This is a genomic window from Atlantibacter hermannii (genome assembly GCF_009907385.1).
GTDB classification, from domain to species: Bacteria; Pseudomonadota; Gammaproteobacteria; order Enterobacterales; family Enterobacteriaceae; genus Atlantibacter; species Atlantibacter hermannii_A.
Window position 1 is genome coordinate 1 of the sequence record NZ_JAAATR010000064.1, and the last position, 56,964, is coordinate 56,964.

Genomic DNA, 56,964 nt, shown 5'->3' on the forward strand with positions numbered 1-56,964 from the left:
GAAGGATGTGAACGGCAACGCCATCAGCGGTATTGCCGGCAGCCTGACGCTGGACGTGAAGGATAGCAGCAATGCCACTCCGGCAGCGGGCAAGGTGACCGTCGGCAGCCTGACAGAAACCGGCACCCCCGGCGTCTACACCGCGAAGCTGAAGGGCATGCTGGCGGATACCTATACTGTGAAACCGCTGCTCAGCGGCAGCGCAGTGGGCAGCCTGAGCGATACCGTGACCCTGACGGCAGGCACCACGCCGGACGGCTCACAGTCCACCTTCACCGCCACACCGAAATCGGTGGCGGCAGATAACACCGCCACCAGTACCCTGATCCTGACCGTGAAAGATACGTTTGGTAATGCCATTACGGGTATTGCCGGTAACCGATGCTGAATGGCGATCCGATTGGTGAAGGAGACTCGTTGTTGAAGGGGACGGTAACCCTGAAAGCAGGAGAGTTTAAGGATATTACGGTTAATGGTTATACTTTCGCGACGAATAGTGGTTTCCCAAGTACGGGCTTTAAAAACGCCATATTTACCCTGAATGTGCCTGCGGGTAAAACGGCTGCTGACTATACCTGGACCAGCAGCCAACCAGGATGGGTTTCTGTGGACAATACAGGAAAAGTGACATTCAATAATGATGCCAGCAGCAGCACTAAAACAGTGAAGGTAGTGGCGACGCCATCTACCGGTCAACCGCTGGAATTTAATTTCACAATCAATGAATGGTATGAAAGCAGTGGTACAACCACAGTGAACTGGGCTAATGCCGCGTCAACATGTACGGCGAAAAATATGTTAATGCCAAGTGATGCTAAAATGACCAATGCTGTTACACATCAGGCATTTGGCACCAGAGGAACAATTGGAAGTCTGTGGCCTGAATGGGGAAATATGGGCGTGTTTGGGTGGGTTGTTAATGCTAAGTATACGTGGTCTTCGTCAAAACATTTTATAGATCTTTATGATGGGCAAATCTACACTACTTCAATTGATTTGGAGAGCCTGAGATATATCGCTTGTTATAAAACTTTGTAACATTTTCTTCAAGAATTAGTCATTTATACTGAAAATTGTTCTTGATATATCTCATCAGGCAGGCCTCTAACGAGGCCTGCCTATTTTTAACTCCAGGGCTCAGCCGTTAAAGAAAAGGAACGATACAGACAGTTATGAAATAAGTTAAAAGAAGGATCCTGAGTTCAGTGATCGTACTTCTCTACACAGTCCCTCTTTTGCCAGAAAAACTGAAACATCAGATTAACGGCTCACTTGTTTATTTTGCTCTGTCTCCTCTCCAATCTGCTGAAAAAGGCAGCAAAAATTGTAGTCCCCCATGATAGTCCCTACATTCCTGACCGGTTCGCCGGCATCATGATCGGCTTCGCCTCTCTGGTGATTGGTCGTCTGGTCTCCGGCGAGTGGCGCAAGCTCAACATCGGCACCGTGATCATTGCTATCGCGCTGGTGGCGTTCTACGCGGGCGGTTGGGCGATTTAATCGTCGCCGACTCCGATAAACGGGCCGAAGTCGGCCCGTTTTTGTTTTTAAGGCACATCCTGTTTCCTTTTTGTTGGTGTCGATGTTCTATTATCTGAGGAGTCTCTTTTTTCGACAGGCATCATCGCATTCAAGGACAGCATGGAAATCTTCTTTACTATTCTTATCATGACCCTTGTGGTCTCGCTCTCCGGGGTCGTTACCCGGGTACTTCCCTTCCAGGTTCCCCTCCCGTTAATGCAAATCGCCATTGGCGCCTTGCTCGCCTGGCCGACGTTTGGTTTGCATGTGGACTTTAATCCGGAACTGTTTCTGGTGCTGTTTATCCCGCCGCTGCTGTTTGCCGACGGCTGGAAAACGCCGACCCGCGAATTTCTCGATCACGGAAGGGAGATCATCGGCCTCGCGCTGGCGCTGGTGCTGGTCACCGTGGTCGGGATTGGTTTTCTGATTTACTGGATGGTGCCGGGCATCCCGCTGATACCTGCTTTTGCGCTGGCCGCCGTGCTGTCGCCCACCGATGCGGTCGCGCTGTCCGGCATCGTCGGCGAAGGACGAATACCCAAGAAAATCATGGGCATTTTGCAGGGCGAAGCGTTAATGAACGACGCCTCAGGCCTGGTGGCCCTGAAGTTTGCCGTGGCGGTGGCGATGGGCACCATGGTGTTTACCGTGGGCGGCGCGACGGTGGAGTTTATGAAAGTGGCGGTGGGCGGGCTGTTGGCCGGTATCGCCGTTGCCTGGCTGTATGGCCGCTCGCTGCGCTGGCTGAGCCGCTGGGGCGGCGATGAGCCCGCCACGCAGATCGTACTGCTGTTCCTGCTGCCGTTTGCCTCATATCTGATTGCTGAACATATTGGCGTATCCGGCATTCTGGCCGCCGTGGCCGCCGGGATGACCATCACCCGTTCCGGCGTGATGCGGCGCGCGCCGCTGGCGATGCGCCTGCGCGCCAACAGCGTCTGGTCGATGCTGGAGTTTGTGTTTAACGGCATGGTGTTCCTGATGCTCGGCCTGCAAATGCCCGGCATTCTCGAAACCTCGCTGACAGCCGCCGAAGCCGATCCCAATGTTGAAGTGTGGATGCTGTTCCTCGATATCTTCATCATCTACGCGGCGCTCATTCTGGTGCGTTTCGGCTGGCTATGGGTGATGAAGCAATTTAGCCGCCGTTTCCTGAAGAAGAAGCCGATGGAGTTCGGCGCATGGAAAACCCGCGATCTGCTGATTGCCGCCTTCGCGGGCGTGCGTGGGGCTATCACTCTGGCGGGCGTATTGTCGATCCCGCTGCTGCTGGCCGACGGCACGCCGTTCCCGGCGCGTTATGAACTGATTTTCCTGGCGGCGGGCGTGATCCTGATTTCTCTGTTTGTCGGCGTGATTATGCTACCGATCCTGCTTCAGCACGTGGAAGTGACCGACCAGGCAAAAGCGCGGGAAGAGGAACGTCTGGCGCGTTCGGTGACGGCGGAAGTGGCGATTGTCGCTATCCAGAAAAAAGAGGAGCGCATGGCGGCGGACGTCAACGAAAACATCGACACCCAACTGCTGAAAGAGGTGAGCGCACGAGTGATTGGTAACCTCCGTCGCCGGGCCGATGGGCGCAGCGATGCGGAGAACAGCGCGCTGGAAGAGAATCTGGAGCGCCGGTTCCGCCTTGCCGCGCTGCGTTCAGAACGCGCGGAGCTGTACCATCTCCGCGCCACCCGGCAAATCAGCAACGATACGCTGCAAAAACTGCTGCACGATCTCGATCTGCTGGAAGCCCTGCTGATCGAGAAGCATTAAACCTTACTGGCCAGCGGCGGCTGGCCAGTACTCTTTGCAGCATTTCAGCCAGGCCTGGGCGCTGTGGGAAAGATAAACTCCGTCACGCCAAATCATCCCCAGCTCCCAACGCAATGGGCTGCGCAGCGGTAACCAGGTTAAAATCTTGCTGTCCAGCTTGCGGCAGATGGGCTCCGGTAAAATCGCAATCCCCACGCCCGCCTGCACCATTGCCGCCAAAAAATCCCACTGCCCGCTGCGCACCGCGATGTGCGGATTCATGCCGAGCGTGGCGAACAGCTGCATAAGCTGGCGGCTTAGCGAAAAGTCTTCGTTGTAAATCAACAGCGGATGGCCGGACAACGCTTTCGGCTCGACAAAATCACGTTTTACCCACTCGCCGGAGCGGGGAGCAAGCACGCACAGCGGATGGCTGAACAACGGGAGCGTAGCGAAATGATGCTCTTCTTCAACCGGCAGGGCGGTCATGGCTAAATCCAGTTCGCCGTTCATCACTGCCTGCTGAACGGTCAGGCTGCCGAACTCGGAAATCTTCAACTCCACGCCAGGATAGCGCTGGCGATACAAACCGATCGGCCCCGCCATGAGCATGCCGACCATTGGCGGGATACCCAGGCGCAGTGTGCCTTTATCGAGGTGATGGATATCGCTGAGCTCGGCCTCCAGCTGGCGAAATTCCGCGAGAATGGCAATCCCACGTTCATAAACCACTTTGCCGGTATCGGTCAGCAGCAGCTTGCGGCCATCACGGATCAGCAGGGTGCAGCTAAGCTCATCTTCCAGATTGCGCAGCATTTTACTGATGGTTGGCTGGGTGACGTACAGATTCTGCGCCGCGCGGGTAAAACTTTGTTGTCTCACCACCTCAACAAAATAACGCAGCGTTTTGATATCCATAGGGATGCGCGCCTTGGGCAATTTTTTACCAGTGTAATGCATTTTCACGAGGCGGAATGGGAAGGGCATCAAGGGGCTGGCGTTATCCTCATTTTCGGCGTAGGCATCGGGCAAAAAAAAGGGAGCCTTACGGCTCCCGTTTGACAAGGTTGAACCTAGTGCGCCCGTCCCTGCTCAATACCAATACCGGTTTGCGAGCGGATAAACTGGGCGCGGAATTTTTCGCGTTCCAGATTGCCTTCTGCGCTGTTATCGGTAATCGAGAACAGCCAAATCCCGACAAACGCCACCAGAATCGAGAACAGCGCCGGGTATTCGTACGGGAACACCGGTGCGGCGTGGCCGAGAACCTGTACCCAAATGGTCGGGCCGAGGATCATCAGGATCACCGCCGTCAGCAGGCCCAGCCAGCCGCCCATCATCGCGCCGCGCGTGGTCAGTTTCGACCAGTACATCGACAGCAGAATGATCGGGAAGTTACAGCTCGCCGCGATGGAGAACGCCAGGCCCACCATGAAGGCGATGTTCTGTTTCTCGAACAGGATGCCCAGCAGGATAGCGATCACGCCCAGCACCAGCACCGTGATTTTGGAGACCCGCAGTTCATCACGCTCGGTCGCGCCTTTACGGAACACGTTGGCGTACAGATCGTGCGATACCGCCGATGCGCCCGCCAGCGTCAGCCCGGCGACCACCGCCAGAATCGTGGCGAAGGCCACCGCCGAGATAAAGCCGAGGAACAGGTTGCCGCCCACGGCGTTCGCCAGATGGACCGCCGCCATGTTATTGCCGCCGATCAGCGCGCCGGTCGCGTCTTTAAATACCGGGTTAGCGCCCACTAACATGATGGCGCCGAAGCCGATAATAAAGGTCAGAATATAGAAGTAACCCATAAAGCCGGTGGCGTAGAATACGCTCTTACGCGCTTCGCGGGCATCGCTCACGGTGAAGAAGCGCATCAGGATATGCGGCAGACCGGCAGTACCAAACATCAGCCCCAGCCCCAGCGACAGCGCGGAAATCGGGTCTTTCACCAGCCCGCCCGGGCTCATGATCGCTGCGCCTTTCGGGTGCACCGCCATGGCTTCGCTGAACAGATTATTGAAGCTGAAGCCGACGTGTCTCATCACCATAAAGGCCATAAAACTGGCGCCGAACAGCAGCAGCACCGCCTTGATGATCTGCACCCACGTGGTGGCGAGCATGCCGCCGAACAGCACGTACATCACCATCAGCACGCCGACCAGCACCACCGCCACGTGGTAGTTCAGGCCGAACAGCAGTTCGATCAGCTTGCCTGCGCCCACCATCTGGGCGATCAGGTACAGCGCCACCACCACCAGCGAACCGCACGCCGACAGCACGCGAATCGGGCCCTGTTTGAGACGATACGAGGCCACGTCGGCAAAGGTGTACTTGCCGAGGTTACGCAGACGCTCCGCAATCAGAAACAGAATAATCGGCCAGCCGACCAGGAAGCCCAGCGAGTAAATCAGCCCGTCGTAGCCGGAGGTGAACACCAGCGCCGAAATCCCCAGGAACGACGCCGCCGACATATAGTCGCCCGCAATCGCCAGGCCGTTCTGGAAACCGGTGATGTTGCCGCCCGCCGTGTAGTAATCGCTACGGGTGCGGGTGCGTTTCGAGGCCCAGTAGGTGATCCCTAACGTAAAGGCCACGAATACGATAAACATAATAATCGCCTGCCAGTTGGTCGGCTGGCGTTGAACATCGCCGGTTAGCGCATCGGCGGCCAGTGTGCTGGTGGATAACCCCAGCAGCGCCATCCCCATCAATGAATGAAAACGTTTCATAATGCCTTCACCTCGTGCATCACGGCTTTATTGAGACGGTCAAATTCACTGTTTGCCCGCCAGACATACACACCCGTTAAAAAGAAAGAGATCAGGATGACGCCTACGCCGATAGGGATCCCGCGCGTGACGCTGGTGCCCGGATGCAACGGCGTACCCAGCCAGCCGGGCGCAAAGGCGATGAGCAGAATAAAGCTCACGTAAATCACCAGCACGATAAGGGACAGAATGGTGGCAAACCGTTGCCGTTTTTCAACTAACTCCCTGAAATGCGCATTACCTTCTATCCGTTGATAAATTGGTTCATTCATCACACAGTCTCCAGAGGTGTTCCCCCGCGTTTTTCGCGCCGCAGCGTGCTGGCCGCAACGTGAAATCCTTGGGAGGGGTAGGGTACAGGTTGTTATAGTTTCCCTCCCCCCGGCCGGGGAGAGGGTTAAGGTGAGACGTTAAGACGGCATAGTGATGGCCTGCTTTTCTTCGAGCAGTTTTTCCACCACACCCGGATCGGCGAGCGTTGAGGTATCGCCGAAGTTACTGGTATCGCCTGCGGCGATCTTACGCAGAATGCGGCGCATGATTTTGCCGGAGCGGGTTTTCGGCAGCGAGTCGGTCCAGTGCAGGATGTCCGGCGTCGCCAGCGGGCCAATCTCTTTACGCACCCAGTTACGCACTTCGGTATACAACTGTGCGGTGGGTTCTTCGCCGTGATTCAGCGTCACGTAAGCGTAAATGGCCTGGCCTTTAATATTGTGCGGAATGCCGACGACGGCGGCCTCGGCAATTTTCGGATGCGATACCAGCGCCGATTCGATCTCTGCCGTGCCCAGGCGATGGCCGGAAACGTTCAACACATCATCCACGCGTCCGGTGATCCAGTAGTAGCCGTCCTCATCACGACGCGCGCCGTCTCCGCTGAAGTACATATTTTTGAAGGTCGAGAAATAGGTCTGCTCGAAGCGCTCGTGATCGCCAAACAGGGTACGCGCCTGGCCCGGCCAGGAATCGGTGATCACCAGGTTGCCTTCGGTCGCGCCCGTCAGCGGCTGGCCTTCGTTATCTACCAGCGCCGGTTGCACGCCGAAGAACGGACGGGTCGCCGAGCCGGCTTTCAGCTCCGTTGCGCCAGGCAGCGGGGTGATCATAAAGCCGCCGGTTTCGGTCTGCCACCAGGTATCTACCACCGGGCATTTCTCGTTGCCGATTTTCTTCCAGTACCACTCCCAGGCTTCCGGGTTAATCGGCTCGCCGACCGAACCCAGAATGCGCAGCGAGGAGCGATCGGTGCCTTCAATCGCTTTATCGCCTTCCGCCATCAGGGCGCGGATCGCCGTCGGCGCGGTGTAGAGAATATTCACTTTATGCTTATCGACCACCTGGGCCATGCGGTTCGGCGCGGGCCAGTTCGGCACGCCTTCAAACATCAGCGTGGTGGCGCCGCAGGCCAGCGGGCCGTACAGCAGGTAGCTGTGGCCGGTCACCCAGCCCACGTCCGCCGTACACCAGTAAATATCGCCCGGTTTATAGTCGAACACGTATTTAAAGGTGGTTGCGGCGTACACCAGGTAACCGCCGGTGGTGTGCAATACGCCTTTAGGTTTACCGGTTGAACCGGAGGTATAAAGGATAAACAGCGGATCTTCCGCGTTCACTTCGACCGGCTGGTGGTGGGCGCTGGCTTTCTCAACCTGCTCGTTCCACCACAGGTCGCGGCCTTCAGACCAGTCGATATTCGCGCCAGTGCGCTTGAGCACAATCACGTGTTCAATCGTTTTCACGCCCGGATTTTTCAGCGCGTCATCGACATTTTTCTTCAGAGGAATGGCACGGCCCGCGCGGATACCTTCATCGGCAGTGATCACCAGACGTGCGTTAGAGTCGATAATACGTCCGGCGACCGCCTCGGGAGAAAATCCGCCAAAAATCACCGAGTGCACCGCGCCGATGCGCGCACAGGCCAGCATCGCCACCGCCGCTTCCGGCACCATTGGCATATAGATAGCCACTACGTCGCCTTTCTTAATGCCAAGGTCGACAAGCGTATTGGCAAAGCGGCAGACATCGCGATGCAGTTCGCGATAGGTAATATTCTTGCTCTGGGTAGCATCATCGCCTTCCCAGATAATCGCGGTGCGATCGCCGTTTTCCGCCAGATGACGGTCAAGGCAGTTCGCCGCTAAATTCAGGGTGCCGTCTTCATACCATTTAATCGACACGTTGCCAGGTGCAAAGGAGGTGTTTTTAACTTTCTGATAAGGCGTGATCCAGTCAAGGATTTTGCCCTGTTCACCCCAGAATGCGTCAGGATCGTGAATAGATTGCTGATATTTAGCCTCGTACTGCTCCGGATTAATCAGGCAATGTTCCGCAATGTTTGCGGGAATAGCGTGTTTGTGTATTTGGCTCATGGCTTTTTTTCTCCTTGAAGGATGTTAATAATATGTCACGCAAACGTTAATTGTAGGGGCTTTAGCAGCTTTGTTTATTATTTGCGCGGCAGATCACGAATAAAAAAAATGGCGGAAAATTGCTCAAACGATTCCGCGGGAGAAAAAAATTAGGGAAATATATTTTTGGAAATTATGCTCAGGAAAATTCATCTATAACAAAAGGTTATAAATGGATACTGATATAAAAATGTGGTTTGAATCAAAAGATCAGTGAATGTGCCTGTTCCTCAAGGGTTGCGTAGCATAGCGTACAAATGGTACTCATTATGCGCGTTAAAAAACCCCATAACAGACCCAACGTTTGTCATACCCCTTTCAGTTTGTGACCTTCTCATACTGACACACATGGGAATGGCCCTCTTGATTCAGGAAGTTAAGTGTTATGAAAAACAAAAAGATAAGCCTGGCCTGGCAAATTTTGCTTGCGCTGGTGCTAGGCATTCTTCTGGGCAGCTATCTGCACTACCACGCCGATAGCCGCGAATGGTTGGTCAGTAATCTGCTTTCTCCTGCGGGTGATATCTTTATTCACCTGATCAAAATGATTGTCGTACCGATTGTGATCTCCACTCTGGTGGTGGGCATTGCCGGCGTAGGCGATGCGAAACAGCTCGGACGTATCGGCGCGAAAACCATTATCTATTTTGAAGTGATCACCACCGTGGCGATTATCCTGGGTATCACGCTGGCGAATGTGTTTCAGCCGGGCCACGGGATCGATATGTCACAGCTCGCCGCCGTGGATATTTCCAAATACCAACAAACCACTGAGCAGGTGCAAAGCCATTCTCATGGCCTGATGGGCACTATCCTTTCGCTGGTCCCGACCAATATTGTGGCGTCGATGGCGAAGGGCGATATGTTGCCGATTATTTTCTTCTCGGTGCTGTTCGGTCTGGGGCTTTCTTCGCTGCCGTCCGCCCATCGCGAGCCGCTGGTGACCGTGTTCCGCTCCATCTCTGAAACCATGTTTAAAGTGACTCACATGGTAATGCGCTATGCGCCGGTGGGGGTGTTCGCGCTGATTTCCGTAACGGTCGCCAACTTTGGTTTCGCCTCGCTGTGGCCGCTCGCCAAGCTGGTGATCCTGGTTTACATGGCAATCCTGTTTTTCGCGCTGGTGGTGCTGGGCACGGTGGCGCGGATGTGCGGGCTGCGCATCATGATCCTGATCCGCATCCTGAAAGATGAGCTGATTCTGGCGTACTCCACCGCCAGTTCCGAAAGCGTTCTGCCGCGTATTATTGAGAAGATGGAAGCCTACGGTGCGCCAGCGTCAATCACCAGCTTCGTGGTGCCCACCGGCTACTCCTTTAATCTTGATGGCTCGACGCTGTACCAGAGTATCGCCGCGATCTTTATCGCCCAGCTGTATGGCATTGAACTCTCTCTCGGCCAGGAAATTATTCTGGTGCTGACCCTGATGGTGACCTCGAAAGGCATCGCGGGCGTGCCGGGCGTCTCGTTCGTAGTATTGCTGGCGACGCTGGGCAGCGTGGGCATTCCGCTGGAAGGGCTGGCGTTTATTGCGGGCGTCGACCGTATTCTCGATATGGCGCGCACCGCGCTGAACGTGGTGGGCAACGCGCTGGCGGTACTGGTTATAGCCAAGTGGGAACACCGCTTTGACCGCAAAAAGGCGCAGGCCTATGAGCGGGAAATGCTCGGTAAGTTTGACGAAACGGCGAATTCTTAACGGATTACGCCGAATAAAAAGGGCCGGCGAATTCTACGCCGGCCCTTTTTGCATTTACAGGCCTGGCATTCGTATGGAAATAAACCGGGCGAGTGGTGTATAGTATTCAAAGAGTTATTTATAATTAATTGATAATATTATGAAAAAAGTAACCACATCGATTCCGGCCCTCGACAAGATTATGCGCGTGTTCGACTACCTGCTGGAGTGCGACGGCGCGACGTTCACCCAAATCCATCAGCATTCCGGAATTGCCAAAAGCAGCACGTCATCGTTACTCAACGGCATGGTAGCCCACGGCTTGCTGCGTCAGGAAAAAGACAAGTATTATCTGGGCCTGCGCCTGTATGAGCTGGGCAATAAGGCATCGGAACAGTACGACATCAAAAAGATTGCCCTGCCGATCCTCGAAGAAATCCGCGACTCTACCGGCTTAACCTGCCATCTCGGCGTACTGGAAGGCGCATCGCCAATCTACCTGCTTAAACTGGAAAGTCCGCAGGCCATCGTGATCCGTAGCTGGGAAGGCAAGCGCCTGTCGCTGCACAGTTCCGGTTTGGGGAAAGTGCTTATCGCCTGGCTGAACAGCGAAGCGCTGGATGAGCTGCTGCCGGAAGATCAGGTTCTGCCACGTTTTACCGAGACGACCATTACCGATATCAATATCCTGAAGCAGGAGCTGGCGGGCATTCGCCGTCGCGGTTGGGGATATGATAACGAAGAAGATTGCCAGGGCGTGCGCTGTATTGCGGTGCCGGTGTTTAATCATCAGGGGAAGGTGGTTGCCGCGCTGAGCGCATCGGGCGTTGCGTTCCAGATCCCGGATGATAAGCGGGAAGGCCTGGCGACGCTAATGATGGACGCCAGCCGCCGTCTGACTCATCTACTGCATTAACTGAAAGCGGGCATTAAGCCCGCTTTCTTCTTTAATACCCGTTACAGCCCCGCGCGCTTCAGTACCTTTTGAAGATCCGCGATATGCCCTTCATTAGCAGGCAATACCGGCGGCATCACGTGGGTGGAGATATTCACCCCGCTCAGTTGAATCGCCTTCTTGATGATGCCGAAGAACGGAGTATCCAGACTGTAAATCGTCGACAGCGCAGACAGCTGGCGCTGCAGGCTAAACATCGTTTCGTACTCTTTTGCGCACCAGGCACGGTAAATCCCGCAGGTGATCTGCGGCGCAAAGTTGGCCGTAGCCGGAATGCCGCCGTTGCCGCCCATGATTAGCGTATCCATCATGTATTCGTCATAACCAGAGAATATGACAAAGTCGGACCGGAGCGGTCTGACGTGATTAATGATTTCCCGGATATGGCTAATATTATCGACAGTATCTTTAATCCCAATAATATTGGGTATATCGCGCGCCAGCCGGGTGAGTAAATTCACGCTAATATCCTGGCCGGTTAATGCCGGGAAATTATAAATTAATACCGGGGTGCGAATATTCTCCGCCACGGTTTTAAAATGGTGATAAATATAATCGTCGGTTAATTTGGCGTAATACGGATTCAGAACCAGTACCGCGTCCACTTCCAGCTTATCGGCGTGACGACCCAGCTCAATCACTTCCTGGGTGCAGGTGCTGCTGATACCTAATAATATAGGGATACGGCCCTGGATATGACGCACGCAGAATTCGGCCGTTTCCATCCGCTGTTTTTGGGTCATATGGCAGAACTCGCCGCCGCTGCCCAGCAGCAGTACACCATCAACGTTATTGGCGATCAGATGATCCAGTAAAGTCGCCATACCCGCTTTATCCAGTTCTCCCTGAGCATCAACAATTGTCGGGACCGGCGGGAACACCCCGCGAAATTTGCTCGTGTTTGACATGAAAAACTCCTTCAGGAAAGGGCGGGCCTGCGCGCAAGCCCGCCGAAAACATTATTTAATCCAGGCGCCCGCCATTAAGGAGGTGGCGTGGGAGGTGAATTGCCTGAATACGCCACGGCGGCTGGAATAATCCGGTTTGGTCCAGCGGCTGCGACGCGCTGCCAGGCAATCCTGAATGTCTTGCTCGGACTGACGAACGCCGTGAATGCCGACGATATTGAGCCGGCGGCCTTTGACGTCCATTTCGATCAGATCGCCATCCTCCACCAGCGCAATCGGCCCGCCGTCCGCCGCTTCCGGTGAAACGTGCCCCACGCAGGGGCCGCTGGTCGCACCGGAAAAACGGCCATCGGTGATCAGCGCCACTTTGCCGTCCAGCCGTTGGTCATACACAATGGCGTCGGTGGTCATCAGCATTTCCGGCGCGCCGGAGCCTTTGGGCCCTTCGTAGCGGATGAAAATCACATCGCCGGGCTCAATACGGTTGTGAATAATCGCCTGCTGGGCAGCTTCTTCAGAATTAAACACCCGTGCCGGGCCGACGTGGTGATGCATATCCGGAGAGCAGGCGGCGTATTTGATCACCGCGCCTTCCGGGGCGATATTGCCTTTCAGTACCGCAATCGAGCCTTTTTTGGTGGCCTGCTCCGGCTTGCGCAGCACGTCTTCCGGGCTGACTTTGTAGTTGTTGAGATAGCCGTGGTTGCGGGTAAAGAAACCGGACTGGTGCATCATTTCCAGGTTATCGCCCAGGGTGCGACCTGTTACCGTCAGCACATCCAGATCCAGATAATCGCGCAGATACCACTGCACCAGCGGAATACCGCCCGCGAACCACAGCATCTCGGTAACATACTGGCCGCTCGGCTGGATGTTGGTCAGGTACGGGATTTCATTATTTATGCGGTCAAACAGCTCTGGTTTTAATTCCCAGCCCAGCTCGTGCGCCACCGCAGGCAGGTGGATCATCGCATTGGTGCTGCCGCCAATCGCCGCGTGAACCTTAATGGCGTTTTCAAACGCCGCAGGCGTAAGGATTTTGTGGGTAGTGATATTTTTAGATGCCAGATGCAGCGCCTGATGACCCGCCGCCCGCGCGCCGCGTCGGATTTCCGCCATGGTTGACGGTTGCAACGCGCTGCCCGGCAACGCCAGACCAAGCGCTTCCGACATACACTGCATGGTGCTGGCAGTGCCCATAAACTGGCAGGCTCCCGCCGTCGGGCAACCGCACTGCTGCATAGCCTCAACCTGCTGGACGCCGATCTCGCCTTTTTTCAGCTTCGCGGTGATGCCGCCAAGGTCCGAGGTGCTCATATTCGGTGCCGGGCGCATGGAGCCGCCGGGAATATGCACCAGCGGCAGATTAAGACGCGCGGCGGCAATCAGATGCGCCGGAATCGACTTATCGCAGCTGGAGATCAGCACGCCAGCGTCATATGGCACCACCGACGCGTGGATTTCCACCATATTGGCGATGGCTTCGCGGGACGCCAGAATGTAGTTCATCCCGTCATGGCCCTGGCCCCAGCCGTCGCAAATATCGGTCACGTGATGGCGCACTGCGCGGCCGCCCGCCTCATGAACGCCCATCACCGCTTCGTCGCCGAGCTGGTTCAGATGGAAGCTGCCGGGATGGCTTTCCCCATAGCAGTCATCCACCAGCACCTGTAGTTTATTGACGTCTTCTTTGGTGTAGTTCATCCCCAGACGCAGGGCATCCAGTTGCGACCACAGGTCGCGGGCAGTTTGGCATTTCTGACTCATTTGGCGATTCCTTCCTGTTTAAGTGACGCTGTGGCAGCGGGTTTGCGACTGGATCCAGGCGTACCGGCGGGGCGCGCGGTTACCGAGGGCAAACTGAACAGCAACCCAACAGCGATAAGCAATGCGGCGACCAGCACGGTCATGCCGGCGGTTTGTGAGAACGTGACGGTCAGCAGTCCGACCAGATAGGGCCCGATAAAGCCGCCGATGTTGCCGAGGGCATTGATGGTGCCGCGCACGCCGCCCAGCACGTTGGGGGCGAACAGCAGCGGTGGCAGCGTCCAGAACGGGCCCGCGTAGGCTTGCAGGAAGAAGCCGCAGATGACCATCATGCCGTAGGCAAGCCAGACGTTATCTTTGAGAATGAGGGAGAGCGCGAGGCAGATGGCGAAGCCAATCAGCGGGATCGCGGTATACAGGCGGCGGTTCATGGTTTTATCGCACCATTTAGCGATATAGAACTGGCCGACGATGCACAAAATATACGGCGCGGCGGTGAGCAGGCCGACGGTGGTCATGCCGCTGCCGGTTAATTCTTTAATCAGTTTCGGCATCCACAGAGCGAAGCCGTAGAAACCGACCTGCACAAAGAAATAGATACCGATCAGTTTCCACAGGTTCACGCTGCGCAGTACGCTGCGGATACTGCTTTTCTCGCCCGCGATACTCAGGGCGCGATCTTCTTCCAGTTTCTGTTCGATCCAGGCGCGCTCTTGCGGATCCAGCCATTTCGCCTGATGCGGGTGGTCAGAGACCAGCGGCAGCCAGACAAACAGCAAGCCGAGCGACAGTAACCCTTCAATAATGAACATTTCGCGCCAGCCGTAGACCTCGATCAACCAGCCGGAAAGCGGTCCGGTGATAATTGACGCGACGGCCAGGTTCATCTGGAAATAGGCAATGGCGCGGGCGCGTTCTTCATTCGGGAACCAGTGGCCGATCAGCGCCAGAATTGCCGGGTAAACGGCACCTTCCGCCACGCCGAGAATAAAACGAATAATCAGCAACTGCGTGGGGGTTTGCACAAAACCCGTTAATAGTGCGAAACCGCCCCAGGCGACGATAGTCCAGGCGATAAGCTTTTTGGCGCTCAGGCGCTCGGCGATTTGCCCGCCGGGAATTTGCAGGAAGATATAACCAATAAAGAAGATCCCGGCAACCAGACCGGCAAACGACGCAGTCATGCCCAGATCTTCTTCCATACCGCCTGCGATACCGATGGCGATATTGGTCCTGTCCATATACGCGACGATATACACGAGAATGGTGGCTGGGATGATATGCAACCAGCGTCCCCTCGTTGTCGGTTTACTCAGTTCAGTACTCATTTTTCTTTCCCTATGGTAAGAGGTATGATTGTTCTACATATGGAACTATTGTTCTGTATGTTGACATCATCCCCCCGTAAACCAGGAGCGTCAATTCCATACGAATCCCAAGGTTTTGTTTTGTGATTTGCTTCATAAACTGAATGTAAGCGATGCCGGAAGGAGACAATGCAATACTAAATCAGGGGCTTTTGCAGCCTTAACTTAAATTTGCGTGCCGCTTCACAGGTTAAGAAATCGAGTAATTTACTCATTGAGGGCAGGGGCTTAACTGATTTAAATTCTTTATAGGGAATAATTGTTCTGTATAAAGAACTTAATGTTAAGCGAGGAACCATCATGATTACGACTGCTATCTTTCCGTCACGCTATGTCCAGGGAAAAGGCGCGTTAACGTCGCATTTGCCTCAGGAGCTGGCGTTGCTGGGCCATAAGGCGCTGATCCTGCAAGATCCGCTGGTTCATGAACGCTATTGCGATGCGGTTGAAACGGCGCTGCACGGCGTGATTGATTACCAGATTGAGGTGTTTAACAGTGAATGCAGCGATGAAGAGATCGCGCGTATTTCTGAGAAGGCGATGGCCACAGGCGCCGATGTGATTGTGGGTATGGGCGGCGGTAAAACGCTTGATACTGCAAAAGCCACGGGTGCCAGCCTGCGTTTGCCCATCGCGGTTGTGCCGACGCTGGCCTCAACGGATGCGCCCTGTAGCTCGCTGGTGGTGATCTATACCGCCGAAGGGCAATTTAAACGCTACCTTATGATCCCGCGCAACCCTGATCTCGTGCTGGTAGACAGCGGCATTATCGCCTCTGCGCCGGTGCGTTTCCTGGTCTCGGGAATGGGCGATGCGCTGGCGACGTGGTTTGAAGCAGAAGATTGCCGTACTAAAGGCGCGGGGAACATGACCTCACGCCCCGGCCCGATGACCGCCTTCGAACTGGCGCGTTTCTGCTACAACACGCTGATGCGTTATGGGCGTCTGGCGAAGTTTGCCTGCGAGCAGCATCAGGTTACTCCGGCACTGGAACACGTTATCGAAGCCAACACATTGTTATCCGGCCTGGGTTTTGAAAGCGGCGGGCTGGCGGCAGCGCATGCGATTCACAATGGCCTGACGGTATTGCCGCAAACTCATGCTTACTGGCACGGTGAAAAAGTCGCCTTCGGAACCCTGGCGATGCTGATGCTGACGGACCGATCTCCTGAACTTATCGATGAGGTTTACGCATTCTGTGAAGATGTTGGCTTACCGGTCACTCTGGCTGATATCGGGTTGAGCGAAGCGAGCGATGCCGATCTGATGGCCGTGGCGCAGGCAGCCTGCCAGGCCGGCGAAACCATGCATAATGAACCCTGTGAAGTGACGCCGGAAACGGTGATGGCCGCGTTACGCGCCGCTGACGCAGTAGGGCAGGCGCGTAAAGCACAGCGTCGCTAATCTTTTTGTCTCAAATACTGTAGTTCGCCGGGCGTGCTGATTATTCATCGCGCCCGCTTATGACTCATCGCTGTGATATCGATTAGATTTTCAACATCCCCTCAAGGCTTTTTCAGGCATCGATCCGTACAATCGCCCACACTCAACCATAGCGATTCATCCCTGCGGAGAATGATGATGAAACCTGCCATTATGGTGGTAGATGACGATCCCGCCATTTGTGATGTCTTACGGGATGCTTTTAGCGAGCATGTGTTTGAGGTCCATGCCTGCTATACCGGAAACAACGCGCTGGCGACCCTGGCATCGCATCCTGACATTGCGCTGGTGCTGCTGGATATGATGTTGCCGGATATCAATGGCCTGATGGTGCTGCAACAAATTCAGCGCCAGCATCCATCGCTGCCGGTGATTATGTTAACCGGGCTGGGTAGCGAATCGGATGTGGTGGTCGGCCTGGAAATGGGCGCGGATGATTACATCGCAAAGCCCTTTAACCCGCGTGTCGTTATCGCGCGCGTAAAAGCCGTATTGCGACGCAGCGGCGTACTGAATGCCGAGGCCCCGGTTGTGCAGGGCAGCGGGTTGGTTTTTAACGGCTGGACGCTCGATCCCGGACGTTGCGTACTGGTGGATGCCCATCAACAGCCGGTAGATCTCACTCAGGGTGAGTATGGATTACTGCTGGCGCTGGTGCAAAATGCCCGGCGGGTATTAAGCCGTGAGCAATTGCTGGAATTAACCCACAGTGACACCACCGAGGTATTTGATCGCACCATTGATGTGCTGGTAATGCGCCTGCGTCGCAAAATAGAGAATAACCCCCATCAACCCGCATTAATTCGCACTATTCGGGGTGTGGGTTATGTATTTTCTGCGGATGTGATTGCGACAGAAAAAGCGGCATGAAAATGGGGGCGTTAAGGACTCATTACCTGACAAGAAGGGCGGAGCGAACTCCGCCCGGATAGGATTAGCGGTCAGAGCAGGCTTTGAACCTTTTCATTAAACTATTTTACTTGGCATTTTGAATCTGGGCAGTGCTCGAAATCCTCACGTACTATTGTACGCTCCGGTTTCTCCGCGCTGTCCGAGTTCAAACTGCCTTCGACAATAACGTTTAATGGAAAGGTTCATCTATATCCGCCACCTCCTGATTTCCGTTTCTTATTTTTAATTCACAGAGCAATCCGTGGTTAAATAAGGAAAAAACCAGCACTGTTAAGCAAACAACTAATAAGCATGCCAACAGATAGCGTAGCGGCTTCATGCCATTTACTCCTTGCCTTGCGGCGAGTAAGCGGCTATTCTCAACTTGTCTGGAGTTGAGAGATAGCCTCGGGTTAATAGGAATATTGCCCGGGGCTTTTCTCTTTCTGCCTTTTGTTCAGTGATGTACTTAAGACAGAAAGCCTTAAGCACCCGCCGGATATATTAATGACCCGGGGATAAAATACCAGATAAATTAAAATGTAATTTCTGGGATCTATTTACATTTGCCTGGAATGCTGCTCGCAAAAATGAATTTATTTATTGGCGCAGATATTTACTGATTGTTTCATTAACGCATTTCCTGAATATCTTGCGTTAATGCCGTGAGACTTTTCGCGCCGTCAATAGCGTTGGCGCATAGCAGGCTGGCCCTGGCGCAGGCGTGCGCCAGTAGAATGCTGTCAGACAGCGGCCAGTTTTCGTGGCTGGCGTATAACAGGCCCGCACAGAACGCATCGCCTGCGCCGACGCTGCCGACAATCTCCTCCCGGGTCAACGTCATGGAAGGCACCCACAGGCCTTGATCGCCTTGTTCAATGCCAAATGCACCTTCAGGACAATGGATCACCACGCGCTGGCGTACCCCTGCCGCCAGCAGTTGCCTGGCGACAGCGCCGATCGCGTCGATATCCGGCGTCTGATCGTCCCTGCGCATCGGCTGCCCGCTGAACTCGCCGGCCTCCAGTTCATTAATTACCAGATAATCCAGCCAGGGCAGGGCGGGCATCACTAACGGTTGATAGCGCGGATCGCCCTGACGCGACACCAAATCCAGCGAAGTTTGATAGCCGAGCTGCTGCATTTGCGCCAGCAGTCGGGCACTGCGCGTGCCATAATCGGCGTCGGGTAAATCCAGGCTATCCAGCAGCAATAAATAACCGAGATGGAAAATCTTCATGTTGCTGTCGAGGCGATCGAACGCGGGTAAATCCAGTAATCGATTCGCGCCGGGGGAATGGAAAAAGGTGCGCTGGCCGCTGGGATCGGTCATCACCTGGGTCATCGACGTCGGCGCGAAAGAGGTGCGCTGCACATGCTGGCGATTGACATGGTATTGCTCCAGCATCGCCATAATGTAATCGCCATCGTGATCTTCGCCGATCAGGCCCACCGCCTGAAGCGGCAGGCCGGTGTGCATTTTCGCGAGGGTGAGCAAAACGTTTAGCGGCGCGCCGCCGGTGGATCGCTCGCTGCGGGTGATCTCTGTTAACCAGCCCGGCTCCGGCCACTGCACGATCTGATGAACATGATCCACCAGCATATTGCCAGCGGCGATAACGCCTTTTCGTTCGCTCATGACGCCTCCTTACGCGTGCCCCGCGCTGCCAAAGGTGCGCATTTGTTCCGCCACCACGTCGGTAATGGCTTCTTCAATCCCCAGCAGCAGTTCGGCGAATTCGTCATACATCGGCTTACGGTCCGCCATGCGCCGTTCCACCGCGCCCAGCGCTGCCTGCGACATGCCGGTGTAGAAGTTGATTTTATGGATGCCCAGCGAGATAGCGCGTCGGAAATCGGCATCGCTAATCCCGGAGCCGCCGTGCAGCACAAGCGGAATGCCGGTTTGCTGGCTGATGGCGCTGAGCCGGTCGAAATCGAGCTTCGGTTCGCCTTTATATTTGCCGTGGGCATTGCCGATGGCCACTGCCAGGGCATCAATGCCGGTACTGTCGACAAATTCCCGGGCAATGGCGGGATCGGTGAACTTCGCGCTGTCCGCTTCGCCATACAGCGCGCCGCCTTCATCGCCGCCAACCGCGCCCAGTTCCGCTTCTACCGATACGCCGACCGCATGGCACATTTTCACCACTTCACGGGTCTGGCGGACGTTCTCTTCATAACTCAGGGTTGAACCATCAAACATCACTGAGCTAAACCCGAGGCGCAGCGCCCGGACCACTGACTCAAAATGCAGGCCGTGATCGAGATTAAGTACCACCGGAATGTCGTGGCGCGCCGCCTCGAATTTGACGGCTTCCACCAGCGAATCCAGCGACACGTATTTGAAATGCACTTCCGCGATATTGATGATAAACGGTGAACGTTCCTGTTTTGCCGCCGCGAAAAGCGCGCGCAGGAAATGGCTGTCCAGCACGTTAAACGCCCCGAGCGCATAACCCTGTTGACGCGCATGCGCCAGTCCGTCTGCGAGTGAAATCAATGCCATGTTGGCCTCCTGAAATTATCGGAACATGCGGTATTCGTTACATAAAACCAGCTGAGCGGGCTCGTCTTCGTCAATCGCGTTGAACCGCTCAAGGGGTTTAAGAAAGCGATTGTCACGGTCGTCGTCGTTTACCGTTGAGACCTCACCCGCCAGCACATCGCCAAACCCGGCTTCAGCCCAGAAGCTGTGATACATGCCGGGCGTCAGGCAGATGCTTTCCCCTGGTGCGAGGCGCAATTGGCTGCCGGCGCTGTGCGTCTGTCGGCAACCATCGATGACCACCGTGACATCGCTTTGTTCAGGTTGTTCGTACTGGTCTGCGTTCCAGATTTCGATAATTAAATTGCCGCCGCCCCGGTTAATGATGTCTTCCCGTTTGCGCCAGTGAAAATGCATCGGCGTTACCTGACCATCCCGGACGTGCATGATTTTTTCGGCATAGCTTTTCGGCCAGGTGACCCCATCCACCGAGCCGTTGCGCAGGGTAAACAGCGTCAGCCCCTGGGCGTTAAAATTGTTGCCCCCGAAGGCGGTCACATCCCAGCCGAGTTTTAATTCGAAGACCTCCGCCCAGTTGGCTTCATCCAGTTCACGCCATTTAGTGGGCGCGAAGCTGGCGAACGGCGGCAGATGCACGTCATGACGGGAAAAAAACTGGCGCGTATGGCCGAGGATTTCATTGATTTCAGAACGTTTCATTGCATCTCCCTGGTAGAGTCGGTTCTCTGCCTGAAGAAGAGGCGTGAGGGGCGGTCGCACCCCTCACCCTCGCCTGAAGGTTATTTCACCGTCCAGCCTTTGTAGGTGTTGATGTTGTTCTTATCGATCATCGTTACCGGGATCAGCACCGGTTCTTTCGGCGCGGGTTTGCCCTGAAGGATGTCGTAGCCGATCTCCACCGCTTTGGCCGCCATCACCTGCGGATCCTGAGCGGGGGTTGCCACGAACAGCGAGTTATCGCGCTTCAGGGCTTCTTCCGCGTCCGGCGATCCGTCCACGCCGACGATAAAGAACTCGTTACGCTGCGATTGCTTCGCCGCCAGATCCGCGCCGATCGCCGTCGGATCGTTGATGGCAAATACCCCGTCGATCTTCGGGTTCGCCGCCAGCAGCGAGGTCATCACTTCCAGCCCGCCTTCGCGACTGCCTTTGGCATTCTGGTTCCAGGAAAGCACTTTGATGTCCGGATGGCGTTTGAATTCGGTCTGGCAGCCTTCCACGCGGTTCTGCACGGCGGATACCGGCGGCCCGTTGATGATCACTACATTGCCTTTGCCTTTCAGGCGATCGGTAATGTACTTACAGGCGATTTCCCCGGCCTGGGTGTTGTTCGAAGTGATGGTGGCGTCAGCGCCGTCAGCCGCCACGTCAACCGCCACGACCACGATCCCGGCGTCTTTCGCGCGTTTCACCGCCGGGCCGATGCCTTTGGAATCCGCGGCGTTAAGAATGATCATGTCCACTTTGGCGGCGATAAAGTTATCGATCTGCGAAACCTGCTGGCCGAGATCGTAACCGCTGGACACCAGAGTGACTTTCACGTTGTCGCCCGCCAGCTTGCGCGCTTCCAGTTCCGCCCCTTTGGTGATCTGGACGAAGAAGGGGTTGGCGAGGTCGCCCACGGTAACGCCGATGGATTTTAACTCTTTGGCCTGCACAAACGGCGAGGCGGCAAGCAGTGCGCCAGCACAGAGCGCGGTGACAAGGGGTTTCAAACGCATATTTCTTTTCCTCACGTAGGGTATTTTGTTATGCACTTTGATGGTGACGGGTACGGTACTTGTCTATCAGCACTGCAATGATGATCACCGCCCCTTTGATCACCAGTTGCCAGAAGTATGAAACGCCCATCAGGGTCATACCGTTGTTGAGGGTCGCGATGATTAACGCCCCCACCAGGGTACCGGTGATGGTGCCGATACCCCCAACAAAACTGGTGCCGCCGAGAATAACCGCCGCAATCGCGTCCAGCTCGTAGCCCATTCCCAGGTTGCCGTTAGCGCTGTACAGCCGTGATGCGCTCATCAGCCCGCCGAGCCCGGACAGCAGCCCGCTCATCCCGTAAACGAACAGCAGTACCAGCCACACTTTGATACCGGTCAGCCGCGCCGCCTGCATATTGCCGCCTACCGCGTAAATATGAACCCCAAGCGTGGTGCGGCGCAGAATGAACCAGCAAATCGCGACCACCAGCAGCGCAATCACCACCAGCCACGGAATGGGGCCAAGGTAGGCGTTGCCGATCCATTCAAAATTGATACTGGAGTTAATGACGGTGGTGCCGTCCGCCAGCAGATACGCCGCGCCGCGAAGCGCCGTGTAGGTCCCCAGCGTGACGATAAACGGCGGTAGTCCGGCAAACGCCACCAGCGCGCCGTTAAACAAACCGAGCGCCAGCCCTAACATCAGGGCCGCCGGCATCGACAGCATCGCCAGCTCCGGAGAGAGCGACACCACCATCGCCGCCACTGCGGTGGTGCCGAGAATCGACCCCACCGAGAGGTCAATCCCGCCGGTCAAAATAATGAAGGTCATCCCCGCAGCCAGCACGATGTTGATCGACGCCTGGCGGGTAATGTTCAGCAGGTTGCTTTCGGTAAAAAAGTTAGGCGCGATAAAGCCAAAGACCGCCACGATCAGGATCAGAATCGGTAAAATCCCTACCGTTTGCATGATGTCGCCCATCAGCATCTTTTTCACGGAGGCGGATTTTGGGGCGGGTGAAGTGGATGGCGTCATGGTTGGGCCCTTTTGGGAAGAGTTAGTCATTGCGCACCGCCTTGTGATGCGAATCGTCAACGCCGGTGGCCAGCGTCATGATGTTTTCCTGCGTGATGTCGGGCCCGTTCAACTCTCCGGCGATACTGCCTTCGCGCATCACATACACCCGATCGCTCATCCCGACGACTTCCGGCAATTCGCTGGAAATCATCAGGATCGCCACACCCTGGCGCGCCATCTGGTTCATGATGCGGTAAATCTCGCTTTTCGCGCCGACGTCCACGCCGCGCGTCGGTTCATCGAGGATCAGAATGCGTGGGCCGATGGCGACCCAGCGGGAAATCAGCAGTTTTTGCTGGTTGCCGCCGGACAAGCCGCCCGCCCGTACCTGAGCGTGAGGCACGCGAATATTGAGCGTGGAGATCGCGTCATCGGATATCGACTGGGCTTTCTTGCGGTTAAGCAGCCCGTAATTGGCGTCGCGCTCCAGCGTCGCCATGGTGATATTTTCCTGGGCGGCCATTTCGAGAAACAGCCCTTGCTCTTTACGGTTCTCGGTTAAAAAGCCGATGCCGCGGTCGATGGCGTCGCGCGGCGAGTGGATCGCCGCCGGGTTGCCATCAATTTCAATGCTGCCGCCGGTGGCTTTGCGCACCCCGAAAATCAGCTGCGCCAGTTCGGAACGGCCCGCCCCGACCAGGCCCGCCAGCGCCACCACTTCACCGGCGCGCACTTGCAGGCTAACCGGCTGGATTTTTTCGCCGTCGGTCAGGTGATGTACCGCCAGCCGGACCTCGCCGCGCGGGATATCGCGCTCTTTATTAAACAGATCGCTCAGCGGGCGGCCCACCATCATGCGCACCAGTTCCTGCGCATTCAGCTGGTCGCGCTCCAGGCTGCCGACGTACTGGCCGTCGCGCAGCACGCTGACCCGGTCGGATAGCTCATACACTTCCGCCATGCGGTGGCTGATATAGATAATCGCCATGCCTTCGTTGCGCAGCCGCATAATCAGCTCGAACAGGCGATGGGTTTCGCGGGATGAAAGGGCTGCGGTGGGTTCGTCCATCACCAGAATGCGGCTATTACGATGCAGCGCGCGGGCAATTTCGACCTGCTGCTGCTCGGCGATGGTCAGACGCATCACCCGGTCGGTAGCGCGGAACTGTGCGCCCAGCCGGTCAATGACCCTCTGAGCCTGGGTGACCATCTCTTTGCGGTTCACCAGCCCGGCGCTGGAAATTTCGCTGCCGAGGAAAATATTTTCGGCGACGGTTAAATTGGGTGCGAGCTGCATCTCCTGATAAATCAGCGTGATGCCCGCCTGTAGCGCGTCTTTCGGGCTTCTGATGCTGTAAGGCTGCCCGTCGATCAGGATCTCGCCGCTGGTAGCGGTATACGCGCCGGCGAGGATTTTCATCAGGGTGCTTTTCCCGGCGCCGTTTTCGCCCATCAGCGCGTGGATCTCACCGGGATAGACCGTCAGGCTGACGCCTTTAAGCGCGTAAAACTTACCAAACGCTTTGGCGATATCGCGCATCTCCAGTACAGGCGTTGCGTTCATGGCGCACTCCATTAGGGGTCAGGTGCCATCACTTGACCACTACCGGGTAAATACATGATGTCAAAACCCATTCATATTTGTCATATTGTCGAATAGTTAACATTGATCACATTCCCGCAACGCAACCGTGCCGGGAAGCACCGCGAGGCGCTACTGTTTTGTTTTCGCCAGTGGAGTGGGTTATGACACAGCCAGCCAGCCGATTTCTGACCAGCGCACGCGGGCGGTTACTGTTTTTTAATCTGCTGGTGGTGGCGGTCACGCTGATGGTGAGCGTGGTGGCGATTGTCGGCTTTCGTCACGCCAGCGTGTTGCAGGAACAGGTGCAGAAGCAGACGCTCAGCGACATGACCGGCAGCATGGCGCTGGCGCGCGATACCGCCAACGTGGCTACGGCGGCGGTGCGGCTCAGCCAGGTGGTCGGCGCGTTGGAATACCAGAGTGAAGCGGAGCGATTAAAACAGACGCAGCTTGAGCTACAGCGCTCATTGCATTTGCTGTCAATGGCGCCGCTGGCGGCCCTGGAGCCGGAACTGGTCAGCAATATTATTTCCCGCAGCATCCAGTTGCAGCAAAGCGTGACCCAAATGCTGGAGCGCGGCCATCGCCGCCATCTTGAGCGCAACGCGCTGCTGAGCGCCCTGTATCAAAACCAAAGTTATCTCCACCACATTCAGACGCTTAATCAGCGCACCGGGGAAACGTTGCCTGCGCCAGCGCTGCTGATCGAAATGGATCGCCTGATCGACGCGGCAATCCAGACCCCGTCGCCGCGCCCGACGGTGGAGCAAATCGACGCGGTGGTACAGGCGTTGCCCGGCCAGCTCAGCGATCCGCTGGTTAACGGTATCTATCAGGATTTTACCCGACAACTGGGCCAGCTTGATTCGCTCTCCGCCGCGCTGGAAGAGAGCGATCTCGCGATTAGCTGGTCGATGTACCACATCAAAGCGCTGGTGGCGTTTCTCAACACCGATATCAATCAGTATGTGAAACGCGTGGCCCAGGAGTCGGCGCTGCGCACCGCCGCCAGCCATAAAGAGCTGCGCTCGATGATCCTGTTTATCGCCGTGTTTGCCGCGCTGGCGCTGATTATCACCGGGTTTGCCGGGTGGTATATCTACCGCAATCTCGGCTCGAACCTGACGGCGATCTCCACGGCGATGGCGCGGCTGGCGCGCGGCGAGCGGGATGTCACCGTCCCGGCGCAGCAGCGGCGCGACGAGTTGGGCGAACTGGCCCGCGCGTTTAACGTGTTTGCCCGCAATACCGCGTCGCTGGAACACACCTCCCGGCTGTTGAAGGAAAAAAGCACCCAGCTGGAAACCACTTTTCATGCCATGCGCGACGGTTTTGCCCTGTTCGACAGCCACGGCGAACTGGTGGTGTGGAACCCGCAATACCCGCTGCTGCTGGGTCTGGATGCGGAAGGGGTGCAGCGCGGCCAGCATTATCTCCAGCTGTTGCGCCAGGTCGCGCCGCAGGACGCCCATATTCAGGAAAACCTTGCCCTGCCGCTGCCCCATCCCCAGGAGCTGCGGCTCGCGGATAACCGCACCATTGAGCTGCGCTTTAGCCCGGTGCCGGGGCGCGGCATGGTCAACGTGGTACTGGACCGCACCGAGCGGAAAGGTCTGGAAGAGGCGCTGGTGCATGGTCAGAAAATGAACGCCGTCGGTCAGCTGACCGGGGGACTGGCCCATGATTTTAATAACCTGCTGGCAGTGATTATCGGCAGCCTGGAACTGACTGCACCCGGTACGCCGGACGCGCCGCGCATTGCCCGGGCGCTGAAGGCCGCCGAGCGCGGGGCGCAGCTTACCCAGCGCCTGCTGGCGTTTTCGCGTAAGCAGTCTCTGAACCCGCGCGCCGTACAGCTCAAGGCGCTGCTGGAAAACCTGGTGGAGCTGATGCGCCATTCGCTGCCTGCGACCCTGACGCTGGAGCTGGAAGCGCAGCAACCTGCCTGGCCCGCGTGGATTGACGTCAACCAGTTGGAAAACGCCATCATTAACCTGGTGATGAACGCCCGTGACGCCATGGAAGGGCGCAGCGGCGTGATAAAACTGCGTAGCTGGAACCAGCGTGTGACTCGTGGCGACGGGCGGCGGCACGATATGGTCACCCTGGAGGTGATCGACAGCGGCTGTGGGATGTCGGATGACGTTAAAGCCCACGTATTCGAGCCGTTTTTTACCACCAAACAAACCGGCGAAGGCAGCGGCCTCGGCCTGTCGATGGTGTATGGCTTTGTGCGCCAGTCCGGCGGGCGCGTGCAAATCGACAGCGCTCCCGGCCAGGGCACCACAGTGCGCCTGCAATTACCGCGCGCGCCGCAGGCGGCCAGCGAGCTGGCGCTGCCGGTGGATATCCCCGATCTGGCATCACAGGACGAACTGGTGCTGCTGCTGGAAGATGAAGCCGATGTGCGCCAGACGCTGTGCGAGCAACTGCATCAGTTGGGCTATATCACCCTCGAAGCCAGGACCGTGGAAGAGGCTATCGCTCTGCTGGATAGCGTTGAAGAAATCGACATTCTGATTAGCGACCTGATGCTACCCGGCGGGGTCAGCGGTGCGGAAGTGCTGCACTACGCGGCTATCAATCATCCGCATATCGCCCGGCTGCTGATCAGCGGGCAGGACCTACGCACCGCGCAGGACCCGGCAGCGCAGCCGGACGTGGAGCTGCTGCGTAAACCCTTTACTCAGCTTCAACTGGCGCAGGCGCTGCGGCGGGCGCAAATCTGAGTTTATCGGGCCTGCTTTACGCATTGATAAAGCCCAATTAACCTACTTGCATAATTTTGCATTTAGGTTAATCCTTATGGAAAAGAGAACGCCGCATACCCGATTACCTATTGTCAAAACGATGGTTCGGGCTGGCCTGGCGGCAGTAACAAATACAGCCTTGATTGGCGCAGCGCAAATGGGATTTGGTTCTAAGCAGGAAATATTTAATGTCATTCTGGCGCTGGAACCCGCTGACTTTTATAAAAGCATGACCGCTTATCATGACTCTACGTGCTGGCATGAAGTGTATCGACCCCTCTACAAGGGCCAACGGATTTATATGAAATTCATTGTGACTGACGGCGTACTGATCGTGTCATTTAAGGAGTTATGAATATGAAATGCCCTGTTTGCGGTGGCGCAGAACTGATACATGAAGCACGCGATATGCAATATGAGTATAAAGGTCGAAAAACGGTCTTTCATGCCGTTAAAGGGCAATTTTGCGATCGGTGCGGAGAAGTCATTTTTGGGGATGGCGAAGGCGAAGAATATTTTGCAGCCATGCTGGAATTTAACCGACGGGTCAATGCTGAAGAGGTCGATCCGGCCTTTATCGCGAAGGTGCGTAAGCGCCTTAAACTAGACCAGCGCCAGGCTGCAGAAATTTTTGGCGGCGGCGCTAACGCCTTTAGCCGTTATGAAACTGGCCGCGTAGCGCCTCCGCGTCCACTGGTATTGTTATTTAAGGCTCTGGATAAGCACCCCGAACTTCTGGAAGAGCTTAAGCGAGCTTAAAAGCCATTTCGAATTCATTACACAGGCACCACCCCTGCCGCTTTGAGAATTCTCTTCTTCTCTAACATCCGCAGCCTTTGCAAAGTAACCCTCTGTCTTTTCGAGGGCTGCCTGATGAAAACTTTGCCGCTTTTCCTGACGCTCGGCGCGTTAATGATGACTGCGCAACCGGCGCGCGCCGATGTGATTGACGATACCGTGACGTCTATTACCCGCGCCATTGACGACGCGTATTCTCAAAATGACGATCGACGCGATGACCGGCGTGACGACCGTGACTGGCAACGTTCCGACGACCAGCGCCGCCAGTATAATGACCGACGCAGGCAGCTTGAGGATCGGCACCGTCAGTTAGATGAGCGTCAGCGTCAGCTGGACCGCGAGCGCCAGCAACTGGAAGAGGAAGAGCGGCGGCTGGACGATGAATACGACCGCTAAGCGAGGGTAATTTCCTGCCCGTCAACGCCCGCTTCAATCCCTTCCGGCAGCGGGTTTTCCATCATCCATGCATCAAACTGGTGGCTGATATGGGTCAGCACCACGCGCGGGCTTTTTATCACCTCATTCAATGCCACTACCGTATTTAAATCGCAGTGATTGGCCGGCGTCTGGTCGCGCGGCGCGTGGCTGCAATCGATCACCATCACGTCAGGCGGCCCCGCCTGCAAAAACTTCAGCGTTTTCTCCGGCAGCCCGGCGGTGTCGCACAGCCAGGCCACGCGGCTGTGGGCGGTTTCCAGCAGATAGCCGAACGTCAGTTTTGAATGGTTGAGCGGCAGCGGCGTCACCTGTAACCCCTGCAGGCTAAACACCACGAACGGCTCCACGGTGTGGCTGAAATCGAGCAGCCCCGGATGTTTAAACAGATCGTCGCAACCCTGTTCATCCGGCGGACCGTAGACCGCGATGTTGTCGCCCACGCCCCAGCGCAGCGGGAAAAGCCCCTGTACATGGTCCATATGGTAATGGGTGAGCAGAAACTGGTGAAAACTTCCGGCGGGCCAGTAGTCCATCAGATCGGGAATGCCCGCATCCAGCAGCGTAATGGCATCGTTGCAGTTAATCACCGCGCTACAGGGTCGGCGGCGAAAAGCCTCGTCACGGCGCGCCCGCTCACAGGCTTTGCAGGTACAGCCAAACGCCGGGACCAACTGCGCGCCGCCGGTGCCGGTGAGGGTCAGCGTTAAGGTCATCGCGGCTCCTTACAGCGGTTTGGTGAACCGGACGTGGCTTGGCTCATAGCCTTCACGACGATAAAAGCGGTGGGCATCGATGCGTTTCACGTTGGTGGAAAGCTCGGTCATTTCCGCGCCGTGCTGCTGCGCCACTGTCTGCGCCCAGCTCAACAAACCTTTGCCCACGCCCGCGCTGCGCGCTTCCGGCATCACCACCAGTTCCTGGATCTCGCCAATCCAGTTGGCGTGATGGAGATGGAATTGCAGATGGAGGCTAATCAGCCCCACCGGTTTGCCGTCGAGCCAGGCCAGCGCCAGGTGGTAGTTGGCGTCGCGCAGATTCGCAGCAAGGCCAACGTCGAACGCGTCGCGGTCAAACGTAGCCTGTTTCAGTTCGCAAACCAGCGCGTAGATGGCGTCGCTGTGGGTGATATCGGCGCGCTGAATGTCATAAAGCATGTTGCGGCTCCCGTGGCTGTTGGTGCTCATCGACCAGCGTTAATAAGGTCTCGACTGACTGTAGCAGACTTCCGTCATTATTCAGCGCCCGGCAACCGGGCGGCAGGCTGGCGTACTGCGCCGCGCGCGCCAGCCGGGCGGCGATTTGCGTAGCGGATTCCCGCCCCCGCGCCTGTAAACGCGCCTGCAAGACATCACGGGAAACGTGCAGGCACACCGCCAGCAACCGCTCCCGGTAGCGCGCTTGCGCCTGTTGCAGATGCGCGCGCGAGCCGTTCACCACCACGTTGAATCCGGCGTCCAGCCACAGATCGATCTCCTGGCCGATACCGTAGTAATGGCCGTTGGCCTGCCAGCTCAGGGCAAACAGCCCCTGAGCCTCGCGCTGTAAGAACTCGCTTTCGCTCAGCGCGATATGGTTTTCGTTGCCGGCGTTAAACGGGCGGGTGATGTAGCGATGCGCCACCAGCAGCGTAGGGCGCTCCCGCTCGCGCAGGGCGTTTAACAAACTGTCCTTTCCGGACCCGGACGCTCCCATTAACCAGATGATGCGCCCCATCAGAACACCTGTTTTCCCTGACGCCAGACGTTGCCGATATGGACATGCTCGCCGTGCCAGTGCGCCAGCACCAGATCGGCGCGTTTGCCCTCGCCAATCACGCCGCGATCGTCGAGGTTCAGCGCCCGCGCCGGATTGCGCGTCACCAGATGGATCGCCTGGGGCAGGGTAAAGGCGTTGCCCTCGTCCAGCGCCACGCGAAACGCCGCGTCCAGCAGGCTCGCCGGATAATAGTCGGAAGAAAGAATATCCAGCAGCCCGGCCTGGGCCAGCGAGTGGGCCGCCACGTTGCCGGAATGCGAGCCGCCGCGCACGATGTTCGGCGCGCCCATCAGCACGCTCATCCCGTGCTGGCGCGACGCCTGCGCTGCATCGAATGTGGTCGGGAATTCGGCAATCACGCTGCCAAGCTGGTGGGATTCCAGCACGTGCGCCGCCGTGGCGTCGTCATGGCTCGCCAGCGCGATATTGCGCGCCCGACAGTGGGCGGCGATGGCTTCCCGGTTCGGCTGCGACCAGCGCTCGGCCAGCGCCAGTTGCTCCTCTTCGTAGCGCGCCATGTCGTGGTCATTGAGCTGATATTTGCCCTGATAGTATTCGCGATATTTTTCCCGGTTGGCGAACTGACGCTGGCCCGGCGAATGGTCCATCAGCGACACCAGGGTCACCGGTTCGCGGTGCATCAGCTGTTCAAACAGCGGCAGCGTGGTGTGATGCGGCAGCTCGCAGCGCAGATGCAGGCGATGCTCGGCGCGGTTGACCCCGCGCCGCTGGCTGTGCTCCACCGCGTTGATCATCTTTTCCAGATTCTCCAGCCGATCGCCGCCGTCGCGCACGTCGCCCAGCGCCACCGCATCCAGCACCGTGGTGATGCCGCTCGCCACCATCAGCGCGTCGTGGCTGCTCATGGCGGAGTGGGCCGGCCAGTCCACTTTCGGGCGCGGGGTGAAGAATTTATCCAGATTGTCGGTATGCAGTTCAATGAGCCCCGGCAGCAGCCAGCCGCCTTCGCCGTCCAGCGCGCCCGGCAGGCGGCTGTGGCTGTCGGCATAGCTGGTAATTACCCCATCGTTGATATCGATGGAGCCGTCTACCACCTCGTTTTCGAGGATCAGTTTTACATTATTGATGATCATGCGTGTTCCCCATCGGATGCAGACGGTCAGCCACGCGCTGGCGAATGGCGTCATCATGGAAAATGCCGACAATGGCCGCGCCGCGCGCTTTGGCCTCTTCAATCAGCGCCACCACGGCGGCGCTGTTGTTGGCGTCCAGCGAGGCGGTGGGCTCATCGAGCAGCAGAATCGGGTAATCGACGATAAACCCGCGGGCGATGTTGACGCGCTGCTGTTCGCCGCCGGAAAACGTCGAGGGCGCGAGATGCCACAGACGTTCCGGCACGTTGAGACGGGTCAGCAGGCTGGCGGCTTTGGCGCGGCACACCTCGCGATCGACGCCCAAATCGAGCAGCGGCTGCATCACCACCGTTAATGCCGACACGCGGGGGATCACCCGCAGGAACTGGCTCACCCAGCCGATGGTTTTACGCCGTACCGCCATCACCTCCCGCGCCGGGGCGGCGACAATATCCAGCCACTGCTCGTCATGTTTCACCCAGATATGCCCGTTATCCGGCAGGTAGTTGGCGTACAGCGATCTCAGCAGCGTGGATTTACCGCTGCCGGAGTGGCCGTGCAGCACCACGCATTCCCCCGCCTTAACCTCAAGGGTGGCGCTTTCCAGCACCGGCAGGCGAATGCCGTTTTGATGATGAAGAACGAAGGTTTTACTGACTTGTTCAACCCGTAATGAAACCGTCATGGCGCGCCTCTAGTTTTGCAGAACCGATGAAACCAACAGTTGGGTGTAGGGATGGTGCGGATCGTCGAGCACCCGGTCAGTTAGCCCACTTTCCACCACCTGGCCCTGCTTCATCACCAGCAGGCGATTGGCCAGCAGCCGCGCCACGCCCAGATCGTGGGTGACAATCACCACCGCCAGGTTCAGCTCCACCACCAGGCCGCGCAGCAGGTCGAGCAATCGCGCCTGTACCGACACGTCCAGCCCGCCGGTGGGTTCATCCATAAACACCAGCCGGGGATGGGTTACCAGATTGCGGGCAATTTGCAGGCGCTGCTGCATCCCGCCGGAGAACGTGGTGGGCAAATCGTCAATGCGCGATCCGGGGATTTCGACCTCTTCCAGCCAGCGCGCGGCGGTGGCGCGGATCTCGCCGTAGTGACGCGCGCCGGTCGCCATCAGGCGTTCGCCGATATTGCCTCCTGCGGAGACCTGGCGGCGCAGGCCGTCCATCGGATGCTGATGCACCACGCCCCATTCGGTGCGCAGCAGGCGGCGGCGCTCGGCCTCGCTCATGCCGTACAGCGAGCGATCCTGATACATCACGTCGCCCGCCTGCGGGGCCAGGCGCGCGGAAATCGACTTCAGCAGGGTAGTTTTACCGGAGCCGGATTCCCCGACAATGCCCAGCACTTCGCCAGGCCATAAATCAAAGGAAACGTCGCTAAAGCCTTTGCCCGGCGCGTACAGGTGGGTCAGGTGATTAACCGAAAGCAGAGGTTGAGTCATGGGTGGTTGGCCTCGCAAACCGTGCGGCAGAAATCGGTATCGGAACAGACGAACATGCGGTTGCCCGCGTCATCCAGCACCACTTCGTCAAGATAGCTGTCATGGGAACCGCAGATGGCGCAGGGCTGGTCCCACTGCTGGACGCTGAACGGGTGGTCGTCAAAGTCCAGGCTTTCAACGCGGGTATAGGGCGGCACCGCGTAGATGCGTTTTTCGCGCCCGGCCCCGAACAGTTGCAGTGCGGGCATCTGGTCCATTTTCGGGTTATCGAATTTCGGGATCGGCGACGGGTCCATGACGTAGCGGTCGTTGACCTTCACCGGGTAGGCATAGGTGGTGGCGATATGGCCGAAGCGGGCGATATCTTCGTACAGCTTCACCTGCATCACGCCGTACTCTTCCAGGGCGTGCATGGTGCGGGTTTCGGTTTCGCGCGGCTCGATAAAGCGTAGCGGCTCCGGGATCGGCACCTGGTAAATCAGGATCTGATCCTCCACCAGCGGCAGCTCCGGGATGCGGTGGCGGGTCTGGATCAGGGTGGCGTTTTCGGTGGATTCGGTGGTGGCGGCATGGGTGACGCGCTTAAAGAAATTGCGGATCGACACGGCGTTGGTGGTGTCGTCCGCGCCCTGGTCGATCACTTTCAGCACGTCGGCTTCACCGATGATGCTGGCGGTGATCTGGATCCCGCCGGTTCCCCAGCCGTAAGGCATCGGCATTTCACGGCCGCCGAACGGCACCTGGTAACCAGGGATCGCCACCGCTTTTAAAATCGCGCGGCGGATCATGCGCTTGGTTTGCTCGTCCAGATAAGCAAAGTTATAACCGGCAAGATGAGTCACGGCGGGCCTCCTGTTCGCGTTGCAGACGCTTGAGCTGCTCCAGTTCGGCCTGGAAATCGACGTAGTGGGGCAGTTTCAGATGCGAGACAAACCCGGCGGCTTCAACGTTATCGGCATGGGCCAGCACAAACTCTTCGTCCTGGGCGGGAGAGGCGATGTTTTCGCCGTACTCCGGGGCCTGTAACGCGCGGTCCACCAGCGCCATCGCCATGGCTTTGCGCTCGCTCTGGCCGAACACCAGCCCGTAACCGCGCGTAAAGTGCGGTGACTCCTCTGGCGGGTCGATAAAGCCGTTAACCATTTCGCATTCGGTCATCAGCAGTTCGCCGACGTTAACCGCAAAACCCAGCTCTTCGGGGACAAGTTCCACGGAAACATAGCCGCTGCGAATTTCCCCGGCAAACGGGTGGTTGCGCCCGTAGCCGCGCTGGGTGGAGTAAGCCAGCGCCAGCAAATAGCCCTCGTCGCCGCGTACCAGCTGCTGGAGCCGCGAGGCGCGGGAACACGGGTAAACCGGCGGCTGGCGGGTGATGTCATCCGGCTGCTCGCCGCTGTCCTGTTCAGGCTTCGCCAGCTTTTGCGCCTCCAGCAGGCTAAACACGTGAGGCGCATGCGGTTGGTCGGCGTCGGCCTGCGCCAGCGTAGGCGCTTCGCCATTCGCCAGCAGGGTGAAATCCAGCAGGCGATGGGTGTAGTCGTAGGTCGGGCCGAGCAGCTGTCCGCCGGGCACATCTTTGTACACCGCCGAAATCCGCCGTTCCAGGCGCATGGCGGCAGTATCAATCGGTTCGCTGACCGCCAGGCGCGGCAGCGTGGTGCGATACGCGCGCAGCAGAAAAATGGCTTCCACGTTGTCGCCGCTGGCCTGCTTAAGCGCCAGCGCCGCCAGTTCGCGATCCGCGATGCCGCCTTCGGTCATCACGCGGTCCACGGCGAGATTCAACTGGGCGTCGATTTGCGCCACGCTCAGTTCCGGGATCTCGCTGTCGCCACGGCGTTTGTGTTCCTGAAGGGCGTGCGCGGCGTCGATCGCTTTCTCGCCCCCTTTCACCGCAACGTACATCAGCACACCTCCACGTGGGTGGTACGCGGGATCGCCAGCATGCGATCGCCGCAGGTGAGGATCAGATCGATGCCCAGCGGGAACGGATGCGGGCGTTCGGTCAGCTCGTGGATCACGCACTCCGGCAGCTGCGGCGCGACCATGCGCTCCTCACGAATACCCGCACCGGTCAGGCGCAGCATCCGCCCGCCGCTCAGGCTGGCGACCTGCATGATCAGCGTGGCGCTGGTTTCCGGGGCGACCGCGCTGCCCTGCGACAGCAAATTCAACTGCGTGGACGTTAGCGTCTCGTCGGCCACCGCGAACAGCGCGCTGGCGAGATCGTCGGTGAGCGGCGCATTGGTATGGAAACGCAGATTCTGACGGACAATATCGTTGCCCATTCTGGCGCTCAGCCATACCGGCGTATCGTTATCCGCAAGGGTGAGCAGCACGCTGGTGGTGGCCTGGCCGAACGGCGGCCAGCCGTGGGCGAGTTGATGCAGGGACACAATCACGCCCGGCTCGCTCATGGCTTTAAGCAGGCGGCGAAAGCTGTGTTGGGCGTCGTGAACCGGGGTAGCGAAAGCGGTGGTTAAGGTCATGTGTTATCTCCACGCACCAGGGTGAAAAAGTCGACCCGGCTGGCGTTCACCTGTCCGGCACGCGTTTGCAGGCGCGCGGCGCGGTGGGCTTCCAGCGGGGCAATAAGGGTTTCCAGCAGCGACGGGTAGTGCTGCGGGTCCTGCATCAGGGCGTCGATCACCGCGCAACGTTCGGCGTGGGGCTTGTTGCGTCCCAGCACCCAGCTGTAGCCGCATAGTCCGTTGTTCAGGCGGATAACGGCGCGGGTCAGGGTGGCGTCGCCGGTATAAAAGCGCGAGCCGGTGCCGCCCATGCGGCCCTGGATTTGCACCAGGCCGGTTTCCGCCGGGCGCAGCGTCTGGTATTGCGGCGCGATGCGCAGGGTATCAACGTAGCGCGCCAGTTCCTCCGGCAGGCTGTGGGCCAGCACGGCCATCCAGCGCTGGCGTTGGGCGAGGGTGTAATGTGCCGCGTCCATTAGTGCTCCATGGTGAATTCAATCATGTCGGCGCGGGTCAGGCTGACGGAGTATTCCGCCGGTGTCGCCACGTCGTTGCGATGGTTAAGGGTGCGCACGCAGAGCAGTGGCGCCATGTTGGGGATCTCCAGCAATTTGCTCTCTTTGGCCTGGGCGCGGCGCGCGCTGATGCGCGTCTGGGTGCGCAGCAGGCGAATATCGAGCTGCTGGTCGAGATAATCATGCAGCGAGCCCTGGCTAAAGCCCTGCAACGCAGGCCACCAGGCCAGCTCGGAAAAGTAGTGGTCGATCAGGCACAGGGCGATGCCGTTGACCCGGCGCAGGGTGCGCAGGTGGATCACGTTCTGACCTTCAGGAACGTCCAGCGCCTGGGCGACCTGATTTGACGCCGGGCGCAGCACCGCCAGCAGACGTTCGCTGGTGGGATGGCTGCCCTGTTCCAGCAGATTCTGGCTAAAGCGCGCCTGAGCGTTGAGCGGGTAATCGAACGGGCGCATCAGCACCAGCACGCCGACGCCCTGGCGGCGCTGCACCCAGCCGCGCTCCACGAGCTGGTCGATGGCGCGGCGCAGGGTGTGGCGGTTAACCGCGAAGCGGTCCGCCAGCTGCTGTTCCGCCGGGAGATAGTCCCCGCAGCGGTAATGATTTTTCAGCTCCTCTTCAAGCTTTGCGGCAATTTCCTGATATCGGGTTGGGTAACTGGTCGGATGTCTGGATAAGTGCATAGCAATCAAAGCCTCGCAACTCAGATGAAGTGCTTACGCAGGCGCTGCGACAGGAAGTCGAGCAGGCTGACGGTAATGATGATGACAATCATCAGGGCGCAGGTTTGCTGGAACTGGAACCCGCGGATCGCTTCCCACAACGTGACGCCAATCCCGCCCGCGCCGACCATGCCGACCACCGTGGCGGAACGCACGTTGGATTCGAAGCGGTACAGGGAGTAGGAAATCAGCAGCGGCATCACCTGCGGCAAAACGCCGTAAAGAATTTCTTCGATTTTATTGGCTCCGGTGGCGCGCACCCCTTCAACCGGACCCGGCTCGATGGCTTCCACCGCTTCGGACAGCAGCTTGGAGAGCACGCCGGTGGTGTGGATAAACAGTGCCAGCACGCCCGCGAACGGCCCTAATCCCACCGCCACCACGAACAACATGGCGAACACCATTTCGTTGATGGCTCGGCAGGCATCCATCGCCCTTCGCATCGGCTGGTAAATCCACCAGGGAACCAGGTTATCGGCGCACAGCAGGCCAAACGGGATGGAGAGTAAAACCGCCAGCGCGGTGCCCCAGACGGCGATTTGCAGAGTGATCAGCATTTCGCCCAAATAGTGCTGCCACTGGCTGAAGTCCGGCGGGAAGAAATCAGCGCCGAAGGTCGCCATATTGCCCGCATCGCGGAACAGGTTGAGCGGCGCCATTTCCGCGCCCTGCCATGAGGCAATCAGCACAGCCAGCAGCACGGCCCAGCTCACCAGGGTGAACCCGCTTCGCTTTGGTGGCGCAACAGTAATGGTTTGCATAAAAAGCTCCGTAAAGCGTCCTCACGGGCGAACCCGCGAGGACAGAGGATTACTGTGAGGCGGTGGTGACGTTGGTCATCGCGCCGAGCGCCGCGTTCAGACGATCGAGATCGTCGAGCTTCGCCTGGAGTTCGGCGGTTTTAGCCGCACGATCCTGCTCGCTCAGGGTCTTATTGGCTTTGACGCTCTGCATTTCTTTAAACAGCGCCAGCTGGCGGATCGGCACCAGTTGCAAGTCGCTGGACGGGCGGAACGGCGCCCATGAGAGGCCTTTCAGCACCTGCTGCTCTTCGGCGGTTTTGCCGTAGGTAGTGAAGAAGTCGTAGATCTTGTCTTTGGTGGCGTCGGAAAGGTTTTTACGCCAGACGATCGGATCGCTCGGGATCAGCGGCGATTTCCAGATCACTTTCAGCTGGCTGAATTTTTCCGGCGCGGTGATCTTCAGACGATCGAGGTTTTCAGTGTTATTGGTCGCCACATCCACCTGCTTATTGGCGACGGCCAGGGCGTTGGTTTCGTGGTTGGCGTTCAGGGTGCGTTTGAAGTCGGTCGGTGCGATGTTGTTCTTCGCGAACACGTAGTAGCCCGGTACCAGGAAGCCTGACGTCGAATTCGGATCGCCGTTGCCGAAGGTCAGATCCTTGCGCTTCGCCAGCAGATCGTTGAGGTCTTTGATCGGGTTGTCTTTGTTGACGATCAGGACGCTCCAGTAGCCCGGCGATCCGTCCGCCGCCACGGTCTGGGCGAACACCTGTCCGTTGGCGCGATCCACCGCTTCCATGGCGGAGAGGTTGCCGTACCAGGCCACATCCACTTTGTTAAAGCGCATGCCCTGGATAATGCCCGCGTAATCCGGTGCGAAGAAGGCATTCACTTTTACGCCCAGTTTCTTTTCCATGTCCCTGAGGAACGGGTCCCACTGCGGCTTGAGGTTTTGCTGTGATTCGGTCGAAATGATGCCAAAGTTAATCGCCTTTTCCTGCTCCTGCGCCTGCGCCGGGCTTAACAGGGCGCTCACGCTGAACATGCTGGTAAAGGCCAGAGCGGCAACCGCTTTGTAATTCATGAAAAGTCCTCAGTAAGTTAGGCGGCCTGCGCGTTCTGCTCGACGCGATTCAGACTGCGGTAGAGATGGTCGGAACGTTCGCTGTCGAAGGCGCTGCTGGCGCCGTCGAAAAAGACATTGCCCTGGCGCAGCGCCACAATGCGTTCGCAGTAGCGCAGGGCGTAATCCACCTGATGCAGCGTCACCACGACGGTGATCCCGTCCTGGCGATTAATGTCGCGCAGAATTTCCATCACGATGCGCGCCGATTCCGGGTCAAGCGAGGCAATCGGCTCATCCGCCAGAATCACTTTGGCCTGCTGCATCAACGCGCGGGCAATCGCCACGCGCTGCTGCTGGCCGCCGGACAGCGTGGAAACCCGCTGATACGCCAGATGTGCCATGCCCACGCGTGACAGCGCCTGTAACGCGCGCTGCTTCTGCTCGCGGCTGAACCAGCTGAAACAGGTGCGCCAGAACGGGGTCGCGCCAAGCGCGCCGATCAGCACGTTTTCCATTACCGTCAGGCGGTTAACCAGGTTGAACTGCTGGAAGATGTAGCCGGTCTGAGCGCGGGTCTGGCGGATATCGCGGGCCAGGCGGCCTGCGCGTTGAACGGCGCGGCCCAACATTTCGATATGAATTTCCGGGGATTTGTCGCTGGTCAGCAGCCCGCTGAGATGGCGCAGCAGGGTAGATTTCCCGGAGCCTGACGGCCCCAGCAGGGCAACCATTTCGCCATGATTGACCTCCAGACTCACCCCATTCAGCGCCTGATGGTGATGGAAAGTTCGGGTCAAATTTTCGACGCGGATAATCTTTTGCATTACACGGTCTCCATGAAAAGTGGCCTCATGTTGACCGGGTAATGTGACGATTCTGTTAACAGGAAATGGCAATCGGATGAAGATTAGTCAGCGCGGGCCGCCGATTTATGAGTGAACGCATTCAGCTACACACTTTTGTCGTAGTGCAAGGCGTAGTGTTATTTTCTTAGCTTATGGGGTGCGGATTGTGCGCTTTTTCCGGGTAAGGCTGCGGGAGTATTTTATGCGGGCGATTAACCTCACGTAACACGACGCGAAATTAACCTCTGGCAGCGGGAATCAACGATGAGCAAAGACATTGTTTTTTGTGCGGATGGGGTCTGGGGCGGGCCGGACCTTGACGTTCAACACAGCCCGGTGCTGGCAGGCAATGTTTACCAGCTGTTTGTGGCGCTGCGGGGGGAGGTGGATCAACATAGCCTGCTGCTCGCCAATGAACAGGAGAAAACCTGGCGGGATCCCGACGGGGAAGTCTTACAGGTCGCAAAGTATATTCATGGGGTGGGCGACCCGAATAATCCGTTTGCGAACAGTCTGGATGGGGCGTTTGGCGCCCGGCTTATCGTTCCCGTTGTCAGGGGTTATACCTTTATCAGCCGTCATTACCAGCCAGGCGATCGGATCTGGTTGATCGGATTTAGCCGCGGCGCGTATACGGTGCGGGCGCTGGCTGACATGATCCTCAGCCGCGGTTTGCTGGACAGCGCGCGTTTACGTTTGAACGAACATAACAAACCCGATGCCTGGCGGCGGGCGGCGGCGGTCTGGACCCAGTATCGTGCCCATGCTGCTCATATGGATGGCGAGTTGCTTGGGCAGGTGATCGGCGATCTACCCGGCTATTTTTGCGAGCCGCCTAAGCACGATGAGCTGATTACCGATGTCCCTGTAGAAGCGGTCGCCGCGTTTGAAACCGTGGGGAAAAGGGGCATTCCCACCTGTTACGAGGATATCCGCACCGATGTGTTTCGCTTCGCGTCATCGGCGTTAGGCTCCCGGATAAAGTACGGTTTACAGGCGCTGGCGATAGATGAAGAACGTATTGAATTTGAGCCGGTACTGTGGGATTTCCGCGATCGGATTTTGCAGGTGTTGTTTGCCGGTATCCATGAAGATATCGGTGGCGGCTACGACCAGGAGAGCGAAGAAAGCGCGCTGGCCAATACCACATTACGCTGGATGCGTGATGTACTGAGCGATCTGGGATTGCCGCTGGATCTGCGGCCGATTATCAGCAACGGCTTAGGGCCGCTGCACTGTAACTGGTTTCCGCCGACGCCCTGGCAGCAAATCGCGCCACGGCGGTTTTCTGCGCCGGTGCACGCTTCGCTGATGATCCACCAGTCGGTGATTGACCGGATCTATGGCGGCAGCGCGCTGCCGTTTCAGTCGTCAGTCGATGGGCTATGGAAGCTCGGTGAATACCAGCCAGCGTCATTGAGAAAACACATGACCGCTGGCGGTATCCCGAAGAACTGGTCTATTGCTTACTAGCGAAAAACCGCCACGGCATCCACCAGCCGCGTCGCCTGATGTTTCACGGTGGCGGACGCCCCGGCGCCTTCCTCAACCAGGCTGGCATTTTGCTGGGTGATTTTATCCAGCTCATCCACGGCGCGGGTGAGTTCAGTCAGGCCATGCGCCTGATGCGCCGTAGCGTCGCTGATTTGCGCAATCAGTCTGGTGACGTTTTCTACCTGCTGCACAATCTCCCGCATGGTTTTGCCCGCCATCTGCACCTGTTCTGAACCCGATTCTACATTGCGGGTGCTGGCCTCGATCAGCTTGCGAATGTCGCTGGCGGCGGTTGCGCTTCGGCTGGCGAGACTGCGGACTTCCCCCGCCACAACGGCAAAACCTTTGCCCTGTTCCCCCGCTCGGGCCGCTTCGACGGCGGCGTTGAGCGCCAGGATATTGGTCTGAAAGGCGATACTGTCGATCAGGCTGGTAATGCTGCTTATTTGCGAGGTACTTTGCGCAATCTGATCCATGGTGGCGATGACGGTTTCCATCACTTCGCCGCCGTTGGTGGCCGCCTGACAGGTTGATAGCGAAAGCTTATCGGCGGCGCTGGCGGTTGCGGTATTGTGCTGAACCGTGGCGGCGAGCTGATTCATGGTGGCAAGTGTTTGCTGGACGTTGACCGCGGTCTGACGGGTGCGCTCGCTGAGATCGTCATTGCCCTGCGCCAGCGCGTCGCTACCCTGACGGACGGTAACGACCTGGCTGCTGACATCGTTAACCAGCCAGCGAAACATCAGCCCAAGCTGGCTAATCGCGCGCAGCGTGATGCCAATTTCGTCGGCGCGCTGCATATGATCCACACTGTGACTGGCCCCCGTCGCCACCTGTAACGCCTGCTTGCAGACCTTTTCCATCGGACGGGAAACCTGCGCTTCCAGCCACAGGCAAATCACCAGACTGCAGACAGCCTGAAAACCCATCACGGTCAACGCGCTCTTCAGCGGTAGCGCGAGAGCCCAGAGCATCAGCGCAGTAAAGGGCAGCAGCACCAGGAGCGGCAGGCGGATACGCCAGCGCAGCGGCAGCGTTTTAAACAGATTAAATATTCGGCCCACGCCACGGCGCACCAGTAATCCGCTGTAAAACCGGAAGCCGGTTAATGTCCCCTGGTTAATTTTCTTATACAACCTGTCGGCATGGGCAATTTCTTCGGGGTGGGGTTTAGTACGTATCGACATATAACCGCACGTTTGGTTATTTCGCACGACAGGGATCGCGTTGGCGCGTACCCAATAAAAATCGCCATTCTTACGGCGGTTTTTCACCAGCCCGGTCCAGGGTTCGCCGCGTTTTAACGTCTGCCACATGTCGGCGAATACCTGCTTTGGCATATCAGGATGACGTACAACGTTATGGGGATGATGGGCTAATTCATCGCTGCTAAAACCGCTGGCGCTAATAAAACTGTCGTTAGTATAAGTAATATAACTCTGCAGGTCGGTCGTGGACATCAACGTATCATTATCAGCAAGAATATATTCTTTATCAGTTGTATGAGGAGAATGACGCATAAACTTACCCTTAATAAACGGATACGGTTTTCGGACGGATTTAATATTTATCGGTGTCAAAAGAATTAACTTTAGGTTTTAAATGCGTTCGGGTATTGTCCAAAAATACATAGTTTTAGAATAATTAAAATAATGATAAATGTTTAACCAATTGATTAATAAGGCGATAAGCTTTAATTTGTGATTGCCGTCAATTCGTTTAAATATATTATAAAAGCGCCTTGAAAATATGAAAATGATAGCTATGACAGCCAGAGGGACGCTGAGAGAGAATAACCGGCTTTATTCCGTAATACAGTGGAGGGAAAAACTCTGCGCAGCATAATCGCGCAGAGCCAGCATCAGTTCTTTTTAACGAATTCCGATTTTAACTTCATTGGGCCGAAGCCATCGATTTTGCAATCAATGTTATGGTCGCCTTCAACCAGACGAATGCCTTTGACTTTGGTGCCGATCTTCAACATTGAAGAGCTGCCTTTGACTTTGAGATCTTTGATCACGGTGACGCTGTCGCCATCTGCCAGCAGATTGCCATTGGCATCTTTAACAATCAGCGTGTCGGCTTCCGGCGCTTCTTCAGCGGCGTTCCATTCATGCGCGCACTCCGGGCAAATGAACATGCCGTTATCTTCATAGGTGTATTCGGACTGGCACTGGGGGCAGTGGGGAAGTTGCATGGGGGGTTCCTCTTAAAATGATGGCGTGCTGTATGCCGCATCAATAATGTGAAAAACGGGCAGTCACCCGCAAAAACCGAGGATTATAACCTAAATCCCTGAGCTTATCAGGGATTATTACGGCACTGGCGTCACTCAGTGCCACGCCGGTGGCGGCGCTTCACGAAGGTTGTCAATAACCTAAATTTTAGCGCAATTATGCGAAACATATATCGTGATTTGTCTTCTGTCGGTGTTATTCTGGCCTCTTAAGTGATATTTATTATTCTATGGTTATCGACAATCATCAGGGCTACACATCGGCCACTTGAACGCACGTTGAATCATTTTCACCGAATGGCTTATTTGGCCATTCCGGATGGCTTTTGCCTGTAGCAGATACGAAATAAAAATCCAGTGCTGGTGGTGACTATTAGCATTTTTAATAACGCTACCAGATGGACAAACGGGTTATTTTCAGCAATCAAAACGGCGTTTTAACGAATCGATATTTATTTCCTTCAGGTAATTATAAAAGGCGTTACCAGATAATAAAAAGATAAAGCAAATAAAACTAAAGAAAATTTGCATTAAGGAAACATTTTATGCATACACAGACAATTTTTGAATTAAGCCAGGAAGCGGAGCGGTTAATCCATCTCGCCATGCATAACCTGGATATGCTGAAAAACATACCCCTGGCGGTGCAGGAAAATCCATCTGGTTTAGATGGCGCACGGATTGCCACTATTCATCCGTTACACTTCAGCCATAAGGGCGTGGAGGTTCAACTGGAAACCTTGCGCAATGAACTGCGTAAGGTGACACATCAGGAAATGGTGCTGGCGATTGTCGGCACCATGAAAGCGGGCAAATCCACCACGATTAATGCCATTGTTGGTACGGAAGTGTTGCCCAACCGCAACCGTCCCATGACCGCGCTACCCACGCTGATTCGCCATACTCCAGGCCAGATTGAGCCGATTCTGCATTTTCCCCATGTTGGGCCCATCGAAACGTTAATGGCCGAGTTGCAAAAAAAACTGCACGCCCGGCGACGTGAACACCTCGCCACGCAGCTGGAAATCGATAAAGACATGGACAGCCTGTTGTTGCGCATTGCCAGCGGCACCCGGTTCGAGAAACAGTATTTAGGCGCGCAGCCGATTTTCCATTGCCTGAAGAGCCTCAACGATCTGGTGCGCCTGTCGAAAGTGCTGGATGTGGCGTTTCCTTTCAGCGCGTATACCGCTATCGAACATATTCCGTTTATTCAGGTGGAGTTTGTCCACCTGGCGGGTATGGACCAGGGGTTAGGGCAATTGACTCTGCTGGATACCCCCGGGCCCAACGAAGCCGGTCAGCCGCATCTGCAAAAAATGCTGCAGGAGCAGCTGGCAAGCGCCTCGGCGGTGCTGGCGGTGATGGATTACACCCAGCTCAAGTCGGTTTCCGATGAGGAAGTGCGCCAGGCGTTATCCACGGTGGGGAAATCGGTTCCGCTGTACGCGCTGGTTAATAAATTCGACCAGAAAGACCGCAACAGCGATGATGAAGATCAGGTGCGGGCGCTGATTTCCGGCACGTTGATGAAAGGACATATCGAGCCGGACCATATTTTTCCGGTATCGTCGATGTGGGCGTATCTGGCCAATCGCGCGCGCCACGAGCTGATGCATAAAGGCCAGCTACCGCTCCATACCGAACAGCTGTGGGTGCAGGATTTCGCGGAGGCGGCGCTGGGCCGACGCTGGCGCACCGAATCGTTAACCGACATCACCGCGCTGCGCCATGCCGCCGAACTGCTGTGGGAAGACTCGCTGTTCGAGCAGCCGATCAAAACGGTGCTGCATGCGGCCCACGCCAATGCGTCGCTGTACGCGCTGCGCTCCGCCTCGCATAAATTGCTCAACTACGCGCAAAGCGCGCAGACCTATATGACGTTCCGCCGTCAGGGGTTAGATATTGCCAGCGACCAGCTTCAGCAGAGCATCGTGCGGCTGCGTCAGAATATTGAAGAGCTGCATTCGTCCCGTAACGGCGTGCGTGATGAGGTTCAGCACGAAGTGGCCCAGGCGTTGCAGAGCGGAGCGGCGTGCATTGCGGACTATCAGCGCCGCATGATCGAAAGCCTGAACGGCTATTTCCGCAGCGGCCAGATTCCGGAAGTTTCCCTGAGTGGCATTGGCCGTCACGACCCTCATCGCCGTCGTGATTTTGAGCCGGGATGCCAGCAGATGATGCTGGAGTCTGAAAGCGAAGCGCGCACCCTGCTGCATAAAATCCGTGCTTCCTGCGATGTGATTATGCTGGGCTTCCAGGAAGGCTTGATCCGCGATCTGGCGACCCTGTTCAGCCAACTGGAAATCACACTGACGCGCACACTGCGCGAGGCATTGCATCCTATTGAAACCCGCGTCTCCGACGGCCTGGTCCAGGCGGGATTTAAAGCGCACATTACGCTACCCGCATTCAGCGCCAATCAACTTAACTTTAATGCGCACTCGCTGTTTAACGATGCCATCGATCAGCAAACGCTGCCGCTTAACCGCGCCCGCCATCGGGGGGGAATGAAGGGAACGGTAGTCCGCTGGCTTAACAGCTCGGAGTGGGGCTGGGAAGGGTACACCGCCAGCGCCCGGCGCTTTGTGATTGATATCCCTGTGCTGGAGCAAAAACTGTATCAGCACATCGAGCAGTTCAGCAGCCAGGTGCGTCAGGCGATGGATACGCAAATCGACGTCTCCGTTAGCGCCGGGCTGACCAGTTTTTTTGCTGAGTTTTCCGGCGCGCTGTCCTCCATTGAAGCCAGCCTGCAGCAAAGCCTGGTGGCACGTCAGCAAAACGAAGATGCGCTGCTGGCGCTACGTAAACAGCTGCAACAGTGCAATTCCACCGCCGGGTTTATTTATGAGGACGCCCGGTTACTGCGTGATGATATTCAAACCCTCTTTGCAGCGGAGTATGGCGTATGAGGCAGACCGCGTTACTTGATGGACCAGGACGTCATTTACAAAGCGTTACCGATAAATGGATGGTCGATACGACTCTGGCCGTGCAGCAGCGGCGCGTAACGCCTGCGGTTCCGCATCAACAGGCGATTGGCGAACGGTTGCAAAAAGAGCTGTTGGCGCAATCCAGTTTGCCGAACTGGTGGACCACCGCCGCCATGACCGAGGGCGCGCAGTGGTTACCGGGGCTGCTGGACGGCGTAAGCCAGTATCGCCAGCCCGGTCATATGGCGCTGAGCCTGATTGCCCAGGCGCTGCTGGCGGAAATTCCGGGCCGCGAGCCCGCCCTGGTGACGCAACTGGAACAGTTAGGCAGTTATTACCAGCAATGCGCCACGCGGCTCGAAGATGAACTGGCCTCGCGCGGGCTGGAAAATGAAGCGCGTGAGCATATCGATACGATATTTGCCCGCTGGCGCTCCGGCCACTACGGCGAGTTTTCTCCGGCAGGGCGGTGTTATGTCGTGCTGGAAGAGTTGCGCTGGGGACGCTGCGGTGCGGCTGTTCGGCTGAGCACACCGCGCGTGCGCGAAATGCTGCTGGAAGAGATCCGCCGACAGGCTACGGAATTACTGGCAAAAAGCGTCGACGCCTCGACACAGACGCGTCATTTTTATCAGCAGTGGCTTAATTCGCCGCCAACGCCGAGCCTGCTGGATTATAAAGATACCCTCAGTTGGTTGGGCAACTGGAGCGACAGCGAACGCCAGCCGGTTTGCTGGTCGGTAACCCAGAGCTGGAAAAGCGTGGCGTTAGGCATGCCGCGGTTGTGCTCTGCGTCGCGCCTGGCCGGGGCGATGGTGGATGAAGTGCTGGTGGATTCGCTGGCAGCCTGAGTTTATCTTATTTTTATAAAGCAAAACGCCGCACCCGGGAGTGCGGCGTTTTTTTTGGCTCAGTGATTAGTGGTGCTGAACCTGCTGCTCCGGCTCTTTCACTTCAGCGGGTTTATAGCCGCCGACGTGTTTGGCGTACAGCGCGGTGATAATCGGCACCAGGATCGCGGTGACGATGACGCTCGCGGCGACCAGCGCAGTGGCGGAAGCGGCGACCGGTTCAAATGCCGGGTTAATCTGCGCGATGATCACCGGGTTAGCGACCGCGGCGCCTGCTGCGGAAGAGGCTGCCACACCTGCAGTACCATTACCGCCGCCAATCACGCGGTCAGCGATAATCAATGGAATACCGGTGATAATGATAACCGCAACACCCAGCACCACGCCCAGCAGACCCGTATCCAGAATTACGCCCAGATTGATGGTGTTACCCAGCGCAAAGCCGAAGAACGGGATCAGAACCGGCGTCGCCTTACTGAAGAACGCGCGGAAATCGTGGTCCAGGTTGCCCAGGGTGAAACCAATCAGGAACGGCAGCACAGCGCCGATAAAGTGGTGCGGTTCAAATGACGCCAGACCGGCGGAGCCCAGGATCACCATGGTCATCAGCGGGCCGGATTCCAGAGACATCAGAACGAATGCGCCAGACTCTTCTTTAGTACCGTACTGGTTCATCAGGCTGGCATACAGGCCGCCGTTGGTCATATCCATCGCAGACACGATTGCCAGTACCGAAATACCGGCAAAGAAACCGGTCTGAATTCCGCCTTCCGGAATAAACGACGCGGCAATCATCGCGACCAGCCAGGCTACGCCGATTTTGGTGATAACCAGCGTACCGGATTTACGCAAAACGGTGCCGGTTGCGCGTAAATCAATAGAGGCCCCGATACAGAAAAACCAGACCGCGAGAATCGGTACCGTTCCGCTGATCATACCTTTGGTAAAGGAACCAAAATACGCGCCGGTGTTGGGTGCAAAGGTATTGAGTACGGCACCGAGCAGCAGCGGAATAAGCATCATCCCGCCCGGGATTCGTTCCATAGTCGCTTTAATTTTCATGTACAAGCCTCTTAACTTAGATTTTCTGGTATCAGCAGGCAGATTATGCAAGCTGCTAATAAAAAAGATTTTTTGTGCGTTGCGAGTCGTAATGTCTTCTCTTGATGGATCGCCTTTACGGGGCACCTTGCCGTCTGGCTTACGTAAAAATCTGAATCTCGCTAATCAGTGGTGATACTATTGATCCATTGGAATATTGATTCAATAGAAATGAAACGTTGTTTTAGTTATCTTCGTCACAATATTGATTTTTGGTTTTGCTAAGATCGGTAGCAGCGAAAATTAATGTAAAGAGTTTGTACTTTTTATTGTTGAATATGCTGAATTAATAATAACGGGCGTTATTCTTAGCCCCCGTAACGTCACTGAGGAGACATAATGGACGTACGCCAAAGTATTCATAGCGATCACGCTAAGACCCTGGACACCGCCGGGTTACGTAAAGAGTTTTTGATTGAAAAAGTTTTCGTGGCTGATGAGTACACCATGACGTACAGCCATATCGACCGCATTATTGTGGGCGGCGTCATGCCGGTTAACCGCACGGTGAGCGTGGGCGGCGAAGTGGGTAAACAGCTGGGTGTGACCTATTTCCTGGAGCGTCGCGAGCTGGGCGTCATCAACATCGGCGGGCCAGGCCTGATCCGCGTTGACGGCACTTGCTATGAAATGAACCATCGCGATGGCCTGTATGTGGGCAAAGGCGCCAAAGAGGTGGTGTTTGAAAGCACCGATCCGGCAAACCCGGCGCGTTACTACTACAATTGCGCCCCGGCACACCTGACTTATCCGACCAAACGCGTTACGCCGGCTGATGTCGCACCGGTCACGCTGGGCGAAGATGTCACCAGCAACCGTCGCACCATCAACAAATACTTCGTGCCGGACGTGCTGGAAACCTGCCAGCTGAGCATGGGCCTGACTGAACTGGCGCCGGGCAACCTGTGGAACACCATGCCGTGCCACACCCATGAGCGCCGCATGGAAGTCTATTTTTACTTCAACATGGACGAGAACAGCTGTGTATTCCATATGATGGGGCAGCCGCAAGAGACCCGTCATATCGTGATGCAAAATGAGCAGGCCGTGATTTCTCCGAGCTGGTCAATTCACTCTGGCGTGGGCACCAAAGCTTATACTTTCATTTGGGGTATGGTGGGTGAAAACCAGGTGTTTGACGATATGGACCACGTAGCGGTTAAAGATTTGCGTTAAGATTCATTTAATATCGGAAGTTTAATACGTTGTTTATATCTAAAGCGCCCGCTAATTATTTAGCAGGCGCTTTATATTTCGGGCGCTGTAAGTGTCTGTGTCACCCGGAATCATTTGGAATAGATTATCGCTCCGCTTTGGCTCACTGATAATAGTGCGGAGAAGGAAAGCGCTTATCGTTTTTTCATCGGCCAGAATGAATATCCCGGCGCAGCGGATCGCGAGAGTGCCGGACAGGATCGTGGCAAATCGGGGATATTCACTGAAAAGGGAGAGGGATAACGGTCCGGAGATGATCTCGCTGACGCAGGCGCAATGGGCAAAAGAGCAGGGTGTGATGGCTGAGATCCAGGGGAATTATTTCAGGTCATAAAGCAAGCAGTGTTGACAGTGTCAACAGAGGGTAGCCTTATAAAATGCTTTGATGTAAAGCTGAAGGTTACGATAAACCTCCAGCTTTTTACTATTTAATCGATAATAATATCTTTATCCGTGGTTTTTAGTATGTTTGTGAGATACTTGCTATGATCAATATAGACATATTCGTTTTTTCCAGGGAAGTAGCGAAGGATTGAAGCATTTAGATAAGCTCGAAAAGCGAATACTTTATTTCTCGGTGGTGCAGTAATAGTATAGGTTTTGCTAACGCTTTGGGTAGACTCTTCAGAAAATGAAACCGTACTTTCGAACTTTAGTCCAATTTTAGCCACTTGAAAATCTGCTTCGAAGGTTAATCCTGCTGTTAGTGAGATTGAGCTAGAGAATGAGAAGCTTTCTGTTATGGTTAAACTAAATTCTGAAGTCGCATCAGAGTCCTCATTGTCGAGAACTTGCAGTCTTTCTATGTCGGCTGTGTGAAGAATTATTGAATCTATATACTCTAAAGATTTACATAAAACAGGTAGTCCATATAAAAAAGTATTTTTACAAGCCAACGGTTTTTTATCAAATACTTTAAGCTTAACTTTTCTTGAGGGGATATTGTCAAGCTGATCGTTGAAGTTGAAAAACAGTATATTTTTAAATGTATTTTTAATATATTCGTAATCGTTTATTAGAACGTTAAGATCAGAGTATAATATTGATCTTGTTTGCATTTCTAAAGTGGTTTTGTGTTGTTTTTCTGTTTTCTTCTCCGTATAGTTTTTTATTTTTAGCTTCCAGTTAATAGCAACAACACCAATAGCATCAGCTTCTTGGGTTGTTTCATTATAATTTTGCACCAAATATATTACTCGTTCACCCCTGGTTTCATAATCATTATTAAGATCACTTTCATTAATACCAATTGCATTTTTGAGTACCGGCTCTAAGGCATCTTTATCAAGACCTGCGACAATTGAACCGGAAAGTTCTTTGCCTATTGAAACAAAGAAGTTTTTAATCTTCTCAGCTGTTCCCTCTGTGCTGTATTCTGTAACACTTTTTTCTACACCTGAAAAAGAGCCAGCTTTATCTGTTTTTAATTTATTGAAATGAATAGGGAATTGAATACAAAAAAGTTCATTCCGATACCCCATCGCAGTGTCTGAGGGTGTCCATGAGCCATTTAGACCTTCATCCGAATAACCAAAGTGATCTAACAAATTTATTGTGTCAATTTTTTCTAATATTTCAAAGCTGTTTGTGGCTACACGTGGCGAATTGTTTTGATTTTTCGAATAAATACCCCAGGATTGGGATTTTCCGACTGGCCATTTACTTATTACATTTTTCTTAAACTCCTGCAGTTTTTCAGACTCTGTTTGACTACATGTTAGTCCTAAAGCTCTTAAATCTCTTTGCAACTCTGAAATTTGCACCCGGCTGGGTTCGGTTTTAAAAAGTTCTATGGCAACGCGGCGTTTAGGAATAGGCATAATAACTCCTTTATCTGATAGATAAAATAATATATGAATGCAGCGGTGGGTTACATATCATTAAATAAATCTCTTGCTGCCAAAGGAATATTGAACTTTTTATAAATAAAAAATGTGAACTGATTCTAAAAAAACACCAATTATAATAAAGGCTGATCGATTATTTTTTATGTATTCATTTGGCGGATGTTTATTGGGCTATTTATTCTTGTTGTCGATCGTTTTGTGAGTGAATTAATATTAAGCTGGAACGCATTGAGTATATCGTTTCATACAACGTACAGAAGTTTCCAGAATTTTTGTTTTGCTTCTGTTAATAGATTCCCATTGTATTCAGTTTATACAATCCATAACCATTTCCATCTCGTTAACGCTCAACGGATGGATTCCCATATCAGACAAGACAGAAAAGAAAGCTGAATCGCCACGGGTTTAACAGACACCTCGGAGTCATTTAAGATGACTTAAAGAGAGGTGCCCATGAGCGGTAAGCGTTATCCTGAAGAGTTTAAAATTGAAGTAGTCAAACAGGCTGTTGATCGTGGTCATTTGGTTTCCAGCGTTGCAACACGTCTCGATATTACCACCCACAGCCTTTATACGCTCAATATCGTCATAGTCTTCCAGCGTCAGGCTGAGGGGAAGCAAAGACGCAAAGTCCCGGCCTGTCGGCGTATCAAAGAGGGTGGCGGTGGCGGTTTCTCCCTCCACAATGATCTCAATTTTCATAAGCGTCTCCTGCGCCACTCCCCGGTCGTTGTCACCCGCCATAGCGGACTGCGTGACGAAAAGCAGGCCGGCAAGGAGCATCAGTGATGCTCTGCGGTAAGCGTTTTGCATAAGGGTTAGCGTTGACTTTTTCATCGCATTATTGTTACCAATATGCAGCGGGTTAACTAGCTAATGAATACTTAATACCCTTATAAGTAAAATTTATAAATGGACCGGTAACGAGCATGGCCAGACGCAATCTCAACGACTTACTCTCTTTCGTCACCGTGGCGCGTGAGGGCAGCTTTACGCGCGCTGCCGCCCAGCTCGGCGTGACCCAGCCCGCACTGAGCCAGGCGATTTCCGGGCTGGAAGAACGGATGCAAATCCGCCTGCTGACAAGGACCACGCGCAGTGTGTCAGTGACGGCTGCCGGGGAGCGCCTGCTGCAGTCTGTGGGACATCGTATTGATGAGATTGAAGCCGAGCTGGACATGCTGACGGCACTGCGTGATAAACCTGCCGGGACCGTCCGTATTACATGTGGACCTAATGTTCTGAAGACCACACTGCTGCCAAAGCTGACACCACTGTTACGCGAATATCCTGATATTCATATTGAGTTTGATGCCAACCACGGCTTCCGGGATATCGTTGCGGATCGTTTTGATGCCGGCGTGCGGCTCGGAGACACTATCGACAAAGATATGATAGCCGTACCCATTGGCCCGAAACTGCGCATGGCGGCTGTAGCTTCCCCTGAGTATTTCGCCCGGTGCGCCGCCCCTCAGACCCCACGCGATCTGATGCAACACTGCTGTATTAATGAGCGCATGGTTCAATCGGGGAAAATTTACGCCTGGGAGTTTGAGCAGGAAAACGGTAAATTTCACGTTCGGGTTGAAGGGCAACTGACGTTTAACACATCGGAACACGTCGTTGACGCAGCTCTTGCCGGACTGGGCATTGCCTTTTTACCTGAAGAGGAGTTCGGCACAAATCTGCAGGAAGGAAAACTGATCCGCGTGCTTGAAGAATGGTGCCGTCCTTTTCCCGGCTACTATCTTTATTATCCCAGCCGTAAACAGCCTTCCCCAGCGTTTTCACTCGTTGTGGATGCGTTGCGTATTAACCGGAAAATTTAACGCTGAATTATCGGGCCAATATTTCAAGAACGGACGTGAACGTCCACTTTTGGCACGGAACGGACCTTCATTGACGCTATGCCAGACCTAAATTGCTGCTCAGCAGGGATTTTAACGTCGCCATTAACTTCACTTACTGGAGGCTTAACAGTGGCTGGGAAAAGTTGGTTGACGGAGGGCTGATAACCGATTTTATTGAGAACCGTGAGCAAGGCCGGGAGTCCTTTCCGGGATTGTGAGGGGTTGAGCAAGCCTACCAGCGCGGTAGTGTTTTGAACATATCAGAATCAAGCGATGATACTTTCCTTTCTCAGACCGGACAAAGACCGGATTCTTCCTTGCTGTGATAAATCCACAATGCAGACTTACAGATTGGAAATAATGTTTATTGGTAGTTTGAAGACCAGCAGACGTTGGCACTGTGACCGGAAGGGTAGGGAGTCGCTAAAGAGAAATGCTCAGGTGGGACCCAAGGTGTAAAGCAGTGTCTCCTGTGGTCGACACTACCAGAAATCTACCGGAACCCCAGAAAGCAAAAAACCAGCCCGTAGGCTGGTTTCTTTTAAATAAGTGGTGCCCGGACTCGGAATCGAACCAAGGACACGGGGATTTTCAATCCCCTGCTCTACCGACTGAGCTATCCGGGCAACGGGGCGAATTAAACCGTAAAGGCCGCATGGCGTCAACGGCTTTGTCATAAAAAATCGGTAAATCTGTGTTGATTGCCTGCTTTTCAGGCAAAATTCGCAAAAGCGGACGTTTTCACGTCAATGCACCACCGAGGCGGCACTGCGCGAAGCGCAGAATATCTTCCGCCAGATGGCGGGCGGTATCCACATCGGCCTGGCTGCGCTTTACCAGCAGGCGGCTCAGACACCCTTCCAGAATCAGTTCCATCTGTTTGGCGACCATGGTCGGGTCGTCCACTTCCAGTTGGGTGAGCAGCGCGTGCGTATACTCCAGCGCCGCTTTTTTCTGGCGGTCAGCGATCTGGTGGATAGGGTGCGAGGCATCCGGATAAAAGGTGCAGGCAGCGATAAACAGGCAGCCTGGATAACGATTCTGGCTGACGCATTCGGTCAGCGCCTGATAACGGTACAGCAGTTTCTGCTCGATGCTCAGCTCGTCATTATGAAGCAGTTGCCTGCGCCAGGCTTCGACCTGCTCATTCAGATGACGCAACGCGTCATAAAACAGCGCATCACGGTCAGGCCAGAAGCGGATAATCTCTTCAACGGGATAATTCGCTCTGGTCGCCACCATCTCCAGCGTGGTGTTGGCAAGCCCCTTTTCTTCTAATACATGCAGGGCGTGCTCAAGTACTTGTTCGCGTTGCACGGTTCACTCCTCCGTTCGTCCCAACGGTTATTCCCATCCCAAGTGTTGTTTACCGGGCCAGATTGTGCAAATGCGCGGTAAAGTCTGCGGCGTTCATAAAGCCGGTCACGCGCTGAGGCGCTTGCTCCTGGCCGTTTGCGTCATAGAACAAAATGGTCGGTAAACCCAGCACCTGGAGATGCTTTAATAAAGCGACATCCTGAGGGCTGTTGCGCGTGACGTCCGCCTGTAGCAGCACGGTGTTCGCCAGCGCGCGATACACATCAGGATGGCTGAACGTGTATTTCTCAAACTCTTTACACGCCACGCACCAGTCGGCGTACAGATCCAGCATCACCGGTTTCCCTTTCGCTTTCGCCAGCGCGCTGTTCAGGGAATCGATATCGGTAATGCGCGTAAAGTTAAGATGGGCCTGGGTTGTTTGTACTGGCGCATCGAATGCCCAATCCTGTAGCGGACGGGCGGCGATCAGCGCAGCGCCCAGCAGGGCGATTTGCAGTACGCGCATCCAGCCTTTATGGCTGTTAAGCGACGTGATAAACGCCCAGCCAAAGAACGCGACGCCCAGCAGGCTCCACAAGCGTAGCCCCCAGGTTTCGCCGAGCACGCGCTCCAGCAAAAACACCGGCAGGGCCAGGATCACGAAACCAAAAGCAATTTTAACCTGCTGCATCCACGGCCCGCTTTTCGGCAGCAGCCGGTTGCCGAATACCGTTACCAGAATCAGCGGCAACCCCATGCCCAGCGCGTAAAGATAGAGTGTTCCGCCGCCCAGCCAGAGATTCCCGCTCTGAGCGATATACAGCAGGATGGCGCTCAGCGGCGCGGTGGTGCACGGCGAGCAAATCAGCCCGGCAATCGCCCCCATGCTGAACACGCCCGCCAGTGAGCCGCCCTGCTGGCGGTTGCTGAGCAGCGTCAGGCGCGTTTGCAGTGAAGAGGGCAGTTGCAGCGTAAACAGACCAAACATCGACAGCGCCAGGGCGATAAACACCACTGACAGACCAGTCAAAATATAAGGATGTTGCAGCGCAGCCTGGAATTGCATCCCGGCGGCGGCCACAATCAGGCCCAGCGCCGTGTAGGTGAGCGCCATCCCCTGAACATACACAAACGACAGCCACAGCGCGCGCGCCGTCGACAGGCGCTGTTTGCCCCCTAATACGATGCCCGAGATCAGCGGGTACATCGGCAGGACGCACGGCGTAAAAGCAATGCCAATCCCAATCAACAGCGCCCACAGGGCTGAAAAGGGGAGTTGGGTAGGTTTTTCTTCCGGGGCGGTAACCGGCGCGGGGGCAAATTCGCCCGGTGCGACCGCGTTGAGCGGCACGACTTTGGTTTCCGGCGGATAGCAGAAGCCCGCTTCGGCACAGCCCTGGTAAGTCACGCGCAGCGTCGCGCCCTGCGCCGCTTCGCTAATGGGGAGCGCGACGGAGAGCTGATGCTTATAAATTTCGGTTTTGCCGTAAAACTCATCTTCATGCCACTCGCCGGCAGGAAGATTTAACGCGCCGACCGTGGCCTGCGCCGGCGTCACGCTGATTTGCTGGCGATAGAGATAGTAGCCCGGTTTGATTTGCCAGTTCAGCCCCAGGCTGTTGCCCTGCTGCTGGAAATCAAAGGCGAACGCTTTGTCTACCGGGACAAACTGGCTTTTCTGGGAATCGAATAATCCGGCGTAAACCTGGGTGCTGCAAAACAGCAGAATTAGCGTAAGGATGCGTTGAGCCATGAGAGGTAATCGCTATCTCCGTAGAGCACTGGCAAAACCAGTAATTCAGGGGTTTGGTAAGAATGATGGGATCTCAGGCACGCCAGCAGCGCGTCCTGATGCCGGGTATCGCTTTTCAGCAGCATTTGGACTTCATACTCCTGTTCGAGCTTCCCTTCCCAGTAATAGAGCGACGAGGCGCCGGGCAACAGCGTGACGCAGGCAGCCAGTTTTTCACTTAATGCTTTGGTCGCCAGTTCTTGCGCAGTGGCTTCATCCGGGGCGGTGCAGAGTACTACGACAGCGGTGGGCGTGGTCATAATCATCCTCGTCTCAGTGAAAGCAGGCACTATATCACGGGCAAGGGGGCGGGATAATGAAACGGGCCGCAATGCGGCCCGTTTTTACTTTTGATGACAATGGCTGTGATTACAGCACCATACCGCCCACGATAAAGCCGAGGATCACGCACAGTGCGATAGCCACCACGCCCGGGATCAGGAAGGCGTGGTTAAACACGTATTTACCGATACGGGTCGAGCCGGTGTCGTCCATCTCTACCGCCGCCAGCAGCGTCGGGTAAGTCGGCAGCACGAACAGCGCGGAAACCGCAGCAAAAGAGGCCACTGCGGTCAGCGGGCTAACGCCCAGCATCAGCGCAGCCGGCATCAGGGCTTTGGTGGTCGCCGCCTGGGAGTAAAGCAGGGTAGCGGCAAAGAACAGCACCACGGCCAGCAGCCACGGGTAGCTGTTCAGCAGATCGCCCGCGACAGCCTGGATATCTTCGATGTGATGTTTTACGAAAGTATCGCCCAGCCATGCCACGCCTAGCACGCAAATACAGGCGCTCATACCGGATTTAAAGGTACCCGCGTTGAGAATATCGCCGGTATTGATTTTACAGGTCAGGCAGATCAGGGTCGCTACGGTAAGCATGAATACCACGATCGCTTCGTTACGCGGCAGCACCGGATTCGCGATCAGACCCACGGTCGGGCTGATAGCGGTGGCGTACAGCATAACGGCCACAATACCGATCAGGAACAGCACTACGGCGCGCTTGGCGTGCGGTTTGATGACAAACGCCTGGGTGCCGCGCAGGCTCACTTCGCCACGGGCTAAACGCTCCTGATATACCGGATCGTCTTTCAGTTCCGCGCCCAGGAAGTTACATAGCACGGCAGTCAGCATTACGGCTACCAGCGTGACAGGAATACAGATGCCCAGCAGCGTCAGGTAGCTCACGCCCAGCGGCTCAAGGATACCCGCGAAGAACACCACCGCAGCAGAGATCGGCGACGCGGTAATCGCAATCTGCGAAGCGACAACGGCGATTGAGAGCGGACGGGAAGGGCGGATGCCCTGTTCTTTCGCCACTTCAGTGATCACCGGCATGGTGGAAAACGCGGTGTGGCCCGTACCCGCCAGGATGGTCATAAACCAGGTGACCAGCGGGGCAAGGAAGGTAATGTATTTG

Annotated in this window: 52 protein-coding genes, 1 tRNA gene and 4 pseudogenes (1 of these 57 only partly in view); 19 read left to right on the forward strand and 38 right to left on the reverse strand. The window is 55.9% G+C overall.

What is annotated here, in order from left to right:
- From GV764_RS16220 to GV764_RS16235, 4 genes and pseudogenes are all read left to right on the forward strand, one after another.
- Window positions 1–388 (forward strand): invasin domain 3-containing protein (locus GV764_RS16220; RefSeq protein WP_236651889.1); only part of this gene is annotated, 388 nt, incomplete at its 5' end.
- Window positions 382–1,038 (forward strand): hypothetical protein, encoded by a 657-nt coding sequence (locus GV764_RS16225; protein ID WP_161661032.1) that lies wholly within the window; start codon window positions 382–384, stop codon window positions 1,036–1,038. The genes GV764_RS16220 and GV764_RS16225, both read left to right, overlap by 7 nt.
- A gap of 330 nt (window positions 1,039–1,368) precedes the next feature.
- Window positions 1,369–1,500, forward strand: a pseudogene (locus GV764_RS22140) (hypothetical protein); the annotation flags it as partial.
- A gap of 141 nt (window positions 1,501–1,641) precedes the next feature.
- Window positions 1,642–3,288, forward strand: a complete 1,647-nt coding sequence (locus GV764_RS16235; RefSeq protein ID WP_161661033.1) for a Na+/H+ antiporter — start codon at window positions 1,642–1,644, stop codon at window positions 3,286–3,288.
- A gap of 3 nt (window positions 3,289–3,291) precedes the next feature.
- Here GV764_RS16235 and GV764_RS16240 read toward each other — a convergent pair whose 3' ends face one another.
- From GV764_RS16240 to acs, 4 genes are all read right to left on the reverse strand, one after another.
- Window positions 3,292–4,185, reverse strand: a complete 894-nt coding sequence (locus GV764_RS16240; RefSeq protein WP_161661034.1) for a LysR family transcriptional regulator — start codon at window positions 4,183–4,185, stop codon at window positions 3,292–3,294.
- A 155-nt stretch (window positions 4,186–4,340) separates the two neighbouring features.
- On the reverse strand, window positions 4,341–5,978 hold the full coding sequence (gene actP, locus GV764_RS16245; protein ID WP_161661095.1) for a cation/acetate symporter ActP: 1,638 nt from the start codon (window positions 5,976–5,978) through the stop codon (window positions 4,341–4,343).
- Between the two features lie 17 nt (window positions 5,979–5,995).
- Window positions 5,996–6,310, reverse strand: a complete 315-nt coding sequence (locus GV764_RS16250) for a DUF485 domain-containing protein (RefSeq protein WP_125294724.1) — start codon at window positions 6,308–6,310, stop codon at window positions 5,996–5,998.
- Between the two features lie 138 nt (window positions 6,311–6,448).
- Window positions 6,449–8,407, reverse strand: a complete 1,959-nt coding sequence (gene acs, locus GV764_RS16255) for an acetate--CoA ligase (protein ID WP_161661035.1) — start codon at window positions 8,405–8,407, stop codon at window positions 6,449–6,451.
- Between the two features lie 424 nt (window positions 8,408–8,831).
- Here acs and gltP point away from each other — a divergent pair, with 424 nt between their 5' ends.
- Both gltP and GV764_RS16265 read left to right on the forward strand, forming a co-directional pair.
- Window positions 8,832–10,145 (forward strand): glutamate/aspartate:proton symporter GltP, encoded by a 1,314-nt coding sequence (gltP, locus tag GV764_RS16260; protein WP_161661036.1) that lies wholly within the window; start codon window positions 8,832–8,834, stop codon window positions 10,143–10,145.
- A gap of 139 nt (window positions 10,146–10,284) precedes the next feature.
- Window positions 10,285–11,040: an IclR family transcriptional regulator gene (locus GV764_RS16265; protein WP_161661037.1), complete on the forward strand. Its 756-nt coding sequence runs from the start codon at window positions 10,285–10,287 to the stop codon at window positions 11,038–11,040.
- Between the two features lie 41 nt (window positions 11,041–11,081).
- Here the strand turns inward: GV764_RS16265 and GV764_RS16270 are convergent, their stop codons facing one another.
- Genes GV764_RS16270 through GV764_RS16280 form a run of 3 tightly spaced genes read right to left on the reverse strand, consistent with a single transcriptional unit; the run spans window position 11,082 to window position 15,082 of the window.
- Window positions 11,082–11,987 (reverse strand): dihydrodipicolinate synthase family protein, encoded by a 906-nt coding sequence (locus GV764_RS16270; RefSeq protein WP_161661038.1) that lies wholly within the window; start codon window positions 11,985–11,987, stop codon window positions 11,082–11,084.
- 51 nt (window positions 11,988–12,038) lie between these two features.
- On the reverse strand, window positions 12,039–13,754 hold the full coding sequence (gene ilvD, locus GV764_RS16275; protein WP_161661039.1) for a dihydroxy-acid dehydratase: 1,716 nt from the start codon (window positions 13,752–13,754) through the stop codon (window positions 12,039–12,041).
- Complete coding sequence (locus GV764_RS16280) at window positions 13,751–15,082, reverse strand: MFS transporter (RefSeq protein ID WP_161661040.1); 1,332 nt, start codon at window positions 15,080–15,082, stop codon at window positions 13,751–13,753. Before GV764_RS16280 ends, ilvD begins: the two co-directional genes overlap by 4 nt.
- A 339-nt stretch (window positions 15,083–15,421) precedes the next feature.
- On the opposite strand from GV764_RS16280, the gene GV764_RS16285 reads away from it, so the two are divergent.
- Both GV764_RS16285 and GV764_RS16290 read left to right on the forward strand, forming a co-directional pair.
- Window positions 15,422–16,525 carry a glycerol dehydrogenase gene (locus tag GV764_RS16285; protein WP_161661041.1) on the forward strand — a complete coding sequence of 368 codons (1,104 nt, stop codon included), beginning with the start codon at window positions 15,422–15,424 and terminating at the stop codon, window positions 16,523–16,525.
- A gap of 177 nt (window positions 16,526–16,702) precedes the next feature.
- Window positions 16,703–17,434: a response regulator transcription factor gene (locus GV764_RS16290; protein WP_161661042.1), complete on the forward strand. Its 732-nt coding sequence runs from the start codon at window positions 16,703–16,705 to the stop codon at window positions 17,432–17,434.
- Window positions 17,435–17,645: 211 nt separating this feature from the next.
- Here GV764_RS16290 and GV764_RS16295 read toward each other — a convergent pair whose 3' ends face one another.
- The 7 genes from GV764_RS16295 to GV764_RS16325 all read right to left on the reverse strand — a co-directional run bounded on the left by GV764_RS16295 (window position 17,646) and on the right by GV764_RS16325 (window position 24,249).
- Window positions 17,646–17,795, reverse strand: coding sequence for a Hok/Gef family protein (locus GV764_RS16295; protein WP_161661043.1), 150 nt, complete (start codon window positions 17,793–17,795; stop codon window positions 17,646–17,648).
- Between the two features lie 291 nt (window positions 17,796–18,086).
- The gene (locus tag GV764_RS16300) at window positions 18,087–19,094 is read right to left on the reverse strand and encodes a carbohydrate kinase family protein (RefSeq protein WP_161661044.1); all 1,008 of its coding nucleotides are present in this window, start codon (window positions 19,092–19,094) and stop codon (window positions 18,087–18,089) included.
- 9 nt (window positions 19,095–19,103) lie between these two features.
- Entirely contained in the window at window positions 19,104–19,964 is an 861-nt protein-coding gene (locus tag GV764_RS16305; RefSeq protein ID WP_161661045.1) for a ketose 1,6-bisphosphate aldolase, read from the reverse strand.
- 15 nt (window positions 19,965–19,979) lie between these two features.
- Window positions 19,980–20,663: a D-lyxose/D-mannose isomerase gene (locus tag GV764_RS16310; RefSeq protein WP_161661046.1), complete on the reverse strand. Its 684-nt coding sequence runs from the start codon at window positions 20,661–20,663 to the stop codon at window positions 19,980–19,982.
- 80 nt (window positions 20,664–20,743) lie between these two features.
- Complete coding sequence (locus tag GV764_RS16315; RefSeq protein WP_161661047.1) at window positions 20,744–21,685, reverse strand: ABC transporter substrate-binding protein; 942 nt, start codon at window positions 21,683–21,685, stop codon at window positions 20,744–20,746.
- 28 nt (window positions 21,686–21,713) lie between these two features.
- A complete protein-coding gene (locus GV764_RS16320; RefSeq protein ID WP_161661096.1) occupies window positions 21,714–22,703 on the reverse strand; it encodes an ABC transporter permease subunit in 990 nt (329 codons plus the stop codon).
- Window positions 22,704–22,725: 22 nt separating this feature from the next.
- Window positions 22,726–24,249, reverse strand: a complete 1,524-nt coding sequence (locus GV764_RS16325) for a sugar ABC transporter ATP-binding protein (RefSeq protein WP_161661048.1) — start codon at window positions 24,247–24,249, stop codon at window positions 22,726–22,728.
- A gap of 182 nt (window positions 24,250–24,431) precedes the next feature.
- Here GV764_RS16325 and GV764_RS16330 point away from each other — a divergent pair, with 182 nt between their 5' ends.
- The 4 genes from GV764_RS16330 to yjdP all read left to right on the forward strand — a co-directional run bounded on the left by GV764_RS16330 (window position 24,432) and on the right by yjdP (window position 28,217).
- Window positions 24,432–26,999: an ATP-binding protein gene (locus tag GV764_RS16330; protein ID WP_161661049.1), complete on the forward strand. Its 2,568-nt coding sequence runs from the start codon at window positions 24,432–24,434 to the stop codon at window positions 26,997–26,999.
- A gap of 76 nt (window positions 27,000–27,075) precedes the next feature.
- Window positions 27,076–27,375 carry a type II toxin-antitoxin system MqsR family toxin gene (locus GV764_RS16335; RefSeq protein WP_161661050.1) on the forward strand — a complete coding sequence of 100 codons (300 nt, stop codon included), beginning with the start codon at window positions 27,076–27,078 and terminating at the stop codon, window positions 27,373–27,375.
- A 2-nt stretch (window positions 27,376–27,377) separates the two neighbouring features.
- Entirely contained in the window at window positions 27,378–27,779 is a 402-nt protein-coding gene (locus GV764_RS16340; RefSeq protein ID WP_161661051.1) for a type II TA system antitoxin MqsA family protein, read from the forward strand.
- A gap of 114 nt (window positions 27,780–27,893) precedes the next feature.
- Window positions 27,894–28,217, forward strand: coding sequence for a DDRRRQL repeat protein YjdP (gene yjdP, locus GV764_RS16345; RefSeq protein ID WP_161661052.1), 324 nt, complete (start codon window positions 27,894–27,896; stop codon window positions 28,215–28,217).
- Here the strand turns inward: yjdP and phnP are convergent.
- Genes phnP through phnC form a run of 14 tightly spaced genes read right to left on the reverse strand, consistent with a single transcriptional unit; the run spans window position 28,214 to window position 38,905 of the window.
- Window positions 28,214–28,972, reverse strand: coding sequence for a phosphonate metabolism protein PhnP (gene phnP / locus GV764_RS16350; RefSeq protein ID WP_161661053.1), 759 nt, complete (start codon window positions 28,970–28,972; stop codon window positions 28,214–28,216). The two genes, yjdP and phnP, sit on opposite strands and share 4 nt — an antisense overlap.
- A 9-nt stretch (window positions 28,973–28,981) precedes the next feature.
- Complete coding sequence (gene phnO, locus GV764_RS16355) at window positions 28,982–29,413, reverse strand: aminoalkylphosphonate N-acetyltransferase (RefSeq protein ID WP_161661054.1); 432 nt, start codon at window positions 29,411–29,413, stop codon at window positions 28,982–28,984.
- Complete coding sequence (gene phnN, locus GV764_RS16360; protein ID WP_161661055.1) at window positions 29,403–29,972, reverse strand: ribose 1,5-bisphosphokinase; 570 nt, start codon at window positions 29,970–29,972, stop codon at window positions 29,403–29,405. Before phnN ends, phnO begins: the two co-directional genes overlap by 11 nt.
- Entirely contained in the window at window positions 29,972–31,108 is a 1,137-nt protein-coding gene (phnM, locus tag GV764_RS16365) for an alpha-D-ribose 1-methylphosphonate 5-triphosphate diphosphatase (protein WP_161661056.1), read from the reverse strand. The genes phnN and phnM overlap by 1 nt, the downstream gene beginning before the upstream one ends.
- On the reverse strand, window positions 31,095–31,793 hold the full coding sequence (phnL, locus tag GV764_RS16370) for a phosphonate C-P lyase system protein PhnL (protein ID WP_161661057.1): 699 nt from the start codon (window positions 31,791–31,793) through the stop codon (window positions 31,095–31,097). The genes phnM and phnL overlap by 14 nt, the downstream gene beginning before the upstream one ends.
- 9 nt (window positions 31,794–31,802) lie before the next feature.
- Entirely contained in the window at window positions 31,803–32,561 is a 759-nt protein-coding gene (gene phnK / locus GV764_RS16375) for a phosphonate C-P lyase system protein PhnK (RefSeq protein ID WP_125294697.1), read from the reverse strand.
- A complete protein-coding gene (locus GV764_RS16380) occupies window positions 32,558–33,403 on the reverse strand; it encodes an alpha-D-ribose 1-methylphosphonate 5-phosphate C-P-lyase PhnJ (protein WP_161661058.1) in 846 nt (281 codons plus the stop codon). Before GV764_RS16380 ends, phnK begins: the two co-directional genes overlap by 4 nt.
- On the reverse strand, window positions 33,381–34,466 hold the full coding sequence (locus tag GV764_RS16385; RefSeq protein ID WP_161661059.1) for a carbon-phosphorus lyase complex subunit PhnI: 1,086 nt from the start codon (window positions 34,464–34,466) through the stop codon (window positions 33,381–33,383). The genes GV764_RS16380 and GV764_RS16385 overlap by 23 nt, the downstream gene beginning before the upstream one ends.
- The gene (phnH, locus tag GV764_RS16390; protein WP_161661060.1) at window positions 34,466–35,050 is read right to left on the reverse strand and encodes a phosphonate C-P lyase system protein PhnH; all 585 of its coding nucleotides are present in this window, start codon (window positions 35,048–35,050) and stop codon (window positions 34,466–34,468) included. The genes GV764_RS16385 and phnH overlap by 1 nt, the downstream gene beginning before the upstream one ends.
- Window positions 35,047–35,508: a phosphonate C-P lyase system protein PhnG gene (gene phnG, locus GV764_RS16395; protein WP_161661061.1), complete on the reverse strand. Its 462-nt coding sequence runs from the start codon at window positions 35,506–35,508 to the stop codon at window positions 35,047–35,049. Before phnG ends, phnH begins: the two co-directional genes overlap by 4 nt.
- Window positions 35,508–36,233: a phosphonate metabolism transcriptional regulator PhnF gene (phnF, locus tag GV764_RS16400; protein WP_161661062.1), complete on the reverse strand. Its 726-nt coding sequence runs from the start codon at window positions 36,231–36,233 to the stop codon at window positions 35,508–35,510. The genes phnG and phnF overlap by 1 nt, the downstream gene beginning before the upstream one ends.
- 20 nt (window positions 36,234–36,253) lie before the next feature.
- The gene (phnE, locus tag GV764_RS16405; protein WP_161661063.1) at window positions 36,254–37,033 is read right to left on the reverse strand and encodes a phosphonate ABC transporter, permease protein PhnE; all 780 of its coding nucleotides are present in this window, start codon (window positions 37,031–37,033) and stop codon (window positions 36,254–36,256) included.
- A 49-nt stretch (window positions 37,034–37,082) separates the two neighbouring features.
- Entirely contained in the window at window positions 37,083–38,099 is a 1,017-nt protein-coding gene (phnD, locus tag GV764_RS16410) for a phosphonate ABC transporter substrate-binding protein (RefSeq protein WP_161661064.1), read from the reverse strand.
- 17 nt (window positions 38,100–38,116) lie between these two features.
- The gene (phnC, locus tag GV764_RS16415) at window positions 38,117–38,905 is read right to left on the reverse strand and encodes a phosphonate ABC transporter ATP-binding protein (protein WP_161661065.1); all 789 of its coding nucleotides are present in this window, start codon (window positions 38,903–38,905) and stop codon (window positions 38,117–38,119) included.
- 285 nt (window positions 38,906–39,190) lie between these two features.
- Here phnC and GV764_RS16420 point away from each other — a divergent pair, with 285 nt between their 5' ends.
- The gene (locus tag GV764_RS16420) at window positions 39,191–40,399 is read left to right on the forward strand and encodes a phospholipase effector Tle1 domain-containing protein (RefSeq protein ID WP_161661066.1); all 1,209 of its coding nucleotides are present in this window, start codon (window positions 39,191–39,193) and stop codon (window positions 40,397–40,399) included.
- On the opposite strand, the gene GV764_RS16425 is transcribed toward GV764_RS16420, so the two are convergent.
- Window positions 40,396–41,940 (reverse strand): methyl-accepting chemotaxis protein, encoded by a 1,545-nt coding sequence (locus tag GV764_RS16425; protein WP_161661067.1) that lies wholly within the window; start codon window positions 41,938–41,940, stop codon window positions 40,396–40,398. The genes GV764_RS16420 and GV764_RS16425 overlap by 4 nt on opposite strands.
- Window positions 41,941–42,281: 341 nt before the next feature.
- On the reverse strand, window positions 42,282–42,617 hold the full coding sequence (locus tag GV764_RS16430) for a zinc ribbon domain-containing protein YjdM (protein WP_161661068.1): 336 nt from the start codon (window positions 42,615–42,617) through the stop codon (window positions 42,282–42,284).
- 584 nt (window positions 42,618–43,201) lie between these two features.
- Between GV764_RS16430 and crfC the strand changes: the two genes are divergently transcribed.
- Window positions 43,202–45,571, forward strand: coding sequence for a clamp-binding protein CrfC (gene crfC, locus GV764_RS16435; protein ID WP_161661069.1), 2,370 nt, complete (start codon window positions 43,202–43,204; stop codon window positions 45,569–45,571).
- A 59-nt stretch (window positions 45,572–45,630) separates the two neighbouring features.
- The gene (locus GV764_RS16440; protein WP_161661070.1) at window positions 45,631–46,443 is read left to right on the forward strand and encodes a diguanylate cyclase regulator RdcB family protein; all 813 of its coding nucleotides are present in this window, start codon (window positions 45,631–45,633) and stop codon (window positions 46,441–46,443) included.
- A 66-nt stretch (window positions 46,444–46,509) separates the two neighbouring features.
- On the opposite strand, the gene kdgT is transcribed toward GV764_RS16440, so the two are convergent.
- Window positions 46,510–47,505 (reverse strand): 2-keto-3-deoxygluconate transporter, encoded by a 996-nt coding sequence (gene kdgT / locus GV764_RS16445; protein WP_161661071.1) that lies wholly within the window; start codon window positions 47,503–47,505, stop codon window positions 46,510–46,512.
- A 378-nt stretch (window positions 47,506–47,883) separates the two neighbouring features.
- On the opposite strand from kdgT, the gene kduI reads away from it, so the two are divergent.
- Together kduI and GV764_RS22145 are read left to right on the forward strand one after the other, a co-directional pair.
- Window positions 47,884–48,720, forward strand: coding sequence for a 5-dehydro-4-deoxy-D-glucuronate isomerase (gene kduI, locus GV764_RS16450; RefSeq protein ID WP_125294682.1), 837 nt, complete (start codon window positions 47,884–47,886; stop codon window positions 48,718–48,720).
- 196 nt (window positions 48,721–48,916) lie between these two features.
- Window positions 48,917–49,066, forward strand: a pseudogene (locus GV764_RS22145) (IS3 family transposase); the annotation flags it as partial.
- A gap of 121 nt (window positions 49,067–49,187) precedes the next feature.
- Here GV764_RS22145 and GV764_RS16455 read toward each other — a convergent pair.
- On the reverse strand, window positions 49,188–50,579 hold the full coding sequence (locus tag GV764_RS16455) for a hypothetical protein (RefSeq protein WP_161661072.1): 1,392 nt from the start codon (window positions 50,577–50,579) through the stop codon (window positions 49,188–49,190).
- 480 nt (window positions 50,580–51,059) lie between these two features.
- Here GV764_RS16455 and GV764_RS16460 point away from each other — a divergent pair.
- Window positions 51,060–51,179: pseudogene (locus GV764_RS16460) on the forward strand (transposase); the annotation flags it as partial.
- Window positions 51,180–51,230: 51 nt separating this feature from the next.
- Here GV764_RS16460 and GV764_RS22290 read toward each other — a convergent pair.
- Window positions 51,231–51,443 (reverse strand): annotated as a pseudogene (locus tag GV764_RS22290) (cyclophilin-like fold protein); the annotation flags it as partial.
- 92 nt (window positions 51,444–51,535) lie between these two features.
- Between GV764_RS22290 and GV764_RS16470 the strand changes: the two are divergent.
- Entirely contained in the window at window positions 51,536–52,435 is a 900-nt protein-coding gene (locus tag GV764_RS16470) for a LysR family transcriptional regulator (protein ID WP_161661073.1), read from the forward strand.
- Between the two features lie 571 nt (window positions 52,436–53,006).
- Here GV764_RS16470 and GV764_RS16475 read toward each other — a convergent pair.
- From GV764_RS16475 to GV764_RS16495, 5 genes are all read right to left on the reverse strand, one after another.
- A tRNA-Phe gene (locus GV764_RS16475) sits at window positions 53,007–53,082 on the reverse strand.
- Window positions 53,083–53,197: 115 nt separating this feature from the next.
- Window positions 53,198–53,773 (reverse strand): transcriptional regulator, encoded by a 576-nt coding sequence (locus GV764_RS16480; protein ID WP_161661074.1) that lies wholly within the window; start codon window positions 53,771–53,773, stop codon window positions 53,198–53,200.
- A gap of 49 nt (window positions 53,774–53,822) precedes the next feature.
- Window positions 53,823–55,508, reverse strand: a complete 1,686-nt coding sequence (locus GV764_RS16485; protein WP_161661075.1) for a protein-disulfide reductase DsbD — start codon at window positions 55,506–55,508, stop codon at window positions 53,823–53,825.
- Complete coding sequence (gene cutA, locus GV764_RS16490) at window positions 55,484–55,807, reverse strand: divalent cation tolerance protein CutA (protein WP_161661076.1); 324 nt, start codon at window positions 55,805–55,807, stop codon at window positions 55,484–55,486. Before cutA ends, GV764_RS16485 begins: the two co-directional genes overlap by 25 nt.
- Before the next feature lie 109 nt (window positions 55,808–55,916).
- Window positions 55,917–56,964 carry the 3' portion of an anaerobic C4-dicarboxylate transporter gene (locus GV764_RS16495; RefSeq protein WP_125294677.1) on the reverse strand. Its footprint extends 254 nt past the window's final position, so only the last 1,048 of its 1,302 coding nucleotides appear in the window; its start codon lies off the right edge, out of view; its stop codon occupies window positions 55,917–55,919.

What these genes read in the sequence shown, in the direction of transcription:
- GV764_RS16455 (WP_161661072.1), bottom strand. Translation starts at nt 50,579, where the DNA reads ATGCCTATTCCTAAACGCCGCGTTGCCATAGAACTTTTTAAAACCGAA.
- GV764_RS16335 (WP_161661050.1), top strand. Translation starts at nt 27,076, where the DNA reads ATGGAAAAGAGAACGCCGCATACCCGATTACCTATTGTCAAAACGATG.
- yjdP (WP_161661052.1), top strand. Translation starts at nt 27,894, where the DNA reads ATGAAAACTTTGCCGCTTTTCCTGACGCTCGGCGCGTTAATGATGACT.
- GV764_RS16425 (WP_161661067.1), bottom strand. Translation starts at nt 41,940, where the DNA reads ATGCGTCATTCTCCTCATACAACTGATAAAGAATATATTCTTGCTGAT.
- GV764_RS16265 (WP_161661037.1), top strand. Translation starts at nt 10,285, where the DNA reads ATGAAAAAAGTAACCACATCGATTCCGGCCCTCGACAAGATTATGCGC.
- phnH (WP_161661060.1), bottom strand. Translation starts at nt 35,050, where the DNA reads ATGACCTTAACCACCGCTTTCGCTACCCCGGTTCACGACGCCCAACAC.
- GV764_RS16315 (WP_161661047.1), bottom strand. Translation starts at nt 21,685, where the DNA reads ATGCGTTTGAAACCCCTTGTCACCGCGCTCTGTGCTGGCGCACTGCTT.
- phnE (WP_161661063.1), bottom strand. Translation starts at nt 37,033, where the DNA reads ATGCAAACCATTACTGTTGCGCCACCAAAGCGAAGCGGGTTCACCCTG.
- GV764_RS16290 (WP_161661042.1), top strand. Translation starts at nt 16,703, where the DNA reads ATGAAACCTGCCATTATGGTGGTAGATGACGATCCCGCCATTTGTGAT.
- GV764_RS16330 (WP_161661049.1), top strand. Translation starts at nt 24,432, where the DNA reads ATGACACAGCCAGCCAGCCGATTTCTGACCAGCGCACGCGGGCGGTTA.
- GV764_RS16340 (WP_161661051.1), top strand. Translation starts at nt 27,378, where the DNA reads ATGAAATGCCCTGTTTGCGGTGGCGCAGAACTGATACATGAAGCACGC.
- GV764_RS16310 (WP_161661046.1), bottom strand. Translation starts at nt 20,663, where the DNA reads ATGAAACGTTCTGAAATCAATGAAATCCTCGGCCATACGCGCCAGTTT.
- phnM (WP_161661056.1), bottom strand. Translation starts at nt 31,108, where the DNA reads ATGATCATCAATAATGTAAAACTGATCCTCGAAAACGAGGTGGTAGAC.
- phnN (WP_161661055.1), bottom strand. Translation starts at nt 29,972, where the DNA reads ATGGGGCGCATCATCTGGTTAATGGGAGCGTCCGGGTCCGGAAAGGAC.
- actP (WP_161661095.1), bottom strand. Translation starts at nt 5,978, where the DNA reads ATGGGGATGGCGCTGCTGGGGTTATCCACCAGCACACTGGCCGCCGAT.
- GV764_RS16240 (WP_161661034.1), bottom strand. Translation starts at nt 4,185, where the DNA reads ATGGATATCAAAACGCTGCGTTATTTTGTTGAGGTGGTGAGACAACAA.
- GV764_RS16305 (WP_161661045.1), bottom strand. Translation starts at nt 19,964, where the DNA reads ATGGCATTGATTTCACTCGCAGACGGACTGGCGCATGCGCGTCAACAG.
- GV764_RS16420 (WP_161661066.1), top strand. Translation starts at nt 39,191, where the DNA reads ATGAGCAAAGACATTGTTTTTTGTGCGGATGGGGTCTGGGGCGGGCCG.
- kdgT (WP_161661071.1), bottom strand. Translation starts at nt 47,505, where the DNA reads ATGAAAATTAAAGCGACTATGGAACGAATCCCGGGCGGGATGATGCTT.
- GV764_RS16270 (WP_161661038.1), bottom strand. Translation starts at nt 11,987, where the DNA reads ATGTCAAACACGAGCAAATTTCGCGGGGTGTTCCCGCCGGTCCCGACA.
- GV764_RS16485 (WP_161661075.1), bottom strand. Translation starts at nt 55,508, where the DNA reads ATGGCTCAACGCATCCTTACGCTAATTCTGCTGTTTTGCAGCACCCAG.
- GV764_RS16470 (WP_161661073.1), top strand. Translation starts at nt 51,536, where the DNA reads ATGGCCAGACGCAATCTCAACGACTTACTCTCTTTCGTCACCGTGGCG.
- GV764_RS16300 (WP_161661044.1), bottom strand. Translation starts at nt 19,094, where the DNA reads ATGAGCGAACGAAAAGGCGTTATCGCCGCTGGCAATATGCTGGTGGAT.
- phnP (WP_161661053.1), bottom strand. Translation starts at nt 28,972, where the DNA reads ATGACCTTAACGCTGACCCTCACCGGCACCGGCGGCGCGCAGTTGGTC.
- GV764_RS16430 (WP_161661068.1), bottom strand. Translation starts at nt 42,617, where the DNA reads ATGCAACTTCCCCACTGCCCCCAGTGCCAGTCCGAATACACCTATGAA.
- GV764_RS16225 (WP_161661032.1), top strand. Translation starts at nt 382, where the DNA reads ATGCTGAATGGCGATCCGATTGGTGAAGGAGACTCGTTGTTGAAGGGG.
- phnG (WP_161661061.1), bottom strand. Translation starts at nt 35,508, where the DNA reads ATGGACGCGGCACATTACACCCTCGCCCAACGCCAGCGCTGGATGGCC.
- GV764_RS16385 (WP_161661059.1), bottom strand. Translation starts at nt 34,466, where the DNA reads ATGTACGTTGCGGTGAAAGGGGGCGAGAAAGCGATCGACGCCGCGCAC.
- GV764_RS16325 (WP_161661048.1), bottom strand. Translation starts at nt 24,249, where the DNA reads ATGAACGCAACGCCTGTACTGGAGATGCGCGATATCGCCAAAGCGTTT.
- phnL (WP_161661057.1), bottom strand. Translation starts at nt 31,793, where the DNA reads ATGACGGTTTCATTACGGGTTGAACAAGTCAGTAAAACCTTCGTTCTT.
- kduI (WP_125294682.1), top strand. Translation starts at nt 47,884, where the DNA reads ATGGACGTACGCCAAAGTATTCATAGCGATCACGCTAAGACCCTGGAC.
- gltP (WP_161661036.1), top strand. Translation starts at nt 8,832, where the DNA reads ATGAAAAACAAAAAGATAAGCCTGGCCTGGCAAATTTTGCTTGCGCTG.
- GV764_RS16280 (WP_161661040.1), bottom strand. Translation starts at nt 15,082, where the DNA reads ATGAGTACTGAACTGAGTAAACCGACAACGAGGGGACGCTGGTTGCAT.
- ilvD (WP_161661039.1), bottom strand. Translation starts at nt 13,754, where the DNA reads ATGAGTCAGAAATGCCAAACTGCCCGCGACCTGTGGTCGCAACTGGAT.
- acs (WP_161661035.1), bottom strand. Translation starts at nt 8,407, where the DNA reads ATGAGCCAAATACACAAACACGCTATTCCCGCAAACATTGCGGAACAT.
- GV764_RS16250 (WP_125294724.1), bottom strand. Translation starts at nt 6,310, where the DNA reads ATGAATGAACCAATTTATCAACGGATAGAAGGTAATGCGCATTTCAGG.
- GV764_RS16235 (WP_161661033.1), top strand. Translation starts at nt 1,642, where the DNA reads ATGGAAATCTTCTTTACTATTCTTATCATGACCCTTGTGGTCTCGCTC.
- GV764_RS16320 (WP_161661096.1), bottom strand. Translation starts at nt 22,703, where the DNA reads ATGACGCCATCCACTTCACCCGCCCCAAAATCCGCCTCCGTGAAAAAG.
- phnC (WP_161661065.1), bottom strand. Translation starts at nt 38,905, where the DNA reads ATGCAAAAGATTATCCGCGTCGAAAATTTGACCCGAACTTTCCATCAC.
- GV764_RS16295 (WP_161661043.1), bottom strand. Translation starts at nt 17,795, where the DNA reads ATGAAGCCGCTACGCTATCTGTTGGCATGCTTATTAGTTGTTTGCTTA.
- phnO (WP_161661054.1), bottom strand. Translation starts at nt 29,413, where the DNA reads ATGCTTTATGACATTCAGCGCGCCGATATCACCCACAGCGACGCCATC.
- phnK (WP_125294697.1), bottom strand. Translation starts at nt 32,561, where the DNA reads ATGACTCAACCTCTGCTTTCGGTTAATCACCTGACCCACCTGTACGCG.
- phnD (WP_161661064.1), bottom strand. Translation starts at nt 38,099, where the DNA reads ATGAATTACAAAGCGGTTGCCGCTCTGGCCTTTACCAGCATGTTCAGC.
- GV764_RS16285 (WP_161661041.1), top strand. Translation starts at nt 15,422, where the DNA reads ATGATTACGACTGCTATCTTTCCGTCACGCTATGTCCAGGGAAAAGGC.
- phnF (WP_161661062.1), bottom strand. Translation starts at nt 36,233, where the DNA reads ATGCACTTATCCAGACATCCGACCAGTTACCCAACCCGATATCAGGAA.
- crfC (WP_161661069.1), top strand. Translation starts at nt 43,202, where the DNA reads ATGCATACACAGACAATTTTTGAATTAAGCCAGGAAGCGGAGCGGTTA.
- cutA (WP_161661076.1), bottom strand. Translation starts at nt 55,807, where the DNA reads ATGACCACGCCCACCGCTGTCGTAGTACTCTGCACCGCCCCGGATGAA.
- GV764_RS16440 (WP_161661070.1), top strand. Translation starts at nt 45,631, where the DNA reads ATGGTCGATACGACTCTGGCCGTGCAGCAGCGGCGCGTAACGCCTGCG.